55 protein-coding genes and 1 other annotated feature (2 of these 56 running past the window's edge) are annotated in these 57671 nt (G+C 47.4%); of the genes, 42 read left to right on the top strand and 13 right to left on the bottom strand.

The window, feature by feature from the left end; all coding sequences use genetic code 11:
- The 4 genes from P364_RS0102275 to P364_RS0102260 form a co-directional block, all read right to left on the bottom strand.
- A protein-coding gene (locus P364_RS0102275) for an Rrf2 family transcriptional regulator (protein WP_024628542.1) crosses the window boundary here: on the bottom strand, positions 1–170 show its beginning. 256 nt of this gene lie to the left of the window's left edge; the window shows 170 of its 426 coding nt (coding positions 1–170); it begins with the start codon at positions 168–170; its stop codon lies beyond the left edge, outside the window.
- Between the two features lie 102 nt (positions 171–272).
- Complete coding sequence (locus P364_RS0102270) at positions 273–1097, bottom strand: carbohydrate ABC transporter permease (RefSeq protein WP_024628541.1); 825 nt, start codon at positions 1095–1097, stop codon at positions 273–275.
- Positions 1098–1970, bottom strand: a complete 873-nt coding sequence (locus P364_RS0102265; protein WP_024628540.1) for a carbohydrate ABC transporter permease — start codon at positions 1968–1970, stop codon at positions 1098–1100.
- Between the two features lie 102 nt (positions 1971–2072).
- On the bottom strand, positions 2073–3374 hold the full coding sequence (locus P364_RS0102260; RefSeq protein ID WP_024628539.1) for an ABC transporter substrate-binding protein: 1302 nt from the start codon (positions 3372–3374) through the stop codon (positions 2073–2075).
- A 176-nt stretch (positions 3375–3550) separates the two neighbouring features.
- On the opposite strand from P364_RS0102260, the gene P364_RS0102255 reads away from it, so the two are divergent.
- Positions 3551–5452: a cache domain-containing sensor histidine kinase gene (locus tag P364_RS0102255; protein WP_024628538.1), complete on the top strand. Its 1902-nt coding sequence runs from the start codon at positions 3551–3553 to the stop codon at positions 5450–5452.
- The gene (locus tag P364_RS0102250; RefSeq protein ID WP_024628537.1) at positions 5436–6194 is read left to right on the top strand and encodes a response regulator transcription factor; all 759 of its coding nucleotides are present in this window, start codon (positions 5436–5438) and stop codon (positions 6192–6194) included. Before P364_RS0102255 ends, P364_RS0102250 begins: the two co-directional genes overlap by 17 nt.
- Positions 6195–6246: 52 nt before the next feature.
- Here the strand turns inward: P364_RS0102250 and P364_RS0102245 are convergent, their stop codons facing one another.
- The 4 genes from P364_RS0102245 to nirB form a co-directional block, all read right to left on the bottom strand.
- The gene (locus tag P364_RS0102245; RefSeq protein ID WP_024628536.1) at positions 6247–6876 is read right to left on the bottom strand and encodes a YfbR-like 5'-deoxynucleotidase; all 630 of its coding nucleotides are present in this window, start codon (positions 6874–6876) and stop codon (positions 6247–6249) included.
- A gap of 225 nt (positions 6877–7101) precedes the next feature.
- On the bottom strand, positions 7102–7884 hold the full coding sequence (locus tag P364_RS0102240; protein ID WP_024628535.1) for a formate/nitrite transporter family protein: 783 nt from the start codon (positions 7882–7884) through the stop codon (positions 7102–7104).
- A gap of 53 nt (positions 7885–7937) precedes the next feature.
- The gene (gene nirD / locus P364_RS0102235; RefSeq protein ID WP_024628534.1) at positions 7938–8264 is read right to left on the bottom strand and encodes a nitrite reductase small subunit NirD; all 327 of its coding nucleotides are present in this window, start codon (positions 8262–8264) and stop codon (positions 7938–7940) included.
- Between the two features lie 69 nt (positions 8265–8333).
- Positions 8334–10763 carry a nitrite reductase large subunit NirB gene (nirB, locus tag P364_RS0102230; RefSeq protein ID WP_024628533.1) on the bottom strand — a complete coding sequence of 810 codons (2430 nt, stop codon included), beginning with the start codon at positions 10761–10763 and terminating at the stop codon, positions 8334–8336.
- 295 nt (positions 10764–11058) lie between these two features.
- Between nirB and P364_RS0102220 the strand changes: the two genes are divergently transcribed.
- Complete coding sequence (locus P364_RS0102220) at positions 11059–11766, top strand: metal-dependent hydrolase (protein WP_024628532.1); 708 nt, start codon at positions 11059–11061, stop codon at positions 11764–11766.
- 218 nt (positions 11767–11984) lie between these two features.
- Here P364_RS0102220 and P364_RS0102210 read toward each other — a convergent pair whose 3' ends face one another.
- Positions 11985–12302 carry a hypothetical protein gene (locus P364_RS0102210; protein ID WP_052016457.1) on the bottom strand — a complete coding sequence of 106 codons (318 nt, stop codon included), beginning with the start codon at positions 12300–12302 and terminating at the stop codon, positions 11985–11987.
- A gap of 206 nt (positions 12303–12508) precedes the next feature.
- Positions 12509–13582, bottom strand: a complete 1074-nt coding sequence (locus P364_RS0102205; RefSeq protein ID WP_024628530.1) for a M42 family metallopeptidase — start codon at positions 13580–13582, stop codon at positions 12509–12511.
- A 605-nt stretch (positions 13583–14187) separates the two neighbouring features.
- On the opposite strand from P364_RS0102205, the gene spoVAC reads away from it, so the two are divergent.
- From spoVAC to leuS, 16 genes are all read left to right on the top strand, one after another.
- Positions 14188–14691, top strand: coding sequence for a stage V sporulation protein AC (gene spoVAC, locus P364_RS0102195; protein WP_024628529.1), 504 nt, complete (start codon positions 14188–14190; stop codon positions 14689–14691).
- A complete protein-coding gene (gene spoVAD, locus P364_RS0102190) occupies positions 14688–15704 on the top strand; it encodes a stage V sporulation protein AD (protein ID WP_024628528.1) in 1017 nt (338 codons plus the stop codon). The genes spoVAC and spoVAD overlap by 4 nt, the downstream gene beginning before the upstream one ends.
- A gap of 3 nt (positions 15705–15707) precedes the next feature.
- Positions 15708–16058 (top strand): stage V sporulation protein AE, encoded by a 351-nt coding sequence (gene spoVAE, locus P364_RS0102185; protein WP_024628527.1) that lies wholly within the window; start codon positions 15708–15710, stop codon positions 16056–16058.
- A gap of 221 nt (positions 16059–16279) precedes the next feature.
- Positions 16280–17236 (top strand): AAA family ATPase, encoded by a 957-nt coding sequence (locus P364_RS0102180; RefSeq protein ID WP_024628526.1) that lies wholly within the window; start codon positions 16280–16282, stop codon positions 17234–17236.
- A 3-nt stretch (positions 17237–17239) separates the two neighbouring features.
- A complete protein-coding gene (locus P364_RS0102175; protein ID WP_152532660.1) occupies positions 17240–18487 on the top strand; it encodes a DUF58 domain-containing protein in 1248 nt (415 codons plus the stop codon).
- On the top strand, positions 18484–20697 hold the full coding sequence (locus P364_RS0102170; protein ID WP_024628524.1) for a DUF4129 domain-containing transglutaminase family protein: 2214 nt from the start codon (positions 18484–18486) through the stop codon (positions 20695–20697). The genes P364_RS0102175 and P364_RS0102170 overlap by 4 nt, the downstream gene beginning before the upstream one ends.
- 109 nt (positions 20698–20806) lie before the next feature.
- Entirely contained in the window at positions 20807–21334 is a 528-nt protein-coding gene (locus P364_RS0102165) for a YqeG family HAD IIIA-type phosphatase (RefSeq protein WP_024628523.1), read from the top strand.
- Positions 21331–22458 (top strand): ribosome biogenesis GTPase YqeH, encoded by a 1128-nt coding sequence (yqeH, locus tag P364_RS0102160; protein WP_024628522.1) that lies wholly within the window; start codon positions 21331–21333, stop codon positions 22456–22458. Before P364_RS0102165 ends, yqeH begins: the two co-directional genes overlap by 4 nt.
- A 41-nt stretch (positions 22459–22499) precedes the next feature.
- On the top strand, positions 22500–23363 hold the full coding sequence (gene aroE / locus P364_RS0102155) for a shikimate dehydrogenase (protein ID WP_024628521.1): 864 nt from the start codon (positions 22500–22502) through the stop codon (positions 23361–23363).
- Between the two features lie 89 nt (positions 23364–23452).
- Positions 23453–23746 carry a ribosome assembly RNA-binding protein YhbY gene (gene yhbY / locus P364_RS0102150; protein WP_024628520.1) on the top strand — a complete coding sequence of 98 codons (294 nt, stop codon included), beginning with the start codon at positions 23453–23455 and terminating at the stop codon, positions 23744–23746.
- Between the two features lie 15 nt (positions 23747–23761).
- The gene (locus P364_RS0102145) at positions 23762–24352 is read left to right on the top strand and encodes a nicotinate-nucleotide adenylyltransferase (protein ID WP_024628519.1); all 591 of its coding nucleotides are present in this window, start codon (positions 23762–23764) and stop codon (positions 24350–24352) included.
- Entirely contained in the window at positions 24336–24902 is a 567-nt protein-coding gene (yqeK, locus tag P364_RS0102140) for a bis(5'-nucleosyl)-tetraphosphatase (symmetrical) YqeK (protein ID WP_024628518.1), read from the top strand. The genes P364_RS0102145 and yqeK overlap by 17 nt, the downstream gene beginning before the upstream one ends.
- 22 nt (positions 24903–24924) lie before the next feature.
- Positions 24925–25272, top strand: coding sequence for a ribosome silencing factor (rsfS, locus tag P364_RS0102135; RefSeq protein ID WP_024628517.1), 348 nt, complete (start codon positions 24925–24927; stop codon positions 25270–25272).
- Entirely contained in the window at positions 25269–26174 is a 906-nt protein-coding gene (locus P364_RS0102130; RefSeq protein ID WP_024628516.1) for a CvfB family protein, read from the top strand. Before rsfS ends, P364_RS0102130 begins: the two co-directional genes overlap by 4 nt.
- A 139-nt stretch (positions 26175–26313) precedes the next feature.
- Positions 26314–27084 carry a class I SAM-dependent DNA methyltransferase gene (locus tag P364_RS0102125; protein ID WP_024628515.1) on the top strand — a complete coding sequence of 257 codons (771 nt, stop codon included), beginning with the start codon at positions 26314–26316 and terminating at the stop codon, positions 27082–27084.
- 309 nt (positions 27085–27393) lie between these two features.
- Positions 27394–27660: a binding site (T-box leader), on the top strand.
- A 71-nt stretch (positions 27661–27731) separates the two neighbouring features.
- Entirely contained in the window at positions 27732–30176 is a 2445-nt protein-coding gene (gene leuS / locus P364_RS0102120; protein WP_024628514.1) for a leucine--tRNA ligase, read from the top strand.
- Here the strand turns inward: leuS and comER are convergent.
- Positions 30157–31002 carry a late competence protein ComER gene (gene comER / locus P364_RS0102115; protein WP_024628513.1) on the bottom strand — a complete coding sequence of 282 codons (846 nt, stop codon included), beginning with the start codon at positions 31000–31002 and terminating at the stop codon, positions 30157–30159. The two genes, leuS and comER, sit on opposite strands and share 20 nt — an antisense overlap.
- 186 nt (positions 31003–31188) lie before the next feature.
- Between comER and P364_RS35980 the strand changes: the two genes are divergently transcribed.
- The 4 genes from P364_RS35980 to P364_RS0102095 all read left to right on the top strand — a co-directional run bounded on the left by P364_RS35980 (position 31189) and on the right by P364_RS0102095 (position 37549).
- Positions 31189–31779, top strand: a complete 591-nt coding sequence (locus P364_RS35980) for a ComEA family DNA-binding protein (RefSeq protein ID WP_024628512.1) — start codon at positions 31189–31191, stop codon at positions 31777–31779.
- A gap of 147 nt (positions 31780–31926) precedes the next feature.
- Positions 31927–32448 carry a deoxycytidylate deaminase gene (locus P364_RS0102105; RefSeq protein ID WP_024628511.1) on the top strand — a complete coding sequence of 174 codons (522 nt, stop codon included), beginning with the start codon at positions 31927–31929 and terminating at the stop codon, positions 32446–32448.
- A 103-nt stretch (positions 32449–32551) separates the two neighbouring features.
- Complete coding sequence (locus P364_RS0102100; RefSeq protein WP_024628510.1) at positions 32552–35416, top strand: ComEC/Rec2 family competence protein; 2865 nt, start codon at positions 32552–32554, stop codon at positions 35414–35416.
- Positions 35417–35539: 123 nt separating this feature from the next.
- Entirely contained in the window at positions 35540–37549 is a 2010-nt protein-coding gene (locus P364_RS0102095; RefSeq protein ID WP_052016455.1) for a copper amine oxidase N-terminal domain-containing protein, read from the top strand.
- A 122-nt stretch (positions 37550–37671) separates the two neighbouring features.
- On the opposite strand, the gene P364_RS0102090 is transcribed toward P364_RS0102095, so the two are convergent.
- Positions 37672–37974, bottom strand: a complete 303-nt coding sequence (locus tag P364_RS0102090; RefSeq protein WP_024628508.1) for a hypothetical protein — start codon at positions 37972–37974, stop codon at positions 37672–37674.
- Positions 37975–38324: 350 nt separating this feature from the next.
- Here P364_RS0102090 and P364_RS0102085 point away from each other — a divergent pair, with 350 nt between their 5' ends.
- The 3 genes from P364_RS0102085 to holA all read left to right on the top strand — a co-directional run bounded on the left by P364_RS0102085 (position 38325) and on the right by holA (position 41395).
- Complete coding sequence (locus P364_RS0102085) at positions 38325–38873, top strand: RNA polymerase sigma factor (protein WP_024628507.1); 549 nt, start codon at positions 38325–38327, stop codon at positions 38871–38873.
- Positions 38870–40120, top strand: coding sequence for an anti-sigma factor family protein (locus P364_RS0102080; protein ID WP_024628506.1), 1251 nt, complete (start codon positions 38870–38872; stop codon positions 40118–40120). The genes P364_RS0102085 and P364_RS0102080 overlap by 4 nt, the downstream gene beginning before the upstream one ends.
- A 258-nt stretch (positions 40121–40378) precedes the next feature.
- Positions 40379–41395, top strand: coding sequence for a DNA polymerase III subunit delta (gene holA, locus P364_RS0102075; protein ID WP_024628505.1), 1017 nt, complete (start codon positions 40379–40381; stop codon positions 41393–41395).
- Between the two features lie 165 nt (positions 41396–41560).
- On the opposite strand, the gene rpsT is transcribed toward holA, so the two are convergent.
- Complete coding sequence (rpsT, locus tag P364_RS0102070; RefSeq protein ID WP_024628504.1) at positions 41561–41833, bottom strand: 30S ribosomal protein S20; 273 nt, start codon at positions 41831–41833, stop codon at positions 41561–41563.
- Between the two features lie 175 nt (positions 41834–42008).
- Between rpsT and gpr the strand changes: the two genes are divergently transcribed.
- From gpr to P364_RS0101990, 16 genes are all read left to right on the top strand, one after another.
- Entirely contained in the window at positions 42009–43010 is a 1002-nt protein-coding gene (gpr, locus tag P364_RS0102065; RefSeq protein WP_024628503.1) for a GPR endopeptidase, read from the top strand.
- Between the two features lie 161 nt (positions 43011–43171).
- Positions 43172–44467, top strand: a complete 1296-nt coding sequence (locus P364_RS0102060; RefSeq protein ID WP_024628502.1) for a stage II sporulation protein P — start codon at positions 43172–43174, stop codon at positions 44465–44467.
- Positions 44468–44512: 45 nt separating this feature from the next.
- On the top strand, positions 44513–44872 hold the full coding sequence (locus P364_RS0102055) for a hypothetical protein (RefSeq protein WP_024628501.1): 360 nt from the start codon (positions 44513–44515) through the stop codon (positions 44870–44872).
- Positions 44873–45018: 146 nt separating this feature from the next.
- Positions 45019–46833, top strand: a complete 1815-nt coding sequence (gene lepA, locus P364_RS0102050; protein WP_024628500.1) for a translation elongation factor 4 — start codon at positions 45019–45021, stop codon at positions 46831–46833.
- A gap of 215 nt (positions 46834–47048) precedes the next feature.
- Positions 47049–48233 carry a radical SAM family heme chaperone HemW gene (hemW, locus tag P364_RS0102045; RefSeq protein WP_024628499.1) on the top strand — a complete coding sequence of 395 codons (1185 nt, stop codon included), beginning with the start codon at positions 47049–47051 and terminating at the stop codon, positions 48231–48233.
- A gap of 116 nt (positions 48234–48349) precedes the next feature.
- A complete protein-coding gene (locus P364_RS0102040) occupies positions 48350–48820 on the top strand; it encodes an N-acetyltransferase (RefSeq protein WP_024628498.1) in 471 nt (156 codons plus the stop codon).
- A gap of 254 nt (positions 48821–49074) precedes the next feature.
- A complete protein-coding gene (gene hrcA / locus P364_RS0102035) occupies positions 49075–50106 on the top strand; it encodes a heat-inducible transcriptional repressor HrcA (RefSeq protein ID WP_024628497.1) in 1032 nt (343 codons plus the stop codon).
- A 39-nt stretch (positions 50107–50145) separates the two neighbouring features.
- A complete protein-coding gene (gene grpE, locus P364_RS0102030) occupies positions 50146–50715 on the top strand; it encodes a nucleotide exchange factor GrpE (RefSeq protein WP_024628496.1) in 570 nt (189 codons plus the stop codon).
- A 156-nt stretch (positions 50716–50871) separates the two neighbouring features.
- Positions 50872–52716 (top strand): molecular chaperone DnaK, encoded by a 1845-nt coding sequence (dnaK, locus tag P364_RS0102025; RefSeq protein ID WP_024628495.1) that lies wholly within the window; start codon positions 50872–50874, stop codon positions 52714–52716.
- 129 nt (positions 52717–52845) lie between these two features.
- The gene (gene dnaJ / locus P364_RS0102020) at positions 52846–53967 is read left to right on the top strand and encodes a molecular chaperone DnaJ (protein WP_024628494.1); all 1122 of its coding nucleotides are present in this window, start codon (positions 52846–52848) and stop codon (positions 53965–53967) included.
- Between the two features lie 149 nt (positions 53968–54116).
- Positions 54117–54485: a hypothetical protein gene (locus P364_RS0102015; RefSeq protein ID WP_024628493.1), complete on the top strand. Its 369-nt coding sequence runs from the start codon at positions 54117–54119 to the stop codon at positions 54483–54485.
- Between the two features lie 269 nt (positions 54486–54754).
- Complete coding sequence (locus P364_RS0102010; protein ID WP_024628492.1) at positions 54755–54934, top strand: YfhD family protein; 180 nt, start codon at positions 54755–54757, stop codon at positions 54932–54934.
- Positions 54927–55319: a hypothetical protein gene (locus P364_RS0102005; protein ID WP_024628491.1), complete on the top strand. Its 393-nt coding sequence runs from the start codon at positions 54927–54929 to the stop codon at positions 55317–55319. Before P364_RS0102010 ends, P364_RS0102005 begins: the two co-directional genes overlap by 8 nt.
- 163 nt (positions 55320–55482) lie before the next feature.
- Positions 55483–56448, top strand: a complete 966-nt coding sequence (gene prmA / locus P364_RS0102000) for a 50S ribosomal protein L11 methyltransferase (protein WP_024628490.1) — start codon at positions 55483–55485, stop codon at positions 56446–56448.
- Between the two features lie 3 nt (positions 56449–56451).
- Positions 56452–57129 carry a site-2 protease family protein gene (locus tag P364_RS0101995; protein ID WP_024628489.1) on the top strand — a complete coding sequence of 226 codons (678 nt, stop codon included), beginning with the start codon at positions 56452–56454 and terminating at the stop codon, positions 57127–57129.
- 138 nt (positions 57130–57267) lie between these two features.
- On the top strand, positions 57268–57671 hold the 5' portion of the coding sequence (locus tag P364_RS0101990; RefSeq protein ID WP_024628488.1) for a 16S rRNA (uracil(1498)-N(3))-methyltransferase. The gene runs 361 nt beyond the window's last position; only the first 404 of its 765 coding nucleotides appear in the window; the start codon lies at positions 57268–57270; its stop codon lies off the right edge, out of view.

Genomic DNA, 57671 nt, shown 5'->3' with positions numbered 1-57671 from the left:
CTGACCTCAATCAAGCGTGCTTGTTTGAGTTTGGACATAATCCGCCGGATAATGACGGGATTGGTATTCACACTTTGCGCGATAAAATCTCCCGTGCACTCGTTGGGTACAACAGCGATGAGTGACAGCGTATGAACCGCAATGGAAAAGCGACTGCTGATTTGTTTCATTTGTGATCACCACCGTTGTAACTATAATAGTTACAAATAAACCCGATGTCAATTATAAATTTAGAAGTAGCTAGGTGTATTGAGTTTACATTTGAATAGGTCTCAACCTTTAACAGCCCCTGAAGTCAGACCACCCACAATATATTTTTGCCCAATCAGGAACACAATCAACACAGGCAGGGAGGTAAGCACGATATCCGCACTGACCAGATTCCACTGAGCACTGAATTGTCCGAAGAAGTTATAGACAGCGAGCGTCATTGGCCACATCTCGACGGTATTGAGCATGTAGAGCGGGGCGGTAAACTCATTCCAGACACTCAGGAAATTAAGAACAAATACCGTAACCAGTACAGAGGTTAACAAAGGCACAATAATTCTGAGAAACAGCTTGATTCCGTTGCATCCGTCCATGATCGCTGCTTCGTCCAGTTCTTTTGGAATATTGGATACAAACGCATATGTGATGAATAGTGAGATTGGAATGCCCATAGCTGTATAGAGCAGAATCATGCCCACATGCGAATTAATCATACCCAGGGACTTCATGACCTCCATTAATGGAATATAGTTTAGGGGCAGTGTAATGCCCAGAATGAGAAAGAAGTACAGGAACTTGCTTAGCTTCGAATAATTACGCGACAGGGTGAAGGCCGAGAACGCCACAACAAACACCAGTAGCAGGGAAGAAGCAGTTGAATGCAGCAGACTGTTGAAAAAGGAACCACCCAAGTGTCCCTGCTCATAGACGATTCTATAATTTTCAAAAATAAACTTTTCGGGAAGTGTCAGTTTCAGCACTTTGGCTTCGGCATCGGATTTGAATGAATTCAGTACGATGACGACAAAAGGAATCAGTACCACCAGGCTAAGCAGCCAGGCGAGTATATTTAACCCGATGGAAACCAGCCGTTTCTTCATTCGCATCTAGTATTCCACCTTTCGGTTCATCAAGCGGATGATGAAGAAGGAGATGATCGCCATAATGACAAACAGAATCGTGGATAATGCACTGCCGAGTCCCCAATAGCCTTTGGCAAAAGAGGAATACACTGCTGTGTTAATCACATCTGTCGCGTTGCCTGGTCCCCCATTGGTTAGTACATATACCGCATCAAATACCCTCAGCCCGTACGTAATATTGAGCACCGTGGCGATCGTGATTGTAGGCATTAGCATCGGAATCGTGATCCGAAACAGCTTCTGCCAGAAGCCGGCACCGTCAATCGATGCCGCTTCGTAATAATCGCGAGGAATGGCGAGAAGTCCGGCGATAAATAGCACCATGATATACCCCATGCCTTTCCACGTATCCACCGCCATGATGGATGGCATGGCCCAGGTCAGGGAACCCAGCCAGTTTTGGGCCAGAGCGTCCAGCCCCAGTGAACGCAGGGTTACGTTAACGAAGCCGTTGTTGGGATCGAGCAGGCTTTTGAAAACCAGGCCGACAATCAGGAACGACAGGACTTGGGGTGAAAATATGATCATCCGGTGCAGATTGGCGGCCTTTACACCGCTGACCAGCAGCAGAGCCAGGAACAAGCCCAGTACGGTTTTGGCGATGGATGTAATCAGGGTGAACAGAACAGTATTCTTGATAAAAAGTAAATACGTTGGATCACCCGCCAGAATGGTGCGGAAATGCTCAAGTCCAACAAAATTCTTCTCCGAACTGTAGCTGTTCCAGTCGGTGAAGGAATAATAAATGCCCAGCAGGGCGGGAGCGACAATGAACAGCACATACAGCACAATCGCTCCGGAGGAGAAATACCAGGGATAGATTTTGTTCGCATTCATAAGTTGTACCAACCGTCCTTCCTGCCAGAATGGCATGAGCGAGGGTTGCCTCGCTGCATGTCAATGGTGGTCAGCTTCATAAGTTTGCCGGGATATGCGTTGTTATTGCCAGGCTTCATCTTTCAGTACCTTGGCTTGTTCGGCTCGGCGTTTGTCAATATTTTGAAGAATCTGATCAGGGGTCATCGCTCCGGCGAACATGCCGGAAAGATCCTTGCCGATATCCATCCATTGCGGATCAATGTACTTCACAGCTGCCTGCATGACCGTACCTTTCTCATGAGTTTTCTCATAATCGATGTAATCTTGTGTCAGCTTCGGCTCGATTTCCGGCCAGCAGATGGTCAGGTTGCCTTCTCCGCCATCAAATACACGCTGCAGATGGTCATGCTCGGTGATCCAGCGGAAAAACTTTAACACCTCTTCCGGGTGCTTACTGTTTTTATTGCCAAACATCGCAGCAGAACCGCCTGGATTCACACCAATCGTCTGATTATCGCCCCATGGCATCACGAAAAATCCCATATTGTCCTTCATGTCCGGATAGGCCTCAGACACTTCCTTTTCAGTGCCCGGGACTCGAAGCAGCATCGCTGCTTTCTCCTGACCAAAGGCTTCAATGCCAGCCTCGACCGTATTGGACAGAAAATCCTTGCCGAAGTAACCAAGATCCGCAAATTCCTTTAACTGCTCAATGACCGTCTTAAGCTGCGTCAAATCCGCGACTTTCATCTCATTGTTGTTCAGCTTCTCGTACGTTCCCGGCGTTGCTTGCTCATAGTTTGGACCGGTTTCGAATAGAGGCAGTACCTGATACCATCCGCTGGCAGGCGCCTGATAGAACGGAATGATGTCCTTGTCCTTGATTTTCTGACTGATCGCTTTGAACTCGGCGTAGGACGTTGGCGGCTCAATGCCAAGCTCTTCAAAGATGCGTTTGTTATAGTACACATACCATATTTTCGATGGTGCAAAAGAAACCCCGTACACCTTGTCGTTATGGCTAACCGTTGGCAAAATCTCCTCGGACATGCGTCCTGTAAATTCCTCATTGGTCAGATCGATGGCATTTTCCTCCGGTCTAACATTGGCCGGCATGCTAAGCGGGTCTACATCCACATTAAAAATGTCGGGTGCTTCACCAGAAGCGAGCTTGACCTTAATCAGGTCGCGCCACTGGGCGTCAGGGACCACCTGAAAGTCAATTTTCACACCCGTTTCCTGCTCATACTCCTTCGCCATCGTCTGCATGATTCCCGTACGTGGAATGCCGCTCTGGCTTGTGCCGAAGGTTAGCGTAACCTTGCCTGTGCCTTCAGAATTTTCACTGGTGCTGCACCCGGCAAGAAGCAGGCTGGACAGCAACAGCACACCTACAAGGGATAATAGAAATCGTTTTCTCATTAATGAACCTCCCAAGGGATAAAGAATATTGGCTCTTGCAGAAACGCTTTATGTAAGCGTATTCTTATGTGGATAACTTTACGCGGAACGAAGAATGCGCTCAATAGACAAAAGCGTCCTGTTGGGTGGACATTTTCGAGTAAGTTGCAAGATATCAACCAATAACGAGGTGTGAGATGGTTAAGTACCGATTCAGGACGCTTCAGCAAAGCCTGTTTGCCTACTACTCTGCGGTATTCATTGTTTTTTCACTGATTGTGGCAAGCCTCTTATATGTTTTTCTTGCCAATGACATTCGTAATCGCAGCGCTGAACAGCAGAAACAGCTGGGAAACTCGATGGTGGGCAATCTGGATCAGGAAATCGTCAAAATGAACAATTTCTCCATGAACATCGTATATTCCAACCTGGTCAAGGAGCATTTCAGTCACTATTTATCTCCAGCGGAAGACAAGGAACAGACACTGGCCAGTGACCCGGCATTTTACAAGGATACAACGACACTGATTGATGTCATTCTGGCGATTATTAGCAGTTCCAACACAGCCAAACAAGCCAATATCTATGATGTGAACGGTAACATGCTGGGTGCGGGCGCGTTCAATGGACAGCTGTCGGTAGATTTGACCCAAAGACCGTGGTACGAGGAAACGTGGACGCGCAATGGCTGGCGTGTCATAAGTGTACTGGATGGTGGGGCATTACCGATGCCAACAGGGCAGGGGGAATCAGGCAAACAATATCTTTCCCTTACCCGGGTGTATAAGGATGGAAATTATGTCTCGCAAGGAGTAGTGGAAATTTTGCAGGATGCCGGAACCCTGTTCCAGCATTTGAACGATGTGCAAGCGGGGAACGATGATCTGAGCGTCTATGTATTGAATGAACGTAATGAGCTTTTATATCCTTTTTTGTCCAATGAACATATGTTAAACGCAATCCATTCCGACGTTGTTAACTTAATTCGTAACGACCACTATCCACGGGAAACGATGCAAGAAGTGGTAGATCCCAATGGAAATTCAAAGCAAATGATGACCTACACGACCTCGCAGGAGACCGGGTGGACGGTTATCGTGATGCAGTCTAAACAATCCCTATTTGCGAATCTGAATCGTATGGCTCTTCTGTTTATGGGGGCTACATTAGCTACCTTGATTCTTATTCTGCTCCTCTCGTACCTGATCTCCAAGCGTGTCACTTTACCGCTCCATCGTTTGCAGCGCATTATTCAGAAAACTGGCGTCCACGATCTGACTACGGGTCAGGACTCTGGCCAGTTGTTCAAGTTGGAATATCCGGGTTCCATCCGTGAGATGGATGAGTTGAATGATACCTTTATCCAATTGAATCAACAGCTTGTGCAGTCCTTTCAGGACATGCTGGCGATCAAATCTCAGGAAACGGATGCGAGGTTGCTGGCGTTGCAGTCCCAGATGAACCCTCACTTTCTGTATAACAACATTACGAACATCAGCATCATGGCGGAAGAGGGCATGAATGAACAGATCGTTGCGTTCTGTGGTCACATTGCATCCATGCTGCGTTACATCTCGGCTCCGAACAAAAGCGGTGTTCCATTGGAAAAAGAAATTGACTACTGTGTGCGATATTTGGAGTGTATGAAAATTCGGTTCGAAGATGATCTGCTTTATGAATTCCATGTTCCGGACTCGATGAAAAACCTCCAGGTCCCCATGCTGCTAATTCAGCCTTTGCTGGAAAATGTCATGAAATATGGACTACGTGATACACCACCCTGGAAGCTGCATATCATTGGAGAGCTGGACAGTATGCAGGAAACATGGCGCATCACTGTCGAAGATAACGGCCCGGGCATGGAACCCGAGGCACTTACGCTCATCCAGCAGTACATACAACAATCACAGGAATGGGAGCGTATGCCGGAACTTGAGATCAACGGTATGGGCTTGAAAAACATCTGGATCAGGCTCAAATTATGGTATGGTTCTGCGGCACTTATGCATATTACAAACCATTCTTCTGGCGGGGTCAGCATTACGATTGGCGGTTCCATTCGAAAGGGGCACAGTGAGTCTCATGGACATGACATATAGAACCATTATTGTGGAAGATGAGGCGTTAATTCGTCGCAATGTATCCCGGAAATTCAGCGAGCTGAGCACACGGTTTGAGGTTATAGGTGAAGCAAGGAATGGACTGGAAGCATTGGAACTGATTGAACATACAGTGCCTGATCTGGTTGTTACCGATATTCAGATGCCCGTCATGAATGGGCTGGAATTGGCGAAGCATCTGTATTTTGCCTATCCGCATGTCAAGATCGTGATCCTGAGCGGTCACCATGAGTTTGAATATGCGCGTCAGGCGATCAGTTACAAGGTGGAGGATTATCTGCTTAAACCCCTCACAGAAGAACAGCTTCGATCGCTGCTGGATGCAATGGAATTAAAACTTGGCAAGGCAGGGGATTCGCTGGCACATGTCAGTGCAATGCTGGATGAACAGGTGAAGCCGGAGGACATTGCAGAGGCAGTCAAATTGTATCTGAAACAGAACTATATGTATGAAATTACGTTGCAGGATATGGCAGGACAGATGCATTTTAGTGTAGATTACCTGGGGAAGTGTTTCAAAAAGGTGACGGGTGAAACCCCGCTCAAATACATGACTGGGCTTAGAATCAACGAAGCAAAGCGCATGCTCGCGGCCTTTGAAGATATGGATATCAAGACAGTAGGTAAGGCAGTGGGATATAGTGATTCCCATTATTTTAGCCGTATTTTCAAAAACAAGACAGGGCTGTATCCCAGCGAGTATCGCCAACAGCTGCAATAACGAAAAAAAGCCCTGTCCATGGTTCTTGAAGAACCACGATGACTGGAGCTGATTATTGTGACAAAGCATCTTCCGTGATTTGGCGGATATCGAATGGGGAGCGGTTGCCTTCTTCAATGATGTCGGGGAGAATATGTTCGAGGAAATAGTGTACACAATGGAGATCAATATTTTTGATTTTGATCAGGGCATATCGATACATGACGATAAATTCCTTTTCGGTATTGCCACGTTGCAGTTCAGCAAACGCTTCGTACACCTGATCCATTTTGTCGGCTACTTCCAGAATGAGTCCTTCAACCGAGTTGTCTTTGCCTTCACGCAGCTGTCTGCGGAATATGGGCTGGAATTCCTCAGGAATATTTTCGTTAATAAAATGGGCAACCATGCCTTCTTCCACCTGCTGCAGCATGGAACGAAGCTCCAGTGAATAATGTTTGACTGGTGTTTTGATATCACCGATGAAGATTTCGCCATAATCATGACTGCTGGTGATTTCGTAAAGTTTCTTCCAATCAATAGCGACCCCATGCTGTTCCTCAATATCGGCAAGTGTTTTGGCATACTGCACGACTTTCCAGGAGTGAGCGGATACGCTGTGTTCCTCGAATTTGAATTTTCCCGGGGTACGAATAATGCGTTCAAGATCGTTGAGTGACCTGAAGTACGTATGAATTCCCATGTGTGCGATCATCCTTTTTAGTTTAAGTATGCGCTGATTATAACAAAGTTATGTCAAATCCAGATTAACCTTGATGAAGTCTAAGGTAAAGTAGAAGACGAATCGACAAACAGCAAAAAACCATCCTGTTCTCCTAAATTTAGAATCAGAGAGCGGATGGTCTTTTGCGTTTATTCACTTCCGTTTATTTAAGATCTTGCGGGTGTGACAAGGATGGGAATTGGGCTAGCTTTTCTTCTTCACGGGCGAAACAAACCAGTATGCCATACCTACAAACAGCGCACCGCCGATAATATTGCCGAGCGTGACCGGAATCATGTTATGGAGCCAGCCTGCCAGAGTAATTGTATCCGGGTGGTTTGGCAACAACCAGGACAAGGATAGCAAGGTCATATTGGCGACGCTGTGCTCATATCCACTCGCGATAAAGGCGTACAGACACCACCAGATGAGGACGAGTTTGGCAATATCTTCTTTTGAACGGGCCGCCATCCAGATCGCCAGACAGACCAACCAGTTACAAAGAATGCCTCGAAAGAACAGTTCGCTAACGGGAGCGGACATCTTTTTGGCAGAGACGACAAACAGCAGATGTTCCGGTGTAGCCGTTTTGAATAGACCGCTGCCCACAATGAGCAGGCTGAGCAGAATGGCACCGATCAGATTGCCGAGGAAGACGAGCCCCCAGTTTTTGAGGGTATCCCGAACAGTAGTCCGACCTGCCAAGGTGCTCATTGTGAAGAACATGTTGTTACCTGTAAACAGCTCCGATCCGGCAAAGATGACGAGGGTGAGGGCAAGTCCAAAAGACATGCCCATCAGCATCATTTGCAGTGGGGACTGAGCAGCAAGCAGTGGGGCACCGATACTGAATATCAGAATGATGCCAAGGCCTACATATGCGCCAGCCATCAAAGCCGCAACCATGTAACGTGGCAGGCTTGCGTTCATTTGATCTCGTTTTTTAACCGCAGCTTCAATTATTCCTTCAACATTTGACGTATACATGACGATTTCCCCCATTATGGTGCATCTTTCGTAGACAGTGAAAATCTTACAAACTATAAAGCGATCCAGATCTGCCCGTTCTCGATCTTCACGGGATACATCTGCACTTGTCCCCGATCGGGGGCCTGAACAAGACCTGTGTTTAAGTCAATTTTCCAATCATACAGCGGATCATACAGATAATACCCGGAGACAATCCCTTCCGCCAGCGGTCCGCCCTTGGGATGAGGATTTTTATTTTCTGCAGCGAAGATGCTATCATCTGAGGTGCGAAATACAGCCAGTTGATGGCCTTCAATATCAACCACTCTGCCAATTTGCGGCAGGAATTCTTCGATCTCTCCGGCAGGATAGTAGATGGCAGATTGCTGTGTTGTCATATGAACATCTCCTTCATTTTCAGATTAGGTTAGAGGCTCAATATCTATTATAATGGCCGAGACAGGGTACTATGGTCGAGCAGAAACTTCTATGCCATGGAATAATTTGTTCTGGCCTTCCTCATTACGCAGTGCTTTTTTCCAAGGATCTTCCACTTGCTCAAGAGCGAATTCGATTCGTTCCATAAGCGCCTTACGTTCTTTTACGTCATTGACAACAACGGCTCGAATCTGCTCCAGACCTACGCGTTCCACCCATTCGGAAGTCCGCTCCAGGTAGTTGGCTGTCTCCCGATAGTGCTGCATAATCGCTCCACAAAGCTCAACTAATTCTTCATCGGTCTTCACCTTGCACAAGGAGTCGGCCAGTCTGGCCTTGATGCCGCCGTTGCCTCCAATAAATATTTCCCAGCCGCCGTCGTTGCCCACGATACCAATATCTTTCGTACACGACTCCGCACAGTTACGAGGGCAACCGTTTACGGCATATTTGAACTTGGCAGGCAAATCCAGACGTTCAAACTTGCGCTCTAGCAGAGCGCCCATCGCCATGGAATCCTGCGTGCCAAAGCGGCAAAATTGTGAGCCGACACATGTTTTGACTGTACGCAGCGATTTGGCGTATGCATAGCCAGAAGGCATATCCAATTCAGCCCAGACTTTGGGCAGATCTTCTTTTTTGACTCCAATCAGATCTAGCCGCTGACCTCCAGTTACTTTGATTGCTTTTACATCGTATTTGACCGAAATGTCGGCAATGCGTTTCAGGTCTTCCGGAGTTGTGACTCCGCCATACATGCGCGGTACAACCGTATACGTGCCGTCTTTTTGAATATTGGCGTTCATGCGTTCGTTGACAAAGCGGGATTCCTTTTCATCCACATGGGTATCTGGTGCAATCATGCCAAGGTAATAGTTAATGGCAGGGCGGCATTTGGAACACCCTTCGGGTTGACTCCATCCCAGAACATGCATGACCTCCTTGGTCGTTTGCAGTCCTTTCTGTCTGATCTCGGCTACGATTTCATCCCGGCTGAGGGAGGTACAGCCACAGATTCCCTGTTTGGCACCTGCTGTAAAGTTGTCTCCAAGCACATATTGCAAAATCTGTTCAACAACCGGCTTGCAGCCACCGCAGGAGCGCGTTGCCCCCGTACAGGCTTTGATTTGGTCTACACTGGTCAATCCCTCACTCGTAATGGCATTGATAATGGTTCCTTTGGTTACCCCGTTACATCCACAGACAATTTCGTCTTCTGCCATGGTTTCCACGGATGCAGCTTTTTTGTGCCCACCGCAGCCTGTACCCATCAGTGAAGCATATAGTTCATCTGTCATCTCTGCTTGTTGTTTGATCAATTTCTGTAATTCGGCAGAATCCGTGATATCACCAAAGAGTACAGCGCCAACCATGATATTATCCCGAAGCAGAATTTTTTTGTATGTGCGTTTCCAGTCGTCCTTATGTGCAATGACCGTATGTTCGGGACTATCAATAAATTCACCGGTCGAAAAGACATCTACGCCCGAAATTTTCAATTTCGTAGATACCACAGAACCTTCATAAGGAGCTGTCTCAACGCCGCATATATGTTTGGCCAGAATCATGCCCTGTTCAAATAGTGGGGCAACAAGGCCGTAGCATATACCACGATGTTCGGTACATTCTCCGACGGAATAGACATTATCCAGTGACGTCTGCATATAGTCATCCACTACAATGCCTCGGTTAACTTCTATGCCACTATCTCGGGCTACCCCCGTATTGGGTTTGATGCCTACGGCCATGACAACAAAATCAGTGTTCAACACGGAATCGTCCGCAAAACGAATACCTTCTACCCGTTCGCCACCGAGAAGCTCTGCAGTTTGTGCGCCCATCTTGAACCGGATGCCCTGTCGCTCAAGTTCGGCTTTTAACATCGTGGACGCCTGTGGGTCAAGCTGGCGTTCCATCAGATCCTCCATCAGATGCACGACAGTGACTTCCATGCCGAGTTGTACCAGGCCTTTGGCAGCTTCGAGGCCAAGAAGACCTCCTCCAATGACAGCGGCTTTTTTATACTGTTTCGCGGCTTCCAGCATGACGTTACAATCCGCGATATCTCTGAAGCCGACGACTCCTTGTTTGTCATGACCCGGTACGGGAAGAATGAAGGAGCTAGAGCCGGTTGCAATAATGGCTTTGTCGTAAGGGAAGCGTGCGCCTTCCGCAGTTACGACTTCATGAGTCTTGGAATCAATCCGTGTTACGGTTGTACCCGTATGGAGGGTGATACCATAATCTTCATACCAATGCAGATCATTGAGCACAATATCATCAACTGTTTTGCTGCCTTCCAATACATAGGACAGCATAATCCGGTTATAATTGGGATAGGGCTCTGTGCCAAAGACGGTAATGTCGAACTGGGAACTCAATTTTAAAATTTGTTCAACTGTACTGATGCCTGCCATACCGTTGCCGACGATAACCAGTTTTTCCTTATTTCCGTTCATGTGTATATGCCTCCTTGAATGGACACTGTACATTACCATCATTTTTAGTGGTTTATATTTGAATCATAACGTTCAATGCAGACATAAAATGTGATTATTTTCACTAACAACTATAGTTGCATCACAAATTTAAAAGTGTGATCCCTATTACGGATTCTTTTTTATTTTTTTTGGATACAGGGTAAAAGTTAAATGAAATAAGAAATGCGAACTATTGTTCTTATATTGTTTTCGTTGTAATATCTTGAGTGGGCCGTTTATGTTCCCTATTTCTTCGAAAGGAAGTTTTTGCATCATGATGGGAAGATCCCACCTCATTATTGGGACCACTGTATCCCTCTCTGTTCTGCAATTGGCAGGTATGCCCGTGACTGCACCGGCAGTTACTGTTGCCCTGATCGGTTCACTGCTGCCAGACATTGATGAACCAAATTCGCTATTGGTATCCAAGGCATTGCCGAACAGTCTGATTCGACTGCTACAGACCATCCTGCTGCCTGTCGCTGTATTTGTGTACTTCTATGTTCAGGCGAAACCATGGAATCTGCTGCTTGCCATTCTGATTGCGATGGTATCTTTCCTGCCGTCCCGTTCGCTGCGCAAAGTGTTGATGTTTGCGATTGGATTAGGCCTCGTATTTTATGGCCATGCATTTGCACCATGGAATCTGATCGCGGGCAGTCTGCTAATGCTGTGTACCACGTTAACCCATAGGGGATTAACACACACATTATATGGAACCGCCGTATGGGCAGGATTGCTCTACAGTACGACTCATTTGCAGGGGCCTGAGATCTGGGTAGCTGGAGGTACGGCATATGCCATGCATCTGTTGGCTGATTCGTTGACGAATCGCGGTATTCGTCCATTGCCGCCACTCAAGTGGCGTATACGGTTCAATCTCATGAGTACAGGTACGAAACATGGGGCTGTTGTGGAGAATGTCTGCATTGTGCTGGCACTTATTTTGGCCTGGATTGCGTTTTCGCCTTTATTTCTGTGATATCTCAAAAATACCAGTCCTGCAATAGGACTGGTATTTCTTTGGTTCATATGCATGGCTGTAATCAAAATGGAGAGGGTCATGTGGTTGTGGGTGTACTCGACAAACCTTCAATATCTGTTGAACCAAATACAAACAGCATTACAAGGATAACTACAATGATCAGTTCGGCGAAGCCGATTCCGTCAAAGTCAGACATTATATCAACCTCATTCCTCTTAGGAATTTATCCTTTTCTGAAAAGCCCGAACGACATCATCCAGAGTTACATCACCCATTTCGTCAAGAAATTGGACGACTTTGTCGGCGTTCGATGGTGCAATATTTTTTAGTGTTTTATACTGTCCAACCAACTCAACAACCAATGTGGCCTCTCGAAACAATGTAACTGCATCCACTCTTAATTTCCCGCTCACCAGCAAGGCTGCGACGATAATTTCCAGGTTCTTTCCTTTAAGGTTGCCATTGAGAAGGGTGTTGGCAGCATTTGTTTTGGTGGAACCTTTATTCGATTTTCCATTCCTTCTCATTGCCATAATAGGTCCCCCGCTGTTTCATGTTTAGTTCTTCTACCGATGTTATATCTTATGATTCTTTTCTATATATGTTCTAGCTATTAAACTAGTTGAACAAAAAAAGAGATACCTTGATGTATCAGGATATCTCTTAAATTCATATATTCATTTCAATGAAGGTTAAGCAATGAAGTGCATGTAGCAAGCTTTACCCCTAGAATCCACAATTACGTGTTTTCGATAATCGTATTCAGTGTTGTCTGATCCAGACCCTTCACCAGCTTCACGAGCAACTCTTTAGCCGCATCATAGTCATCCGTATGAATAATGGAAGAAGAGGTATGAATGTAGCGTGCGCAGATGCCAATTACCGTTGAAGGCACACCGATACCGCTCAGATGAACCGCTCCGGCATCCGTACCACCAGGGGAGATAAAATATTGCATTTTGATCTGATTGGATGATGCTGTGTCCTGAACATACTCAACAATACCGCGATGGGTGAACATGCCCGGATCGAAGATGCGCAACAGGGCCCCCTGACCAATATGTCCGAATGATTGTTTATCTCCAGTCATATCATTCGCGGCACTGCAGTCCAGTGCAAAGAAAATATCAGGCTCAATCAGATTGGCAGCCGTGCGTGCACCACGAAGTCCCAATTCCTCTTGAACGGTTGCACCGCAATAGAGGGTGTTTGGCAACTTTTCCTTATGTAGTGCTTCAACCAGCTCAAGGGCAAGCCCTACTCCGTAACGATTATCCCAAGCCTTTGCCATAATTTTCTTCGGATTGGCCATCGGTGTGAACTCACAGATCGGCACGATCTGCATACCCGGATGAATGCCCCAAGATTCTGCTTCTGCACGGTTATCCGCACCAATATCCAAGTACATATGGTTGAGATCAACCGGTTTATTACGCTGGGATTCATCGAGTAAATGAGTAGGTGTTGAACCGACAACCCCGGGAATCCGGCGTTCCGGAGTGATGAGTTCCAGACGTTGAGACAGTACAGCCTGACTCCACCATCCACCGAGTGGACGGAATTTGATCATGCCTGTTTCCGTAATGCCTGTAGTCATGAAGCCAACTTCGTCGAAGTGACCTGCAACCATGACTTTGGGTCCGGACGCCTCTCCTCGCAATACGCCAAAAAGGCTACCCAACCGATCCTGGACAAATTCATCCGTATAGGGAGACATTTGTTCCTTCATCCATCCGCGAAGCTCGCGTTCAAACCCGGAAACGGAAGGGAATTCCGTCAACGTTCGAAACATTTCCAACGTTTTTTGATTCATGTGTCGACAACTCCTCTGCTTGTATGTAGATCAGGTCTCAGCAGAACGGCTGCCGGACTGTTGTCCTTCGAAAGAGAAGAACGTTTTATTTAACCACTGGTCACACTACAGTATGAACCTTGCGCAAGTAATTGTCCATGGTTATGTCACGTATCTCAGGCATGAATGATTGCTCGTTTGATGCTTTATCGGGCTATTAAATCCGCACCAATCACAGTCGCGAGGCCGCTACATTGAATATGCATATAGTGAGGAACAGTTTTGCTTAACCTTTATTTTTAATAAACCCGTCATTTCACTTGCCTGACAAGAGGAAGGAGCTTGGACAATAGATGATTCCACCCGATGAAGGCAATGAAACCATCCTTTGTATCGTTCTTTTTATTTTGCTCGTGATCATTCTGCTTTATTTATAAATTTCATCTGACCTCTGATCCGGCGCTGAGCGACTCATCTGATTCAGCTGCTTTATCGTGCTGGAAACAAATGCTGTCTTCCGCCGGATACATAACTTTCCCAACCTTAACAAACAATGAATACAGGATTACACACAGTACATGCAGTCACATCAGTTGACTCATTTTCACTAAGGGAGGTTCTGTATATTGCCAGCTCAATCTAAGGGTAGTGGAAAAAAATCATCATCATCCCTGTCCATCAGTGAACAGGAATATAAAAAAGTCGCCAAAAAACACGAGCCTGCCCGTCCAATCTGGGCGAACTGTATTAAGGCATTCTTGGTTGGCGGATTCATCTGCGTCATTGGACAGGCTATCCAGGAAGCGTTTATGGCCGGGTTCCACATGACATCCAAGGAAGCTGCCAGTCCAACCGTTGCGGTCATGATTCTCATTTCAGTCATTCTGACTTGTTTGGGTGTCTACGATAAAATGGCGCAATGGGCTGGGGCCGGGACGGCTGTCCCTGTCACCGGGTTTGCCAACTCCATGTGCTCGGCAGCACTGGAGCATCGTGCCGAAGGGCTGGTACTTGGTGTCGGTGCGAACATGTTCAAACTGGCAGGCTCGGTCATCGTGTTTGGTGTCGTTGCTGCCTTCATCGTGGGGATCGTGTATGCCATTCTCGGCTTCGGAGGTGGACATCTATGAAACGCTTGGGCCAACAAACCTGGCAATTTGAGAACCGTCCACGCATTATCGGCAGGTCAGCAGTCGGAGGGCCGGATGAAGGCCAAGGGCCTCTTGCATCTGATTTTGATTATGTATATGACAATTTGGAGATTGGGGAGAAAACCTGGGAAAAGGCAGAGCGCAAGCTCCTTGAACAGGCCTCCCAAATGGCTTTGATCAATGCCAATATCACGAAGGAAGAGCTTCAATTCTTTGTTGGCGGGGATCTGATGAACCAGATTATCAGCAGTTCCTTTTCTGCCCGCAAGTTGGGTGTACCTTATCTGGGGGTATTTGGTGCCTGTTCAACCTCAATGGAGACCTTGGCTCTGGCCTCACTCATAGTGGATTCGGGTGCAGGGGATTATGTACTGGCAGGTACGGTGAGTCACAACTGTACGGTGGAAAAGCAATTTCGTTATCCAACAGAGTACGGTTCTCAGAAGCCGCCATATGCGCAGTATACTGTTACGGGGTCGGGTTGCAGTGTGATATCCCGCACGGGTCAAGGCCCTGTAGTCACCAAAGCGACAATTGGCCGAATTATGGATATGGGCATTAAAGATCCGTTTAACATGGGGGCTGCAATGGCTCCTGCTGCAGCAGATACCATTGTTTCGCATTTCCGGGATACGGGCCTGGAACCCGGTTATTATGATCTGATTGTTACAGGTGATCTTGCATCGGTAGGATTGCCCATCGTTAAGGAGCTTTTGCATAAAGAGGGTGTTCCGATGGAACAAACGGTCTTCAATGATTGTGGCCTGATGATATATAACCTGGAAAAGCAGCCTCAGGTTGTGGCTGGGGGAAGCGGATGTGGATGTTCAGCGACCGTGACCTACGGTCATATTTTGAACCGGATGCAAAAGGGTGAACTCAATAAGGTATTGGTGGTCGCTACTGGTGCATTATTGTCCCCACTTTCATACCAGCAGGGCGAGAGCATTCCTTGTATTGCGCATGCCGTAGCCATAGAAAAGGAGGGATAAAGGATGCAGTTTTTGTGGGCATTTATTGTTGGCGGGTTGATCTGTGTTGTGGGACAGCTTCTGATGGATGGTGTCAAGCTGACTCCTGCACATACGATGAGTACACTTGTTGTGGCCGGTGCGGTTGCGGATGCGTTTGGACTATATGATCCACTCGTCCAATTCGCTGGGGCGGGAGCCTCCATTCCCATTACCAGTTTTGGTAACTCCCTTGTGCACGGGGCATTGACGGAGCTGGAGAAAGAGGGATGGATCGGTGTTATTACGGGGATATTCGATTTGACCGCGGCGGGTATTTCCTCAGCGATTATCTTTTCTTTTCTCGCGGCATTGGTGGTTCGACCCAAAGGATAACAAACAAAGGATGCACAGAGCTAGACACTATAAACATTATATAAGGATCCAGCAGAGGCTTCGGATAACTTCTATCCGGGCCTCTTTTTGTCGTAATCATGCGATAACTGCGGTGAATCTGACGGCTGGAAACAAAATATGAGTTCCTTCGAGTGTACTCGCGCCCGTGGATCATGTACAATAAAAGGAAATCTGTATGCTTTTTTAGGAGGTTAGACCACATGCCTGTGCGCAAAGAGTCGATCCAAATCATATCAGCAGTTCGTTCTAATCTGGAATCATGCATAATGGGAAAATCCTTTGAAATTCAACTTTTGCTCACAGCTTTGCTTGCAGGCGGACACGTTCTGATTGAAGACGTACCGGGAACAGGCAAAACGCAGTTGGTTAAAGCGTTATCGAAATCCATGCGCGGAGAGTACCGCCGCATTCAATGTAATCCTGATATTTTGCCGAGTGACATTACAGGGGTATCCGTTTTCCATCCGCGGGACGAGCGCTTTTACTTCCGCCCGGGTCCGGTTATGACCAACATTTTGCTGGCAGATGAGATTAACCGGGCTACAACGAAAACGCAGTCCGCATTGCTGGAAGTCATGGAGGAGCGGAGTGTAACGGTAGATGGTGATACGTATGATCTGCCCCATCCATTTATGCTCTGTGCAACCCAGAATCCAATCGATTTTGAGGGAACGTACACATTGCCGGAAGCGCAGCTGGACCGGTTCATGTTGAAAATAAGTCTGGGTTATCCCGACAAAGATATTGAGAAAACGCTACTGAAACAGCATCAGTCCGGTCAGCCTGTGGACCGGCTTGAATCCGTAACCCACATGGATCAGATATCTGCCATTCAACAGGAAATCAAGGAAGTATTCCTCGGTGATCCAGTCATGGATTATCTGCTTGATGTGGTTCGCAAAACACGCTCCCATCCATCCGTATTGCTGGGCGCCAGCCCAAGGGCAGCCATTTCATTTATGATGGCCGTGAAGGCTTTTGCCTTCTTGCAGGAACGTGACTACGTGCTTCCGGATGACGTGAAAACGATGGCACCTTACGTAATCTCTCATCGGATCGTGCTGCGTCCCGAATCGAGACTGGACAGCATGAGCTCCGAAGCTGTATTAAATTCCGTACTTCAGCAGGTTCGTGTGCCCGTCTCCATGGGGCAATAATTGATGAAGCCGCTTTTGAGTACAGTCCGAAGGGGAATACGCCACCCTCGCGTATGGAGCATCGCGGCGGTGTGGATGTGCTGCTTGGCTTATGTTTTATTCCAGGGCGGGAAGACCTCCCTGATGTTGCTGTCGATGGTGACTCTGCTTTGTCTTTACCTTGCGATTGCTGGTTTTAGCGGTGTACGGCGTACTCAAGGCGTGCGCAAGCTCTCTTCCGGTCAGGATCATGAAGAGCTGCTCCATGCCGGTGACCAGGTACAGGTGCAGTTAAGTCTGAGCATCCCGGGATTTTTGCCACTCCCTTATGTGGTTGTGCGTGAAATGCTGCATCGGCATAACGGCGAATCTTGGTCTTTCAAAGAAAGCCTTATTCCGAGCATGCGTGGGTATGGTGAATTGTCATTTCAGACCCCACCGCTGGAGCGAGGCAAGTATGTCTTCTCAGAAACGGAATGTGCCAGCGAGGACATCTTTGGGCTGATTGAGCATCGGGGCACGTTCAAAGCGAAAGGGGAATTCCGGGTTCTGCCGCGGACCGTATTTATTCCGTACTGGCAGCTATATGACCGTAAATCGCGGTTATCCGGCCCGCAGACAGCCCTGACCCGCTCGCGCAGGGAAACGACCCAGATCAATGGTGTGCGTGATTATGTGTACGGCGACCGTCTTTCCCGGATTCACTGGAACGCTACTGCGAAGACGGGCGCGTGGAAATCCAAGGAATTTGAACATGAGTCGGTGCCGAAAACGATTCTGGTGCTGGATGCGCTGGCAGGCAGCTATGAACATGGTGAGGCCTTTGAACTGGCTGTGTCCACGGCTGCCTCTCTGCTGGAGTATGGCACAAGAGAACGAATGGGTATGGGACTGCTGACACTGTCGGAGAAGACAACATTTTTTGCTCCCAGCGAAAGTTCGCTGGAACGGCAAAAGATGATTCATCATCTGGTGGATATCCAATATAACGGCCAGGAGAATCGTTTGCTGCCTGGTGTCGAGAAGATGTCGCGTCAGTTTCCTCAAGGCGCTTATTTTGTAGTGATTTCTCCCCAGAAAGATGAAAAAGTTCTGGAGCTGCTTCGATGGGCTGACACACGGGGAATGACTCCTTGTCATATTCTAATTGAGCCCAGTGATTACCGCCGGAGTTCCGAGTGGAATGCGATGCTGCGCGGAAGAGGTACAAGATCCTTCACCGTTTCCCATTTGCAGGAGCTTCCAACGGTTATGGGGGGAGGTAGTGTATGAGTACTAAAGGCAAAGAGCTGGCAGCGGGAAAAAGATCCTGGTATCATGCAGCTTCGTTGCTCTGGATATTCCTGATTGGGATGCAGTGGATTTCATTTACACAGGAAACCTGGTATACCGAAACAACTTCATTGGTGCTATGGACGCTTGCAGCGGTCAGTTTACTGGAAATTATACTTCCCTTCAAAATGATAATTCGAACCATAATCAAGGCTGTTGTCATTGTGTATCTTTTGCATAAGACATTAATTGATTACACGGTTTACATTCCTTATGGCACGTTTATGGAGCGTACAGAGCAGTTTATACTGCACCTGACGCCGTACATCTGGTTCTCCCTTTGCGCATGGGTCATGCTTGAAGCTGCCCTTCGCCTGGTGAACACGACACGCCGAATTCTTGTTTTTCTGGGCATCAACATTATTTCGATGGGAATTCTGGATTCCTTCACCCAGATTCCACTCTGGATTGAAATTGCCTGGGTCATGTTTGCGGGAATGGGATGGCTGGTATGCCAGCACTTCCATAATTTTCAACTGCAATATCCACAAGGCTGGAAGCGAATTATCCGGTATCCTTACAAAATTCTGGCGAACATTGCAATCATATTTTCTTTAATTATCGTAGCCAGTGTGAACATGCCGGAAGTTCCTCCTACCTTGACGGACCCGTATACCGCGTGGCGTAATTATACCGGAAGTTCGACGAATCAGGCAGGGAACGGAACACTGGATATTCCGGCAGCAACCGAGTCGGGATACAGCAGGGAAGACAACCAGCTTGGCGGAGGATTTAACTTCGACTATACACCTGTCATGTCCGTCACCACCAATGAGCGCAGTTACTGGCGTGGGGAGACACGCGCTGAGTATACGGGAACAGGCTGGGATGATCGCGGACGAAGTGCGACAGAGGATGTTGAAGCGGGACAGGCTCTGGAGAATGACGAACCCGGAAATGTGAGCACCAAACAAGTCAATCAGAAAGTGACAATGTTGAATGACAACGTGTATCCCATCCTCTTCGGAGCCTATTCTATTTCGGAAGTAACGTCTGTCAATGGGGAAGCTAATTCGGAACGGATGTTATGGAATCCGGAGCAGGCAGAGCTTCATGTCGTTACAGACCGCCAGCAGCCGCAATATCCGAAGACGTATACGATTGTATCCGAGGCGCCAGTCATTGTGGAAGATGAACTTCGCACCAAATCTTTTGATGATCTGTATACGAGCAATCCGACAGATGATATGTACCTGCAGCTGCCATCCCGATTTCCTGATCGGGTGACGGATCTGGCTGCTGAAATTACAGCATCGGCAAATACGCCGTATGAAAAAGTGGCATTACTGCAAAACTATTTACAACAAAATTTTGATTACACAAACAATCCGGATTTATCCCGAAAAGTAAGCAGTGACTTTGTCGAAGGATTTTTATTTGACATTCGTGAAGGGTATTGTGATTATTTCTCGACTGCGCTGGTTATGATGGCGCGTTCCGAAGGCATTCCTGCCCGCTGGGTAAAAGGGTACGCGCCTGGTCAGCTGTCGCTGAATTCAGACATGCAGGCCCCGCGCCAGCCTGGGGACGAGATCGAGACGACCTACACCGTAACGAATGCAGATGCGCATTCCTGGGCTGAAGTTTATTTTGGCGAGTATGGCTGGATTCCGGTTGAAGCGACGCCGGGCTTTGACATGCCGCTGCTCACGGAACAACCGGATGTACAGCCGGTAGATGAGCCTGAAGAACAACCTGAAGAGGAACCGGTACAAGAGGAAGAGCAGACTCCTGCGCCTGAGCAGGCCTCATCCAGCATCCCGGCTTTTGTGATCTGGGCTGCGGGAGCCATCATTGTATTGTGGGTGGCTTATATGTTCTGGCGGAATCGCCTCTCACTTCGATTCTTCGTGCTTCGACTGCGGACAGGTGGACCGCTGACGCCTGAACAAAAGGTTGTGGCAGAGACCGAGCGCTGGATTCGTTACGCGAAGCGCAAAGGATTAACCCGGAGCGGGGACGAGACACTACGTGAATCGGTAACCCGCTGGAGTCAGGCGAAGCCAGCTGCAGCAGCGACATTGTACGAACTTCTCGCGAAGTTTGAGCAGACTCGCTATAGCCCTGCGTCTGTAACTGCAGACGACTGGAAGGCCGTCTATCAGACAGCCTCGAAGCTGCGTAAGGAACTTAAAGCGGAACGGGCGTAATGTCGCCCGTCCCGTTTTTCCTTTTTTCCTAAGCTATCAGGCGCTGTATGCATTTTCAGGAAAGACGGATTTGTGATATAGTGTGTCGTATGAAACTGAGGTGACTTCTTTGTTTGAAATGTTAATGCCCAAGCTGCGTGTAGACACGGTTTTTGACATTAATCTGGAAGAGCTATACGCTCAAGGCTACCGTGGAATTATAACTGATCTGGACAATACGCTCGTTGGGGCCAAAGCTCCTGACGCCACGCCCGAACTGATCGAGTGGTTCGCACGTGTCAAAGAGGCTGATTTCCAGCTCATGATAGTGTCCAATAACAATTTGAATCGTGTATCCCTGTTTGCGACGCCACTGGATATCCAGTTTGTGCATAGTGCACGCAAACCATCGAATGTTCCGTTTCGTAGAGCAATGAAGATGATGGAGTTGACTCCAGAAAAAACGATTGTGGTAGGCGATCAGATGCTTACGGATGTCTATGGAGGTAATCGGCTGGGACTCTATACGGTTCTGGTGCTGCCGATCTCCATTGGAGATGAAGGCTTCATGACCCGCTTCAATCGGCGCGTGGAACGGATTGCTCTGACGAGTTTGCGCAAGAAAGGCTTATGGCTTGAGGAGGAAAAGAAGAAATGACAGAACCGCATAACGGCAATATTGCCGTAAGGTGCAGCGGATGCGGAGTGCATCTGCAAACGGAAAACCCGGAATTACCAGGATTCATCCCTGAGAAAGCGTTGGATCGTGAACCCGTTATTTGCCAGCGCTGTTTCCGTATCAAAAATTACAATGAGTCATCATCCGTTACAGTGGATCAGGATGAATTCCTGGCCCTGCTGAGCAAAATCGGGGATAAGGATGCACTTGTCATCCATATCGTTGATCTGTTTGACTTTGATGGCAGCATCATCTCTGGTTTACAGCGTTTTGTAGGCAACAATCCGGTATTGCTTGCCGTGAACAAAACGGACTTACTCCCGAAAGTAACCAACTGGAACAAGGTTCGCAACTGGGTACAAAAGCAAGCCAAAGAACAGGGTTTGCGTACGGTGGACGTCGTGCTGTGCAGTGCGAAGCAAAATCAGGGCTTCGATCGACTGCTTGAGCTAGTCGGAACGTATCGCGGAGATCGTGACGTATATGTGGTTGGTGGTACGAATGTGGGTAAATCCACACTGATTAACCGTCTGATTCGTGACTACAGTGATCTTGAGCAGGAACTCACAACATCCCGTTATCCGGGAACGACGTTGGATATGGTTAATATTCCGCTGGATGATGGAAAAGCTATTATTGATACGCCGGGAATTGTATACCCTTGGCGTTTCAGTGAGATTGTATCCCGTAAGGATCTGGCTGCCATTATGCCTGAAAAACCGCTTAAACCTGCTGTTTATCAATTAAATTCTGGTCAGACGCTGTTCTTTGGCGGCATGGCTCGTTTTGACTTTGTGGAGGGGGATCGTCAGTCCTTCACTTGTTTTATCAGCACTGCGCTTGATATTCACCGGACGAAGCTGGAACGTGCAGACGACTTGTACCGTGACCATCTGGGTGAATTGCTGTCTCCGCCAACGCGTGAAGATGCAGCGGATATGCCTGAGTGGACCAGACATGAATTCCGTATCAAACGTGGCAGTCAGTCGGATGTATTCATTTCCGGCCTGGGCTGGATTAAGGTTAACGGAGAGAATGGGGCGCTTGTTGCTGTTCATGCTCCAAAAGGTATTCGTGTACTGATCCGTCCATCCTTGATCTAATGTAATCTCAGCAGCATTTTCATCAGATCGGAGGCGGAAGTATGTCCGAACAGAAAAAAGCCAATCCTTCACTCCCTGTTCTGCTTGGCGTTATGGGTGATCCCATTGCACATTCCAAATCGCCTGCCATGCATAATGCGGCTTTGCAGGCTGCAGGAGTGAATGGAATGTATATGCCATTGCATGTTCAACCCGAGCAGCTGGAAGCAGCCATTCGTGGCATCGTGGCGCTGGGGTACCGTGGTGTGAATGTAACCATTCCTCACAAGGAACAGGTCATGCAGTATCTTGATGTAATTGATGAAAGTGCACGTCTGATTGGTGCGGTAAACACCATTGTCAATGAAGAAGGCAAGCTGACAGGGTATAATACGGATGGCATCGGTTATGTGCGTTCTTTGAAGGAAGAAGCTGTGCCGGAACTCGCAGGTAAGCGTATCGCTGTTCTGGGGGCTGGAGGAGCAGCAAGAGGTGTGATCTATGCCCTCGCTTTGGAGAAGCCTGAACGGATTAGTATTCTTAACCGTACAGCCGACAGAGCCGTTGCGCTTGCTTCCGATCTGCGGGCTCATGGACTAGGTGATATCACAGGTGGCGGAATGGAAGAGGCCGCTGCGGTGCTGGCTTCGGCCGATATTGTGATTAACACAACAGCCGCAGGTATGCATCCGCATATAGATGACGTACCTGTTGATCCTGCACTCATTCGAGCCGGCGCAGCAGTAAGTGACCTCATCTACAATCCATTGGAAACTCGCCTGCTCCGTGAGGCAAGGCAGCGTGGATGTACCGTGCACGGTGGCCTGGGTATGTTTATATATCAGGGCGCGGTAGCGTTCGAACACTGGCTCGGCATTCCGGCTCCCGTGGAGACGATGAGACGAGCTGTATTAGACAGTTTTTGATATTGTAAAAATATAATTGAACGGTCAAGCCTCGGACAGACATTGTACTGTTACTGAGGTTTGCTCACCATAAGGAGTATGGAGTATTCATGTTAAACGGTAAACAAAAGCGCTTTTTGCGTTCACAAGCACATCATTTGACCCCTGTGTTTCAAATTGGTAAAGGGGGAACGAATGAGCACCTGTTCCGTCATATCGAAGATGCGATTGAGAAGCGTGAATTGATGAAAGTGCAAGTGCTGAACAACAATCTGGATGACAAAAATGAAATCGCGGAAGAAGTTGCCCGTGAAACAGGAAGCGAACTGGTGCAAGTCATCGGTAGCACCATCATCCTGTACAAAGAATCACGTGACAACAAACAAATTGAACTACCTAGGTAAGGGAGAGTGACACGGGTGAAGATCGGCATCATGGGTGGTACGTTTGATCCGATCCACATGGGGCACCTGCTGGCAGCCGAAGCGGCCAGGGATGCATATGCATTGGATGAAATCTGGTTCATGCCTTCCCATGTTCCCCCTCATAAACGCGGAACCGGGGCATCGGGACAGCAACGTCTTGAAATGACGGAAGCGGCAGTGAAAGATGTGCAGCACTACGAAGTGCTTGGCATCGAGATGGAGCTTGGCGGCGTGTCTTATACCATCGATACGATGAAGGAGCTTTGGCACCGTTTTCCGGAGCATGCATTTTACTTCATTGTTGGAGCGGATATGGTGAACTATCTTCCCAAGTGGGAACAGATCGAAGAACTCGCTGAACGTTTGATCTTCATCGGTGTGGGACGCCCGGGATTCCAGCTGCATCTGGATGACCTGCCTGACGTATTACAGGATCGGGTACTGTTGGCAGAGATGCCTTTGGTGGACATATCATCCACAGCAGTACGCAGACGTTTCTCCAAAGGGCATTCCGTGCGCTTTATGATTCCTGACGCGGTCCATCAATACATTGTAAGGAGCGGTTTATATGGAACTAAGCCGTGACGAACTGATCCGCGCTGTTTCCGGTCAAATGCCGGAGAAGCGTTGGAAGCATACGCTTGGTGTCATGGAGTCGGCAGTAATGCTGGCTGGAAAATACGGTGCTGACCCTGTAAAAGCGGATCTGGCAGCGATATTGCATGATGTGGCCAAGTATTGGCCTGTATCGGAGATGGAAGCGGTCATCCGTGATAATGGATTGAACGAAGAACTTTTGCAGCATGACAAGCAGCTCTGGCATTCCGAAGTGGGTGCTTTTGTTGCAGAGCGTGACTACGGCATTGATGATGCCGAAATTATTAATGCTATCCGCTGGCATACCTCAGGTCGGGTGGGCATGAGTCTGCTGGATAAAGTGGTATGTCTGGCGGATTATATTGAGCCTGGGAGAGACTTCCCGGGAGTGGATCATATCCGTGAACAGGCTGAACATAGTCTGGAAGAGGGTTTAATTGCCGGTTTTGACTCGACGATCAGCTTGCTGATCTCGCAGCGCCGTGTCATTTATCCTTTGACCATGTTGTCGCGAAATGACTTGATTGCACAATTATAGATTAATTTATGGAGGTTGGTTCATGACAGTATCATCGAAAGAACTTATGAATATGGCGGTTGCTGCCGCTGACGATAAAAAGGCATCCAACATTGTAGCGCTGGATCTGATTAACATCTCGCTGGTAGCGGATTATTTTGTTATCTGTCACGGGAATTCCGATACACAGGTACAGGCGATTGCAACAGAAATTCGCAAACAGGCACATGCAGCCGGAGTGAATATCAAAGGCATCGAAGGTATGGATTCTGCACGTTGGGTATTGATGGATATGGGTGATGTGGTTGTTCATATCTTCCACCGCGACGAGCGTGAGTATTACAACATTGAACGACTGTGGTCTGATGCCAAAGTGGTGGAAACGGTATGAGTTTGATCGCAGGAACAGTTGTCAATTTGCCGGTTTCACGTGAAGTGTCTCCGTTTGGCTACTTTTTGACGACAGGATCGGAAGATGTACTGCTTCACTATACGGAGCTTACACGGGACGTTAAAATTGGTGAAATGCTGGAGGTCTTTCTGTTCTTTGATACGGAAGATCGTCTCGCGGCAACCATGAAAAAACCATATCTCACACTCGGTGAAATGGGACGACTGGTTGTGGCTGATATTCATCCACGCCTCGGCTGTTTCCTCGAAATGGGGCTTGGACGGCAATTGCTGCTCCCGATTCGTGAATTGCCTGAATTGGAAGAATTACGTCCTCATGTGGGGGATGAAGTTTTTGTTCTTATGGAGCACGACAAGCAAGGACGTTTGCGGGCAAAATTGGCTGGGGAACGTGAGCTTGCGCCATTGTCTTTCCATGCGCCAACCTCTTGGGTGAACGAATGGGTTGAAGCAACAGTGTACAAGCCACTTCAGATGGGTACTTTTGTACTTGTTGACGGTGGTGTGCTGGGCTTTGGCGCGATCGGCATGATTCATTCCTCGGAGCGAAATCGTATGCTGCGCCTTGGTGAAAAGGTGAAATGCCGGGTAACCATGGTACGTGAAGACGGACGTGTTAATCTGGCGATGTCTCCTCTCAAAGAGGTAGGTCGCAATGAAGATGCGGACAAACTGCTCGCTTTCATGAAAGAGCGCCCTACGGGCGGCATGCCTTATTCGGATGCTACCCCGCCGGACATTATCAAGGAGCGTTTTGGCATCAGTAAATCTGCTTTCAAGCGTGCCTTGGGCAAACTGATGAAGGACGGTCTGGTCACTCAAAAGGAAAACTGGACCTATCTGACAGAGTCTGTACCCCAGGATCAGAACGAGGACAAGTAAGCAAACAGCTATCATGGATCAAGCATGTGCTTGAATCCAAACGTAAAGGCAGGGCAAGGCTGGGTGAACTCCGGACGCCCCTGCTTTTTCTTTTGTTCAAATAAGCTTCGAAAATGAAATTGAAAGTGCGGTGCCTGACATGTCTTACCGGAAATTTGCCTATGTGTACGATGAATTAATGGAGGATATGCCTTATCCGGACTGGATAAGGTTTGCGAGAACAGCTTGGGAACGGCATGGCATGCCAAAAAGTGTGGCTGAACTGGGCTGCGGTACCGGTTCAATTACGATCCCCCTGGTCAACTCCGGCTTCGAAGTTACAGGCATTGACCTGTCAGCGGACATGTTGTCTGTTGCACGCAGTAAAATGGAGGCTACACCTCAAGGTCATCGCTTATATCGGGAGGGCAGCGTCCGCTGGGTGCAGCAAGATATGCGGGACTGGAGAGTACCGGAGCCTGTGGACTCGGTGATATCGTTCTGTGATTGCGTGAATTATTTGCTTGAAAAAGAAGATGTTGTCCGTACATTTCAGCGTACTTACGAGATGCTGAAGCCTGAGGGGACTTTCCTGTTTGATGTACATCATCCGAATACCCTTATTCGATACGAAGAGGAGCAACCTTTTGTGTTGGATGAACGCTCCGTGTCGTATATTTGGACCTGTGATATGGATCATGATCGGTGTGAGATTGAGCATCATCTGAGTATCTTTTCGCGTGCGGCTGAGAGCGGCAAGGATATGTACCAGCGGTTTGAAGAGGTTCATGTTCAGCGTGCATACGATCCAGACTGGATGAAGCTGGAGCTCACGAAGGCCGGTTTCAGAGATGTGCGTGTGTATGCTGATTTTGAGTGGAAAGAAGCGGGGGAAGGCGCACAGCGTCTATTCTATGTAGCGGTGAAATAAGATTATGATGTTGAACTGTCCTTATGATACATAGGGGCAGTTTTTGTTACAACAGATAGTGAACGGAAAAGAAGAAGTTTATATGAACTCTACTTTGATCTGATGCTGAGAGAGAATCAAGTGTACTTATCGTCAATACAATAACAAGGAACACATTCAGTGGACGATGGATAATCTGAAAGAAGGAATCAAGTGATTCCGGTCGTCTTGATGTGTATACTCATGCATGGCATTGTTTATAGTCAACAAACAGTGTAATATTGACTTTAATGCTTCTTTTTTATATAATGTTCCCGATCATATCGTATACATATTTCGATGATAAGGATCAGTAGTGAGTCCTGTACATGACAGAGAGCCGACGGTTGGTGCAAGTCGGTTGACAGTATTTCACGAACTCGCCTTGGAGAAATGCGGTGATTACACCATCTTGCAACCGACGAAGCAACACTTGTGTTCAGGAATGGAAATCCGCATCGGTTAACCGCCGTTACAGGTCCAAAGGGAGTGGATGACGAAGCACGATCGTCCGCTAACTAGGGTGGTACCACGGGAATTCAACCTCTCGTCCCTAGCGCTGCAAACGCTACGGGATGCTGAGGTTTTTTTGTTGCAATAAATGTGAATAACCAGAGGAGGAACAATAGATGAGCGAGAATCAACAGCCAAAACACGGCTATAAGCCACAAGTTATGGAAAAAAGTTGGCAGCAATACTGGGATGACAATAAAACGTTTAAAACGGGTGAGGACCCTTCTAAACCTAAGTTTTACGCACTGGATATGTTCCCGTATCCATCCGGCTCAGGCCTGCACGTAGGTCACCCGGAAGGATACACGGCAACGGATATCGTATCCCGTTTCAAACGTATGCGCGGCTTTAATGTACTGCATCCAATGGGTTGGGACGCTTTTGGCCTGCCTGCCGAGCAGCATGCATTGGATACGGGTGAGCATCCGCGTGATATCACCTTCCGCAACATTGATAATTTCCGTCGTCAAATTAAATCACTCGGTTTCTCCTATGATTGGGATCGGGAGATCAGCACAACTGACCCTGAATATTACAAATGGACGCAATGGATCTTTATCCAGTTGTACAATAAAGGCCTGGCTTATGTTGATGAAGTACCTGTGAACTGGTGTGAAGCATTGGGTACGGTACTGGCGAACGAAGAGGTTATTGACGGCAAGAGTGAGCGTGGTGGACATCCGGTCGTTCGTAAACCAATGCGCCAATGGGTATTGAGAATTACGGAATATGCAGAGCGTTTGCTGGAAGATCTGGAGGAGCTGGACTGGTCGGAGAGCATCAAGGATATGCAGCGTAACTGGATCGGCAAATCGACCGGGGCAGAAGTTACTTTTGCCATTGAGGGTCATGAAGAAGTTATCAAGGTGTTTACGACACGTGCAGATACGTTGTTTGGCGCAAGTTATGCTGTATTGGCACCTGAGCATGAGCTGGTGGAAGTCATTACAACCCCAGAACAGCGTGAAGCAATCAAGGCATATCAGGAACAGGCTGCTCGCAAGAGTGATCTGGAACGCACCGACTTGGCTAAAGACAAATCAGGTGTGTTCACAGGAACTTACGCAATCAATCCGGTAAACGGAGCGAAGGTACCGATCTGGATCGCCGATTATGTTCTGGCTGGTTACGGCACAGGGGCAATCATGGCCGTTCCGGGGCATGACACTCGTGACTGGGAGTTTGCGAAACAGTTTGGTCTGGACATCATCGAGGTTGTACAGGGTGGCGACGTAACCCAAGAAGCTTACTCTGGAGACGGACCGCATGTGAACTCCGATTTCCTGAACGGATTGAACAACGAAGAAGCGATTGCGAAGATGATTGCCTGGTTGGAAGAGAACGGTAAGGGACAAGGCAAAACGACCTATCGTCTGCGTGACTGGTTGTTCAGCCGTCAGCGTTACTGGGGTGAGCCAATCCCGATTCTGCATCTGGAAGACGGAACGATGAAGACAGTGCCGGAAGACCAACTGCCTTTGCTGCTGCCGGATATTGACCAGATCAAACCTTCGGGTACTGGAGAATCACCGCTGGCGAATGTTACGGAATGGGTTAACACCGTAGATCCGGAAACAGGAATGAAAGCACGTCGCGAGACGAACACGATGCCACAATGGGCCGGTAGCTGCTGGTATTACCTGCGCTTTATCGATCCACACAATGACAAGGAACTGATCTCTCAGGAGAAACAGCAGCAGTGGCTGCCGGTTGATCTGTACATTGGTGGAGCTGAGCACGCGGTGCTTCACTTGCTGTACGCTCGTTTCTGGCATAAAGTGCTGTATGATCTGGGTGTGGTGCATACCAAAGAGCCATTCCACAAATTGGTCAACCAAGGTATGATCCTGGGAACCAACAACGAGAAAATGAGTAAATCCCGTGGTAACGTTATTAACCCGGATGAGATCGTCAATGAATTTGGTGCAGACACATTGCGTCTGTATGAAATGTTCATGGGGCCTTTGGAGGCTACAAAACCGTGGAACGCTAACGGGGTTGAGGGCATGCACCGCTTCCTGTCACGTGTATGGCGTCTGTTCATCAATGAAGATACAGGTGCAATCAATGACAAGATTACAGCAGATGGTGGTACCGATGAGTTCAAACGGACGGCTCACAAAACCATCAAAAAGGTTACAGAGGATATGGAACATCTGCGTTTCAACACAGCAATCAGCCAGTTGATGATTTTCATCAACGATGCATACAAAGCAGATACGCTGTCACGTGAAGCGATGGAGAACTTTGTACAGTTGCTGTCACCACTGGCACCACATATGGCAGAGGAGCTGTGGAGCCGTCTTGGTCATGAAGGTGGAATCTCTTACGTAGCTTGGCCTGAGTATGATGAGTCCATGACGGTGGATGCCGAAGTGGAGATTGTTGTTCAAGTGAATGGCAAAATTGTAACTCGTGCTACGATCGCAAAGGATCTGGACGCACAGGGCATGCAGGACTTTACAATGGAACTGGCATCTGTGAAACAGGCACTGGAAGGCAAGACCGTTCGCAAGGTCATTGCCGTTCCAGGCAAACTCGTTAATATTGTTGCCGGTTAATCTCACCGGCTTTGAATAGCTCATCCAGCTTCAATAAATCTTCATCATATTTGTCATGAGTCGTCTGGATCAGGCTGTCAAAAACACCATCTAGACTCACCTTCAGCAGGGCAAGTGCCTGTGCGGTGATGCCGCCAGGTACAGCCACGCGAGCCTGAAGTTCTTGCGGGGTATATCCTCCTTCGGTGAGCAGCTTGCCTGTTCCCAGGAGCATCTCGCCAGCAAGAGCGCAGGCATCGGCTCGTTTGATATCTGTGAGCTTGACAGCACTCTCGATCCATTGCTCCAGAAAGAACGATATGAATGCAGGTCCGCAGCTGGAGAAGTCGGATGTGATCCGCGTACAGGCTTCATCCACTTGATAGGGTCTGCCGATATGACTGAGCAGCCCTTCCAGCAAAGCGCGGTCTTCGGTAGTCATTCGCTCACCGTGTATACACAGGGACGCTCCGCTGCCGACCTGGTGCGTAACACTGGGGATAACTTTGGAGACTTTGCAAGGAAGTGAAGATTCCAGATGGCGCAGCTGCACGGGACTGGTGATCGAGACGATTATATGATTGGGATTCACGACAGGCAGGATGTCGTCAATGACATGTTTGAATTCAAGCGGCTTCACGCATAGAAAGACGATATTGCTGCGGATGACGGTTTCCCGGTTGCTCTGTGATTCATGCAGACCAGGGTAACGGAGGGCTAGCTGCCGTACTTTGGAAGGGGTTCGATTGCTGGCGGCAATCTGCCGTGGCTCAAGTGCACCGGATTGAATCAAGGCATAGATCAGCAGGCTACCCATGCTGCCGGTTCCGATAAATCCAACCTTCATTGTTCAGGCCTCCTTTCATGCTTTACGGTAATGGCGCAGTTCTTTCCCTCTAGTGTATGCGTCAGGACCTGCTTGACATGACATGAAAAAAGTACAGCTTGGTTTACCAGGCAAGTCCAACGGTTCGGAAGCACCGCCCGTGTTCAGAATAGATTTATTTTGAAACCAGGGAGAGGTGTGGAAGACATGAGATGGAACAAGGGAATGACCATTGCTGCTGCGGTGGTTGGATGTATATTGATATTATGGTCGGGCAAAAGTGAACAGCCACCTTCTGGCTGGGAACCTATGCAGCTCGCCACCGAGAAGCCGACGATAGAGCAGGAAACCCCTGCTGTACAGTCGGCTACTTTGGTTCAGGAACAAACGAAGGCTCCCGGTGCAGATCAGAGACCTTCAACTACTGAGGCCTCCACAGAGACGAACCAGATTAATGCTACGACGGAAAAGGTAGCTAATCAGAGCGTTGCAGGCAACAACCAAACGGATGTTTCAATAGATGTGGGAGAAACAAAGTCGGATGTACCTGTGGTTTCACCAGACAATAATCAAGCATTGGTCGGCAATGAAGCTGTTGACAATGGTAAAATTGATGTCAATACAGCTCCGGTAGCCAAGCTTATGGACCTCCCTGGAATTGGGGAGAAAAAGGCGCAAGCCATTATTGATTATCGTAATTCGCATGGACCTTTTACCAAAGTCAGCGACCTGACCAAAGTGAAAGGAATCGGAATGAAGATGCTGGAGAAAATGGCTCCTTATGTGCAGATCAGGTAGTAACAATATATTAAATATTACGATATAAGTTGGATTTGATAAGTTGGATTTGAAATGACATTACAGCAATCGAAAGGTTTCTGTACGCTGGGTGTCTGGATGAAATCTATATGGATTCAACTTGTATCGGACGGGAGGGAAACGGTTATGAGTACAACAGACGTACGCAAAGACTGGGATACGTATTTCATGGACATCGCATATATGGTCTCAACCCGTTCCCGCTGTTCACGCCGTCATGTTGGCGCCGTACTTGTTCAGGGGAAGAAACTGCTTGGAACAGCTTATAATGGTGCGCCCATGGGAGTTCCGGACTGCTCTGAAGCAGGGTGCATGATCTCGGAAGAATATGAGCTGGTGGTAACCGACGGTCAGGAGGAAATGGTCAAAAAGCAACGCTGTATTCGTACCATTCATGCGGAGCAGAACTTGCTTTTGTTCACTGATCGCATTGACCGCGAAGGCTCTTCTGTATATGTTACGGATGAACCTTGCTGGACTTGCTCCAATATGCTCGCGAATAGCGGCATTACAGAAATCGTATTTCATCGCCCATATCCCAAGGATACAGGCAAGGTTACGGACATGATGAAGCAAAAAGGCATTACGTTTCGCCGACTGGAAAATTACCAGCCTCCGCGTGAGACGATGATGACGGTAAGTGACTAGAACACATATAATATCAAATTTGCGGGGAAGAACCTCCGGTTGCTGGAACAGCTGCCGGGGGTTTTTCTGCGTTCATACGCGCAAAAAGAAGGAGGCAAAGAAAATGAAAGGCAGACCTTTACTGGTATTTACCGTCTGCTGGTTATGCGGTAGCGGGATGGCATGTGCGTTATCAGGCTGGTCCCTGCTCGTAGGAATGATTGGCGCGCTCGTTTGTCTGCCGTTGTTGCTACGAATGATTGATATACGCGGTTGGTCCATCTTGTTACTGATCGGAGCACTCATCGGCGGTGCTGTGCACTGGGAATGGAATGATACGCGGAATCGGAGCAGTCTGCCCGAGATCACACATACGGCTGCCGAGGATTTGGATGGTTATGCAGCTACATTTGAAGGAACCCTGATGTCGGATGTACGCATAGATGGGGATCGGGCCGATTTTGAAATGCAGATTACCTCCATGCTCCCGCAATCCGATACAACATTGGCACCAGCGTCGGAAGCGCGAACTGAGCCTAACTTGAGAGAACGTCTGATGGTCCAAGTTCGTCTGGCTGAGGAAGAAGAACAGCAGGTAGCAGCAGGCTGGAAGCGAGGGGATACGATAACGTTGACGGGTGCGCTTGCGCTTCCCGGCGAAGCCAGAAACTTTGGCGGATTTGACTATCGAAATTACTTAAGGACTCTTCATATCCATTGGTTGTTTAAAGTGAAGGGTGCCAGCTCGGTAACCAACATTCCGCCTGAAGGACTGGGGAAACTCAATATTCTCCGGTGGAATGACGTGGTCAGACATAAGCTCGGCGCAGCGGTAGAACAGTTATTCCCCGAACCTCATGCTGGATATATGAAAGGTCTGATTATTGGGATGTCTAAAGATATAGATCCAGATACATATGGTCAGTTTTCACAGCTTGGTTTAACTCATATCTTGGCGATCTCCGGAACGCATGTCGCGGTGTATGTGGCATCGCTGCTGCTCCTTTTATCCTGGCTTAGGTTAACCAGGGAAACATCGCTCACCATTGTGTTGCTGTTAATACCTGCATATGTACTATTGTCTGGCGGTTCGCCATCGGTGATTCGTGCGGGAATTATGTCGATGATTGGTTTGTATATGGCGCGGCGTGGGCTTGCCAGGGATGGGTTGCAGATGATTAGTGCAGCAGCGTTGTTGATGATGTGGTGGAACCCGTATTTTTTACTAAGCGTGAGTTTCCAGCTATCCTTTCTGGTAACAGCCGGACTGATGATATATATGCCGCTGATTAATCGACTATTTAGTAGTTGGCCCAAAGGACTTGCAGCAACAGCTTCCGTGACGGTAACAGCACAGCTGATTTCTTTTCCGGTAACGATTCTGTATTTCAACCAGTTTTCACTGCTGTCATTTGTTGCAAACTTCCTGCTAGTCTCCTTGATTAGCGCGATTGTGCTTCCGCTTGGAACGGTAGCCCTGATTTTATCGCTTCTTTGGATGCCTCTGGCTAAACCGTTGGCGTGGATTGCTATTTTGCTGAACAAAATGACCTTTGCAAGTACGGAGTGGATGAACAGCTTGCCGGGCTTTGTGCTGATATGGGCTACACCTTCGTTGCTGTGGATTGCAGCATATTATGCTGTTCTCTATGCGCTTTTGCGTACCCTTCATCGCGGCTCAGGTGAACAGCCTATTGCCCAGGGCTCAGAAGAGGACACGGCTCCTCTGGTTCATCGGCATGCTGGAGGATCGTCCAGAGCGGCTCTGGGGCTGTCTGCGTTGTCTAACGTATCATCACATGGATTAAATAAAGATGGACGTGAAGCTAATCATGGTTCAATGACCACATTAAGTGCAAGCATAGCCTGGCCGGAATATAGCAGTGCATTTGCTGCGCGTGGGGCGGGTTTTTACTCTGGTGAACGGATGAACATCTTCCACAAATGGATGTGTGCCCTGTTGGCCATTAGCTTTGTAGCGGGACTATGGTGGGCATACCAGACGCCCCAGCCTGCGGGTGCGGGAGTGGTGCAATTTTTGGATATTGGACAAGGCGACAGCACACTAATTACAACTCCCGGAGGTAAACATATTTTGGTCGATGGCGGGGGCACGGTCCAGTTTGGAAAGTCCGAACAATCCTGGAAGACACGGCGTGATCCATATGAAGTAGGGGCCAAGGTGGTAGTTCCTTTATTGAAAAAACGAGGCATTCATCGACTGGACGCCGTAATCGTAACCCATGCTGATCAGGATCATGCCGGGGGATTACAGGCGGTGCTTGAACAAATTCCGGTGAAACGATTCATGTTCAATGGGACAACTAGCGGTACAGCCAATTTTGAGAAATTGCTGGATACAGCTATCGAGAAGAAGATTCCGTTATATGCCATTCGCCAGGGGATGTCCTACGCGCCGGATGGAGAGACCAGATTACATTTTATATATCCGGATCTGGAGAAAACGATGGATACAGGAGAAAGATTGCCCGTTTCGGAACATCAGAATCATGATTCGGTTGTCTTTATGCTGGAAATGGCAGGCGCCTCCCTATTGTTCACAGGAGATATGGATGCTGCAGCCGAGCAGGATCTGCTCTATATGATTCAGGATGGATCTCTCGCAGCCTCATTTGTACAGCAGGATGCAGATGCTGCATTAGCAGATGTTTCCGTTCAGGAGATGTTTACACGTCAGGCGGGGGAAAATCATGAGGATGCTCCGGTCACCATTGATGTGTTAAAAGTTGCACATCACGGGAGCAAAACTTCTTCTACCGAAGCTTGGTTACAGTACTGGAATGCATCGGCTTCCGTGATATCTGCAGGGGCCAACAATACATATGGACATCCCAATCCTGGAGTGCTTGAACGTCTTGTGGATTCGGGTACAGACATCTATCGTACAGATCAAATGGGGGAGATTCAGATGAGGATTAAAGACGGGGATATTGATGTGCGCTACAAATTGGTTCCAAACAGCCCATAATGATTTTTTCATCGTGGAGGATAATGGTTATTTTTACCGAATAATACTTAGGCTCAGTTTTGATTAAAGAGCAGAGATACCTAGTGATCGTAGCAACATACATAATAAGAAGGGATCAAAAAAATGGAACTTGTAGAATTCACTCAACGCAACAACAACGCAACACAGAAGAGTAGAGCTAGATGGATCAAAAGGACAATAGCATTATGGATGGGATTTTTAGTTATCGGATTGATAGCCGGTCAGTCCCCTGTGGTTGCGGCATCCAGCTCCAACAGCTCAATCTCTTCCGTGCTGGATCGTAATGACTATTTACTTGATAATGGTACAATTTGGTCCAAAGGGATCACCAGTGGAGTATGGACACAAAGTCGAGATTTGATCGGTATCTCAAAAGCTGACACTCACTCAGTCTTTGGGTGGACTGCTAATGGACAAGTCTATCGCTGGGATAAGGACAACGCGGATAAGCCAGATGTTTATCAATACAATGGAATCGTGAAGGTGTATGGGCATGGTCTGGTTCTTCTTCAGGATGGAACACTTCATACTAAAGGAGAACAGATTAAAGGTCTGGATTCCATTATTGATGTTGGTCCATATGATGAGGAATATGCTTATAGCGCATTATCCTCGTCAGGAGACGTTTATTATGCCGACTATCGAAACAAAGTGCGCAAAGCAGGCAAGGTACCTGATGGTAAAGCTATCGCAATGAACAGCGCATACGCAGCAGTATTAAAGAACGATGGTTCTGTAGTTATTGTAAGTGTGATGTACGAGGACGAACAGGTGACTATTGCTAGTGACGTCCAATCCATGATCTGGTGGGGAAGAACGCATAAGCTGCTCACGGTGAAGAATGATGGAACTGTATGGAGTTATGATCGAACCGCAAAATACAAGTCAGAACAATTGCCAGGATTAACTAATGTGAATCAGCTTGTACATTCGTATGATCTGGATGAACTATATGCACAATTACAAGACGGATCTTGGGTCATTTATGACAATGGGAAAATTACCCCACTCGTAGCTCCTTCTTTAAATAAAGTAACGTTGATTGCCTCTTCCAAAGAAGCATTTATTGGAGATAAAATCACACTTACTGTTCAGGAGAACTATAGCAATGGGTTCAAAATCAAGCGTATACCTTTGCCAGAAGAAATTATAGTAGAGCAACCTCAAGTTGCACAAATTGAAGGAGAAGGCAAACTAAAGGTTAGCGGAATGGGGACAACCCAAGTAACTTTAAAGATAGGTGATCTGACTTCGAGCATTCAACTGAACGTTAAATCAGAGCAAAAGCTTACAGGCGCTGCATTGTTAGACGGAACTGTATATTTACCAGTGCAGCCTGTTTTTAAAACACTGGGAGCCAAAGTTGATGTTAAAGGTTCATCTTTTGAGATTCAATTCGGAAATGAAAAAATTACTTTGCAAAAAGGAAGTGCAATTGCACACTTTAACAACAAGGAAATCAAGATGAAAGGAAAAGTGCAATCCCTCGATGGACAAACGGTATTCCCTGCACATCTGTTAAGCCAGACGGCAGGTATTCAAGTTCGATGGGACGCAGAGTTTAAACAGGCAAAAGTTCTGGTTGGAAAGTCATCCATCCTTGTTGAATCGAAGGATACCCTTGCTTTGATCAAGAAAAAAGAACTGGGTAGCCTTAGTAAATTAATTGGCAAGTCTTATTGGATCAATGATTATACGGATCTTGGACAACGTTTCAGCAGAGTGACCATAACAGATATTAAGATTGAGATGTCTGACTCTGGAGATAAGAGTTATTCCGTTGTGTTCCGTAATGCAAAAGGAAAAACGGTTGTTGCTTATGCAGGAGGGACTGCATCTAAGGTCACGGGGATGCTGTCAGATACCAATCAATTCTTTGCATACGATCCTTATCAGAAATACAAATGGTCCCAATCCACGTGGAATAAGATTATCGCTGGGGAAGTGGACTTGGGGATGAATATAACACAGGCTCGTTTGGCCTGGGGAGATCCAACAAGTATAACCCAAGAGATGAGTTCAAAGGGTAAAATTGAAGTGTGGGTATATAGCAGTTCGGCAGGTATACGTGCTTTAGGTTTTGTTGGCGGAAAACTGATTGTCATTTATTAATTGTATGTATGAAGAGTATCATCTACTCGTAGAATGAAACCAAAAGCCCTCTTTCCGTTATACTCCTCGGGGAGAATACCGGAAAGAGGGCCATTTTTTAAACATTTGGAATAATGTAAGAATTATTCAACGCCATCTTTGAAATGTTTGCTCCAATGTTTGTCGCCTTTGTGCAACAGATCTTCCACCGTTTTCTCAAGCGTCAGCAAGAGCTGTGCTCGTACATCAAGCACGGTTTCTCTGTACAAGCGTTCTTCCGTTCCGACGATTTTGTCGCCGTATAATGCTTGTGCAGCGGTGTACTTCCGATGTTCCTCAACCAGGGTATCAATAGACTGCAATGCATGTTCCACAAAATGGGATATGCTTTGATATTCTTTGGGCATTTGTTCTTTTAACGCTTGAATTTTTGCAAGAGCTGGCATGCTCATCACCTCGTGTTATGAATGTAAATTTACAATACACTGTTTTCATGAAAATTACATTAAAATGAGCTTAAATTTGTACAAAATTTGAACTTTTTTATTTTCAGTGCTATAAGTGTTGTTAGCTATAATGTATGCCATTGTAATTAAATTGAGTCGTGTAAGTACTGGAATGACTTTTGAGCTGGCTTGATGACTCGTTATGCAATTTCTGTTATTCTAAGAGAAGATTTCAGCGGCCCCAATACATAAGCCGTTATTTTGTTATGGCAATATAAAAATATACTTAACTTTGCAACAATTTTATTGATGGTCACGTCTGTAAGGTTGCAGGGAGAGGGGGATCCTTTGTGGTAGAGCCGGAACTCATCAGAGCCGCTCAATCGGGCGATCGCGACGCTCTAATTACCCTATTGCGGGACATTGAACAGCATGTTTATCGGACCGCATATTACATTCTAAATAATGAACAGGACGCTTTGGATGCTGCTCAGGAAGCGTTGATCCGAATTTACACCAAGATTAACTCATATGAGGAAAAGGCCCAGTTTAAGACATGGGTACAGCGCATCGTCACGAATATCTGTATTGATAAATTCAGAAGAACCAAGCCTTCCGTCTCCATTGACGAGCATGATATGGTTTTTCAGGACAATCAGGACGTGGAATTCGAAGTGATGTCCACGTATGTGGCAAAGGATATACAGGATGCTATTAATAAGCTACCTGAGCATCACCGTACCGTTATTGTTCTAAGATATTTGCAGGACTTATCCTATAACGAAATTGCGGATTGCCTCGATCTTCCGTTGAATACGGTTAAATCTTATTTATTTAGAGCTAGACAGCAATTACAGAATCTACTACAGGAGTATCAGAAAGGTGGTGTGACAGGATGAAATGCGAAGAGGTGGTGGAATGGATGCACCGGTATCTGGATCATGATCTGGGCGAGGCCGAAACCGCGCAGATGCTACAGCATGTAGCCCAATGCGCGGAGTGCGCCGAAAATTTTAGTTTGCTCAGAGCTCTCTCCAGAGAACTGGAAGATTTGCCGCAGGTAACCCCGAGATTCAGTCTGGTTGACGCCATTATGCCCCAATTGGATGCAATCGACGAAGCGAAAAGAGAACAAAGCAGTACAATACAGGAAATGAGTCCTGTCCCTGCTGCATTTGAGAATTTACAGCGTTCAAGTGAGCGGAAACCGAAGCAAAAATGGTTGAATTCCATGGCTGGTCGGATGTCCTTGGGTGCAGCAGCAGCAGCTGTTGTTCTCGGTATAGCAATCTTTGGATATCAGCCAGAGAAGATAGAGAATGCCGAAGTGATGATGAGCACTGGAAGTAATCAAGAAGGCGGAAATGCCGATCAAAATCCAGTGAGCAGAGAGATTAACAACGATGAACCATCCGCTGCATCGAGTGATAGCAGTTCATTAATTGAAGATTTTAACCAGCCATTTGTTGAAGATAAAAAACCTCCAGAGACTGCTCCTGAGGAAGATGGCTCCGAGAAGGCACAGGAACCTGTAACAAAGGAAAATCCAACGCCTAAACAGCCAGCTTCCGGGTCCGAAACGAACAAGAGTACTGATACGAAAGGCACTCCTTCCAGTTCCGATTCTGCTGATAGTACGAAAAGTGTGAATCAGCAAAAAAATGAGGATACAGGAACTGCTACCGCACCACCAGCAGGCTCTGATGGAAACGGAGCAACGGAGCCTGAAACTGGGGACGCACAATCATTCACTTCTCAGGATATGCCCGACATTAAGGTAGAAGAGCCAACGGAGAGTACGACGACTCCTGATTCCGAGACGGGCATGGATGCAGCGGGAGGCAACAAAGGATTCGCTGCCACAGATTCGGGTGCCCTTTCCAATACAACTCCAAAAGAATGGAAGTCACCAGATGGCTCCTATCTGGTCATGCTGCTCGACGATCAGATCAGCATCTACTCTAAATCTGCCAATGACCCGGATGTGCTTAATTTGGTCGAGCAGCGAAATGTGGGGGGGACGCTAAAATCTGCGAGTTGGTCCACGGATAGTACCGTATTCAATTATGAGACGGATAAAGATGGGACAACAGTGAAGAAATCATTTAATGTTTCCACTGCTTCGAGTGGAACTTCTGCCAAATAGGCGGTAAATCACACATTTGGACTCCAGACTTGCCGAACATTTCTGTTGCATTGAGAATATACTGGGAGTAACAACAACGTCCTATCTCAGTTACAACAACTGACGTCGTATGACCGCTATACCAGCCTTTTCTAGAATTGTTGGTGTTAGCGTTTATATAGATGTAGGACAGGGGGCCTTCATCCGTTAAGCGGATGTAAGGTCCCTTTGTTGTCTGTCACGTTTTCTGGTAGGATAAGAGGATAAGGGGGCACCGTGATGGATGTAAAGAGTGCGACAAAGGCAATACGTAGTGGGGAAACGGCTCCGGTATATGTGCTGTACGGAACGGAGAAATACCAGATACAGCAGTTTACGGATATGTTAAAAGAACAGGTTATTGAAGAAGAACACCGTGATTTTGCAATCATTCCATATGATCTCTCCGAAACAGCTGTGGAGGTGGTCATTGAAGAAGCGGAGACGGTTCCTTTTCTTGTTCCACGTAAACTTATCATTGTTCGCGATGCCAATTTGTTTACAGCGGGCAAGGATTCTAAAATTGATCACCAAGTTGACCGACTGCTTACATATATGGACAATCCGGCAGATTATAGTACTATAGTTTTCCTGGCACAAGGGGATAAGCTGGATGAACGTAAAAAACTGGTGAAGGCAGCCAAGAAACAAGCGGTTGTCCTTGCATTTGCTCCGCTGAGCGGTGAGGAGCTGCTGAGTTGGATTATAAAGCTGGCGAAGCAACGGGATGTTTCTTTTGAAGCTGGAGCGGCTGACACGCTTGTGAGCTATGCAGGAACAGGCCTGCAAACGTTATCTGCGGAAGTGGACAAGTTGTGTCTGTTCGCTGGTAACGGAGGCACGATCAAACGCGCGGATATCGAATCACTGGTGGCACGAAGTACAGAGCAGAATGTATTCGCAATGGTGGAAGAGCTTGCTAACTTGAGGCTGGAGAAGGCTTTGGGCCTTTTTTATGAGCTTCTGAAGCAGCGTGAAGAACCCATCAAAATTGCAGCGTTGATCGCCCGTCAATTCCGAATCATGATCCAGGTGAAAGAGTTAGGTCAGCAGAGTTACTCTCAACAGCAGATTGCCAGCCAGCTTGGTCTGCATCCGTACGCTGTGAAGATCGCCGGCGAGCAGGCACGTAAATTTCAGGCGGAACGTTTAAGGCTGATTTTGAGTCATCTCAGTGAACTGGATTATCAGATGAAGACGGGGGCAGTGGATAAAGTGTTGGGATTGGAGCTGTTCTTGTTAAGGCTTGGTGCATAAACATAGATATAACTGTAAGACAAAACGGCCTCTATTTCGTTGATCGTATGATCATCGGAATAGAGGCCGCTCTGTATGTGGGAGGCTTATAGAATCAGATACTAAAAAATCCTGAAAGCTCTTGCTGTTCAGGATTTTTCCATTAGATCGTATAAGTAACGCTTCTTACGCTTGTGCGGAAAGAGCGTTCAGTTTTTTCGCCAAGCGAGACTTTTTGCGGGCTGCAGCATTTTTATGAACCAGACCTTTAGTTACAGCCTTGTCCAGCTTTTTGGAAGCAGCTTGAATCGCAGCTTTTGCAGTATCAACTTCGTTACTTACCAGAGCAGCATCAGCAGCTTTAACAGCTGTACGGAGTGCAGATTTCTGGGAAGCGTTGAGTGCGCGGCGCTTGTCGCTCGTTTTTACGCGTTTAACAGCGGATTTGATGTTTGGCATTACATTCACCTCCTGTAAGGCATTTGCATGAATACAAACGTTTCACAACTTAAAATATTCTAGCATGCTGGCATGCAAATTGCAACCAATTTTCCTATGATGTTCGGTAGTGCTGCATAAAGCACACCATTTTCCCACACAATATGCTCAAATGCGGTAAGGGAGGCAGGGACAGATGACACTGGATTTGCAAAATTATGCAGTTCGCACCGACTTGGCGATTGACTCCAAGGAAATGGCTCAGGGTGGGCAGAAACAGACGATTCCCGGACTACGGGAAGATGTGGAAAAGAAAGACGGTATTACTATCACGCGTATTGATGTACTGGATGAAGCAGCTGCTACAGCCATTGGACGTGTGAAGGGGCACTACGTCACATTGGAGGTCCCTTCGCTTCGTAATGGGGATACCGATCTTCAGGAACGGGTGGCTGCAGAATTTACGCGAGAGATGGAAGATTTTTTGGCAAAGGCGGGCATCAACAAGTCGTCCAAGGTGCTGATTGTCGGTTTGGGCAACCTGAACGTCACACCCGATTCACTGGGTCCGCTGGTGGTGGAGAATTTAATGGTTACGCGCCAGTATTTTGAACTGGTACCGGATCAGGTTGCACCCGGTTATCGTGAAGTCAGTGCCATTGCGCCGGGTGTATTGGGCACAACAGGTATTGAATCCAGTGACATCGTGCAAGCGATTGTGGACCGGACGAAGCCGGATGCAATCATTGCGATTGATGCGCTGGCCTCACGCTCCCTGGAACGTGTCAATACAACGATTCAGGTCGCAGACATCGGCATCCATCCTGGCTCGGGCATTGGCAATAAGCGACGTGGATTGACACGTGAAATATTGGGTGTTCCCTGCATCGCCATCGGTGTGCCTACCGTATGTTATGCGTCCACTATCGTGAATAACGTCATTGAAATGATGCGTACTCATTTTAGACAAGAGACCGATCAGACGAAACAGATCATGGGCATGCTGGACGATATCGGTGAAAATGACCGCCTCAGTTTAGTAAAAGAAGTATTGGAGCCGCTGGGTCATGATCTGATTGTAACTCCCAAGGAAATCGACGAATTTGTCGAAGATATTGCCAATATTATTGCAACAGGTCTGAACGCAGCTCTCCATGATGCGGTAAATGCTGAGAATGTAGCTGCTTACACCCATTAATTGGAATTTGTAAGTTAAATGTTTGAGGCTCCTGAGAAGAAGGTCCGAATCTATCGGACTTTCTTTTTTTTGTGCAATCTTCTTTTTCCTGTTCTATCAAATCTGGCAGGCTCATAGAGTTGAAGTATAAGCGTTGTCCAGCAGGGAAGGAGACAGAAGCAATGAACAAAATATTGGCCTGGAATATTGGTAAATGGAAAAAAAGATGTTTGCACGTGCTGGCCATGGGCCGTACGTTGTTGTTGCTTATGATTATATCGGCCTTGTTTTTTGTAGTCCTCGGTCTGGGAGGTATGGCAGAGAAGCGGTTGAATAACTCGCCAGTCTCTACTATGAAAGGATTTGCGGGAGCTGTATCAAGCAGCTTTTTTGTGGACATGCTCGGCATGGAGATGCCGCATCTAACTCAAAAGGAACAGGCTTCTGCATTTTCTGGTGAAAATCTCACTTCGTTTGTATTTCAACTGCTAACGAATGTGAACCCGCAGGATCCCAAAAGCCTGATTGCTAGAGAAATGCCAGGCATGGGTTCCAATCAACCCGTACTGCTTCGACCGGGGTCAGGTAACGCCAAGGCTGAAGCCCCAGAAGATTATCAGCCGGGTCCTGGACTCATTGATACCGCCTCCGCAGGCGGTGGAAAGTCAGGTGGCGAGCAGCATGTTCCGCCAGGTCAGGATAATACCGATCCATCCGATCCGCAGGGATCGGGGGATGGCGAAGTCAAGGGAGATCCACCACCGCAGAGTGGCGGGAAGAATGAACCTAGCACACCAACGACAGGGAAAAAAGCGGTCCTTGTCTATCATTCCCACCCACGTGAAGGATACAACCCACTTTTGGGCACGAAAAGTGACAATCCTTCCTCTGGTAAATCTACGGGCAATGTTTTTCAAGTGGGAACCTATTTGTCCGACAGTCTGGAGAAGCTGGGCATAGGCGTGGAACACGCGCAGGAAGATTATCCGACCAAGGTCAAGGATTATAACTGGAATTATTCCTACAAATACTCCCGTCAGACCGTAAAAACTGCACTTGCTCAAAATGACGATCTTACGTACCTCATCGACATTCACCGTGACTCACAGCGTCATAACAAAACAACGACGACCATTAATAATCTGGGCTATGCCAAAGTATATTTTATTATTGGACATGAAAATCCAAACTGGCAGCAGAATGAAGCCTTTGCAGCGAAAATTCATAAAAAGCTGGAAGCAAAATATCCAGGGGTATCTCGCGGAGTGTGGGGTAAGGACGGTGGCGGAGCCAACAATGGCGAGTACAACCAGACGCTTTCACCCAACAGCATATTGATTGAGATTGGCGGTATCGACAATACAGCTGCTGAACTGGAGCGGACATCCAAAGTGCTCGCCGACATGATTGCAGAGGTGTACTGGGATGATCAGAAGGTGGACAAAGCGAGTGCGGAAAAAACATCTCAAGGCAGCTAGTATTCTTAAATAGAAGAATCAAAGATATAACAGGAGGCGAGGAATGTGTCCAGATTCGGTAAAAGATTGTTTTCCATCTGTGTATTAATGTTGCTGGGTGTTCTGTTTGGAATGCAGCTGGCAGGCAGCAACTTTAATAGAGGCGATGATTCGGCCGGCAACCCTGCAGTTGTGAAAACTCAGCCGGTGTCACCGTCTGCCGAATCTGTTCCGACCGAGCCCGTACAACAGGAGGTCAAAGAACCTCCAGCTGTACCTGTTCCGACACCGAGTCAGGTGCTTGGCGCAGAACAGAGTAAAGCACCCGTGGACGTGCTTGCCGACAAAACGGCAGGACTTCTCCAAAATCTGTCTCATAACGGAATGAAGTGGGTTGTATCCTTATTTAGCGGAGTCGCTGAATAAAAGACGATGAAATACAGGCACAATAAACCCTTGGGAGCTTGCGAATATGACGCATATTATAAAGTTGAGACAACGCGGGATTGATGCACCCTGCATCAACTGTTATAATGAAGTGATTGACACTAGGCTGTTTCTGGGGGTAAGGAATGACTGACATTCGGGCAAGACAACGTAAAATTCGTAACTTTTCTATTATTGCACATATAGATCACGGCAAATCAACACTTGCGGACCGGATCTTGGAGTACACAGGTGCGCTCACTTCACGTGAAATGCAGGAACAAGTTCTGGATAAGATGGACCTTGAACGCGAACGTGGAATAACGATCAAGCTACAAGCAGTAGCCTTGACTTACAAAGCAGATGACGGTGAAGAGTATTTATTGAATCTGATTGATACACCGGGACACGTAGACTTCACGTATGAAGTCTCACGCAGTCTTGCTGCATGTGAAGGTGCTCTGCTGGTTGTGGATGCGGCTCAGGGAATTGAAGCCCAAACACTTGCCAACGTGTATCTGGCATTGGATAACAACCTTGAAATTTTACCGGTTATCAACAAAATTGACCTTCCAAGTGCTGATCCTGAACGGGTGAAACAGGAAGTGGAAGATGTCATTGGCTTGGATACAAGCAATGCAGTTCTGGCTTCGGCCAAAGCAGGAATCGGAATTAAAGAGATTCTGGAGCAAGTTGTACAGAGTGTACCGGCACCTCAAGGTGATCCTGACCAGCCTTTGAAAGCGCTGATTTTTGACTCGCACTATGACCCTTACAAAGGTGTAATCGTCTATGTGCGTGTGATCGATGGCATGATCAAATCGGGTTCCAAAATCAAAATGATGGCAACAGGTAAATCGTTTGAAGTGATTGAAGTTGGAGCGTTCAAACCTCGCATGACCATCGTGGACGAGCTGAACGTCGGGGACGTTGGATTTATCGTTGCAGGTATCCGGCATGTAGGCGATACACAAGTCGGGGATACGGTAACAGACGCCAAAAATCCAACGCTTGAACCGCTGGCGGGCTACCGCAAAATTAATCCAATGGTATACTGCGGTCTCTATCCGATTGAAACATCGGACTATGTTGACCTGCGTGAAGCACTTGAGAAATTGCAGTTGAACGATGCGTCTCTGAGCTTTGAACCGGAAACATCCAGTGCACTCGGTTTTGGATTCCGTTGTGGATTTCTTGGGCTGCTTCACATGGACGTTATCCAGGAGCGGATCGAGCGGGAGTTTAACATTCCGTTGATCACAACTGCACCAAGTGTAATCTATCATGTAACCTTAACGAATGGTGAAGTGATGAGAATCGACAACCCATCCAACTATCCTGAGGTGGGACGGATTGATTACGTCGAGGAACCATACGTCAAGGCAGATATTATCGTACCGAATGATTATGTAGGTACGATTATGGAGCTGTGTCAGAATAAACGCGGTGAATATGTGAATATGGAATATCTGGACACCACGCGGGTTACCATTACCTATGAGATTCCGTTGTCCGAGATTGTATATGACTTCTTCGACCAGTTGAAATCCGGCACCAAAGGATATGCATCCCTGGATTATGAACTGTCCGGTTACCGTCAGTCCAATCTGGCGAAAATGGATATTGTACTTAATGGCGAACAGGTTGATGCTCTGTCCTTCATCGTTCACCGTGACCGTGCCTATAACCGCGGACGCATTGTCTGTGAGAAGCTGCGCGAGCTGATTCCACGGCAAATGTTCGAGGTGCCAATTCAGGCATCTGTAGGTACCAAGGTCGTTGCTCGTGAAACGGTAAAAGCCATGCGCAAAAACGTACTTGCCAAGTGTTATGGCGGTGACATCTCGCGGAAACGGAAACTGCTTGAGAAGCAGAAGGAAGGTAAGAAGCGGATGAAGCAGGTTGGTAACGTAGAGGTGCCGCAGGAAGCGTTCATGGCGGTGCTGAAAATTGATGATTAAGAACGCAATCTTCGGGTACATCAAGGCTTTGTGTATCGGAGAATGCGTTTAAAAAGACGTTTGCTTGCAAACGTCACGTGAAGCCTTTCGGTACATCAATAATTTGTGTATGAAAGGATGAACGAATTTTTGAGGTACAACACAGAATAACCAATAAACCAAGCTGAAAGGGAAGCCGGATGGCTTTCCTTTTTTCAAATAGAGGGGGACTTGCCATGACATTGGCAGCACACAGCCGGAAGACAGGTGCACCCCAAGCGGTGTATCTTCACATTCCCTTTTGCACAAATAAATGTTTCTACTGCGATTTTAACTCCTATGTATTGAAGGACCAGCCTGTTATGCAATATCTTGAAGCGCTGGAACGGGAGATGGAACATACAGTTAAAGCGAATCCGCCGGGAGAAATCAAAACCATATTTGTAGGCGGCGGAACGCCGACTGCACTGAAACCGGACGAAATGGCCGTATTCCTGAAGTCCGTTAAAACCTATTTCCCGAACTGGGCAGACGATATCGAGTTTTCAATGGAAGCTAACCCGGGCACGACCGATGCAGAGAAGCTCGCAGTTATGAAAGAAGGCGGAGTGAACCGCGTCAGCTTTGGGGTACAGGCTTTTCAAAATGACCTGCTGACAGGCATTGGCCGGATTCATAATACAGATGATGTATACCGCAGTTTGGAAAATGCCCGAGCAGCTGGATTGCATAACTTGTCCATTGACCTAATGTTTGGTTTGCCAAACCAGACTGTCGAGATGCTGAACGAAAGTATCGACAAAGCGCTGGAACTGGATCTGCCGCATTACTCCATATACAGCCTGAAGGTGGAGGAGAATACTCTTTTCCATACGTTATATCAGAAGAACCAGCTACCGCTTCCTCATGAAGATGACGAGTTGCAAATGTATCTTCTATTAATGAAGCGTATGAAAGAAGCAGGTTACGGACAATACGAGATCAGTAACTTTGCCAAACCCGGCTTCGAGAGCCGTCACAATATCACGTACTGGCGCAATGAAGACTATTACGGTCTGGGTGCAGGTGCACATGGATATGTAGGCCGCGAACGCCATATGAATATAAAAGGTATAAACCCGTATGTTGAAGCTTCCAAAGGAGGCCTGCCGCGTCTCGATCATTTTGAAATCAGCCGCGCCGAGGCCATGGAAGATTACCTGATGGTTGGGTTGAGAATGCTGGAGGGTGCTTCCTCCTCACGGTTTAGCGATCAGTTCGGGGAGCCTATGGAGGAAGTGTTTGCGAAGCCTTTGGGCAAAATGTTGAATGCAGGACTGCTGGAGAAGACGCCAGACGGCTTCCGGCTTAGTGAACAGGGCATCCTGTTCGGAAATGATGTTTTTGCCGAGTTTATCGGGTCCATATCGCTGAATTCGTAGCTTGAAATTCTATACGCTCTGTTGTATATTTATTCATATTGATTTTACAGAGCGTGTAATTTATACAACTACGAAGTCGGCTTTCCTCTGGAAAGCTTCTATAGGAGGAGAGCTGGATGTCGGCCATATGCAGAAAAGCCGTACCGGAAGATGTTGAACCATTATTTGAAATGATTAAGGGCTATGCAGAGAGTGGGATCATGCTTCCGCGTTCACGGGAAGTACTGCAACGGCAGCTGGATCACTTTGTCGTAGCTGAAGTGAATGGTGAGGTTGTGGGCTGTGGATCTCTCTGCCGTTTGGGCAATGATCTGGTGGAAGTCAGATCGCTCGGCATCTCCGAAGGTCACAAAGGCATGGGCATTGGCTCACTGCTGCTGGATCGGCTGGTAGAGGAAGCGGAGAAACAACAGATTCCCAAGGTCATGGCGTTAACATATGAAGTATCCTTTTTTCTCAAAAACGGTTTTGCCGTGGTGGATAAGGAGATTTTCCCGGAAAAAGTATGGACGGACTGTGTTCATTGCAGCAAACAGGATTGCTGTGATGAGATTGCCGTATTGAAAGAGTTGAACATTTCAGCCTGATAAACGAATGAACCGTATGGATTGAGCCGAGTAACACTCTATCTCACCTGCGGTTCTTTTTAATTCATGAGATGTACAGTAAATTAGTTATGTCTTGGAGACATTGGTCTATACTATAAATAGATGAGCGTACTCATCAAACTGACTTGACAATGTTCACGTCATTTTGGTATTTTTGTATTACCGCTTAGCACTCATCTAACTGGAGTGCTAACGACATGGGACAGTGCAGTCAGAAGGAGGGAATACTCACCATGTTAACAGAGCGTCAACGAATGATTCTGAACGCTATAGTGGATGACTATATCCGTTCAGCTGAGCCCGTAGGGTCCCGAAGCATTTCCAAAAGGGGAGATGTTGGATACAGTCCGGCGACGATCCGTAATGAAATGGCGGACCTTGAAGATATGGGCTTTCTGGAACAGCCGCATACATCTGCTGGACGCATTCCTTCGCACAAAGGCTATAGATATTATGTCGATCATTTGGTTCCGTGGAATCAGGTGGAGCCGCAAGAGCTGGACGATCTAAAGTCATTCTTTGCGGAAAAGCTGAACGTGATGGAACAAGTGATTCAGCATGCCTCGGTCATTTTGTCTCATATGACGAATTATACTTCGATCCTGCTCGGACCGGAAGTTTTTCACACGTCACTTCGTCATTTTCAACTGCTTCCGCTTAATGAAAGCGAGGCTGTGGCCATCATCGTAACGAACACGGGTCAGGTGGAGAACAAGACCGTTCAGATTCCACCCGAAATTTCGGTAGCGGAGATGGAGAATGTAGTTCGTTTATTAAACAGCAAGCTGGTCGGCGTGCCGATTTACAAATTAAAGTCTCGTCTCTACACCGAGCTTGGGCAAGAGATGGAACGGCATATTACACGTTATGAGGAAGTCATGCAGGTGCTGAACAGCGCCTTTGACAACGAGCATGACAATCGTCTGTTCCTTAGCGGTGCCACCAATATGTTGACCCAGCCAGAGTTTAAGGATATCGAAAAAGTAAAAGATATTCTGGACTTGCTAGATGAAACACCAACACTCATGAAATTGATGATGCCCGTGCAGGGTGGATCTGGTATTCAGGTGCGAATAGGCACCGAGAATGATCATGAAGCCTTCGCCAATTGCAGCCTGATAACGGCATCCTATTCATTGGATGGAGAGGCTTGGGGCTCCATCGGAATATTGGGACCTACGCGAATGGATTACGCACGTGTCATTCATATTTTAAATACATTATCCCGTGATTTGACGGCAATGCTAACACATCGCTTCAAATAAGGGAATGAACCATTTCATTCTTATAAGGAGGTGAACATCTTGAAAGAGGAGCAATCATTCGCAGCAGAAGAACAGGAAGCAACTACAGCAGCGGAGCAGGAGCCTGTCAACGAAGCCGGAGCTGCAGAAGCACAGGCGGAAGAGATGACAGATCAGGAGCAAGATGAGATCGCACGTTTGAAGGCGGAAGCTGAGGAACATCAACAACGTTTTGTTCGTGCGCAAGCTGATTTTGATAACTTCCGTCGTCGTACTCAAAAGGAAAAAGAAGAACTGGCGAAATACGCTTCGATGAAGCTGGTCACCGAACTGGTGCCGGTCATTGATAACTTCGAGCGTGCCATGGCTACTGTACCGGAAGGTACTGAAGTCGAGTCCTTCTCCAAAGGCATCGAAATGATCTTCCGTCAGCTGGAGACAGTACTGAACAATGAAGGTCTGACGTCAATGGATACGGTAGGACAACCGTTTAATCCCGAATTCCACCAAGCGATCATGTCAGTGGAGAGCGACGAGTATGAAGAAGGTACCGTTGTTGAGGAAGTCCAAAAAGGCTATATGCTGAAGGATAAAGTACTTCGTCCGGCTATGGTTAAAGTTAGCTCATAATTTCTGTTACAGAATGAATTGAGTTCACTCTTGATTGTACGATGCCACCGAAGTTTAATATAAAGGTTAGTACACACATAGAGCACGATTAGGAACAACAAATACAAATAAGGATCAATCTGATCCATTTAAATTGTCGAGGGAGGAAATTTTCCGATGAGCAAAGTAATCGGTATTGACTTAGGAACAACAAACTCATGCGTAGCGGTTATGGAAGGCGGCGAGGCTGTCGTTATTCCAAATCCGGAAGGCGCACGTACAACCCCATCCGTAGTAGGTTTCAAAAAAGATGGAGAACGCGTTGTCGGTGAAACGGCTAAACGTCAAGCAATCACGAATCCTGATCGTACAATCATCTCGATCAAACGTCATATGGGTACATCCCACAAAGAAACAATCGATAGCAAAGATTACTCTCCACAAGAGATCTCTGCAATCATCCTGCAAAAACTGAAATCCGATGCTGAAGCATATCTGGGTCAAACGGTAACTCAAGCAGTTATTACGGTACCAGCTTACTTCAATGACAGCCAGCGTCAAGCAACCAAAGATGCAGGTAAAATCGCAGGTCTGGAAGTTCTGCGTATCGTCAACGAGCCAACAGCAGCAGCTTTGGCATACGGTATGGAGAAATCCGAAGACCAAACGATTCTCGTATATGACTTGGGTGGCGGTACGTTCGACGTATCCATCCTTGAACTGGGTGACGGCTTCTTCGAAGTTAAAGCGACCAGCGGTGATAACCAACTGGGTGGCGATGACTTTGACCAAGTAATCATTGATTATCTCGTAAGTGAATTCAAAAAAGATCAAGGCATTGACTTGAGCAAAGATAAAGCAGCGGTTCAACGTTTGAAAGATGCAGCGGAAAAAGCGAAAAAAGAACTTTCCGGCGTATTGACTACAACGATTTCCCTGCCGTTCATCACGGTGGATGATGGGGTTCCTCAACATTTGGAGTTGAACCTGAGCCGTGCGAAATTCGAAGAAATCTCTGCTGGTCTGGTTGAGCGTACGCTTGAACCAACTCGTCGTGCACTGAGCGATGCTGGAATGACAGCTAATGATATCGACAAAATCGTATTGGTTGGTGGTTCCACACGTATTCCTGCAGTACAGGAAGCAATCAAAAAACTGACAGGTAAAGAGCCTCACAAAGGTGTTAACCCGGATGAAGTTGTAGCTTTGGGTGCTGCTGTACAAGCGGGCGTACTGACAGGTGACGTGAAAGACGTTGTATTGCTTGACGTAACTCCATTGTCCCTGGGTATTGAAACTGCGGGTGGCGTATTCACTAAAATGATCGAGCGTAACACGACGATTCCTACAAGCAAATCCCAGGTATTCTCCACTTATGCAGACAACCAACCGAGCGTTGAGATTCACGTTCTGCAAGGTGAGCGCGAAATGGCAGCGGGTAACAAATCCCTCGGTCGCTTCATGCTGGGAGACATTCCACCAGCTCCACGTGGCGTTCCACAAATCGAAGTTAGCTTCGATATTGATGCCAATGGTATCGTTAACGTGTCTGCAACAGACAAAGGTACAAACAAAACTCAAAAAATCACCATCACTTCTTCCAGCGGTCTGAGCGATGCTGAAGTTGAACAAATGATGAAAGATGCTGAGTTGCATGCAGAAGAAGACAAAAAACGCAAAGAACTCGTTGAAGCGAAAAACAGCGCAGATCAACTGATCTACTCTGTTGACAAAACGATCAAAGATCTTGGCGAAAAAGCAGATGCTGGTGAAGTTGAAAAAGCGAATGCTGCAAAAGAAAAACTGCAAGGCGTTCTGGCTTCCGACAATCTGGAAGACATCAAAGCTGCTACAGAAGAACTGACAGAGATCGTTCAACAACTGTCCGTAAAACTGTATGAGCAAGCACAAGCTCAAGAGCAAGCAGCTCAAGGCGCTGAAGAGCAACAAGGTTCTGCAAAACGTGACAACGTCGTAGACGCTGATTACGAAGTTGTGGATGAAGATAAAAAACAAAACTAATTCACGTTTTTTGGTGAATTAATCATCGGTGACGTTCGGATCGAGGGGAAAGTCATAGCCGGGGCTCCCGTGCTTTGGCTTTCCTTTTGTCACGATGTGCGATATGGTGAATGATATGGGGGTGGAAGAGTGGCTGAAAAACGTGATTATTATGAGGTACTCGGCGTCAGCAAAAATGCCAGCGACGAGGATATCAAAAAGGCATACCGCAAGCTTGCCCGTCAGTATCACCCTGACGTAAACAAGGCTGCTGACGCGGAAGCCAAATTTAAGGAAGTTAAAGAAGCTTATGATGTAGTCAGTGACGGCCAGAAGCGGGCACAATATGACCAATACGGTCATATTGATCCGAATCAGGGCGGCTTCGGCGGCGGTGGCGATTTTGGCGGCGGCGGCTTTGGCGACATCTTCGATATGTTCTTTGGCGGCGGTGGTGGACGACGTGATCCGAATGCTCCGCAACGGGGGAACGATCTACAATACACCATGACGATTGAATTCAAGGAAGCGGTATTCGGTAAGGAAACCGACATTACCATTCCGCGCACCGAAGGCTGTGATACTTGTCATGGTTCAGGTGCCAAACCGGGAACCAAACCGGAAACCTGTTCCGTCTGCCAAGGTAGCGGTCAACAGGAAGTGGTTCAAAATACACCGTTTGGTCGAATGGTCAACCGTCGTGCTTGTTCGAACTGTAACGGTTCCGGACAAATTATCAAGGAAAAATGTACAACGTGCAGCGGCAGTGGTAAAGTACGCAAACAACGCAAAATTCATGTCCGCATTCCAGCGGGTGTAGATGACGGCGCTCAATTGCGTATGACTGGTGAAGGAGAAGGGGGTCTGCGCGGAGGACCAGCAGGAGATCTGTATATTGTCATCCGTGTGAAATCACATGACTTCTTCGAGCGTGAAGGCGATGATATCTATTGCGAAATTCCACTCACCTTTGCTCAGGCAGCATTGGGTGATGAGATTGAAATTCCAACGCTGTCCGAGAAAGTGAAGCTGAAAGTACCTGCAGGTACGCAAACGGGAACGTATTTCCGTCTCAAAGGCAAAGGCGTACCACGCCTGCGCGGCATGGGACAAGGGGATCAGCATGTGAAAGTCGTTGTAGTTACGCCTAGCAAGCTGAATGACGAGCAGAAAGATCTGCTACGCCAAATCGCTGCGCTGGATGGAGAACAAACTCATGAGCATGAGCAATCCTTCTTTGACCGGGTGAAACGGGCCTTCCGTGGAGACTGAGTCTTAATCATTAATATAAAAGGACACCGCAGCGGTTTTTTCCGCAGGGTGTCCTTTTTTGCATAATATGGTCACGGTTGCGGAAAGATACCAGACATGAGCATTCAGTGGTTTGCTGTGTGCCGAATCTAGGGAAGCAGGTGAACCAGATGACCGAGAAAAATATTTTGGCTTATTTCCATAGCCCGGAGCAGGCGGAAGGGGCGGCCAAAAAACTGGAGGCATTACGAGTGGAAGACCTGTCCATCAATCGATTCAGTCGTTATGCGGGTGTCGGACCAAGCGGAGCATCCTATACGCCAGGTGTATCAGGCAGTTTTTCTTCCTGGGTACCAGGTGCTTTAGGCACGAATGCCAGCGCGGGAATCATGGCTGCAGCAGATCCTTCTGCGAGTGGTATGAGCGATGGCGGACAAGAGGGTCCGACAGGCAGAAATGTATTGCTGACCGTCGTCGTTGACGAGGCCGTACATCACCGCGCCCTATCCATTATCGAACAAGCCGGCGGTATGATCTAGTTTCACCAAATCTATATAAGATGGACAATGAATTACACTTTAACGGAGGGTGTAGAACCAATCTGAAGAAGCGAAGCGTTCGCCTGAAAGCTTTCGTAAGAAAGCTACTTCGGAAGCATATGCTATCACCGGATTTCTCCCTTTAAGAAGGGAGATGAAGAAATCTGGGGATAACAGCGATCGGAGGATGGTACTACAATCGGAGTGGTACAGTGTAACAAGTATTAGTTCATTTTATATAGAACCTAATTTGAAGGAGGAGCATAACGATGGCAGAACATGAACGTCCAGGCAAGATTTTGACGAAAACGGAAAAGATGAAGCGAATGCAGTCCGCCAAAAATGAGGATGTAGAATTCAGTGCCGAAGCTGCGGATCATGAAGATATAGAGGCTTTGCGCCGCAGTGAAGCAGCCGATCGTCGTCAGGGTCGGGAGATTCATGACTGAAGATCGCTCTGTAGTAATTATCGAAGCGGTATTTATGAGCTGGTCCGAGGCTGAATCTGCACGCAGAGCGCTGGAATTGCTGCACCCGAACCAACTGAGTATCGAGAGTCTGAATGGCTCGTCGTCTTCAATGGATTCAGGAGCGTCTGAGGGTACGGATAACTCGACCATGGCTGTGATTGGGGGATTCAGTGGTGAGCTGAATGTACTTTCGCTCATTAGCGATGAGACCGAGGTGTTGTCGGGTGGACAGGTGTATGACGATACGGAAGCTGGCTCTGAAGGCAGGTCCAAGCAAGAAATCTTGCTGACCGTATCCGTATCCAGTGACTCTCTCCCCCAAGCTGCAGAGATGATTACGCAGAACGGTGGACGCTTTTATTAACAAGTTAATCAAGTCATGTCAGAATTAAAACAGGGTATTCGAGCAGTGAAGGCTGCGGGTATCCTGTTTTTGTTGTTTCTTTTACTGCCGCGGTTTTGTACTCCTGCTCGCTTGTGTAGTACAATGGTGGGGATGTTTGAAAAATGAGGAGGAAAAAAGAAGTATGTTATGGCATGAACTAACTATACATACCACAGAAGAAGCTGTGGAGATGATTTCGAATTTTTTACATGAAGCGGGTGCTGGAGGGGTCTCGATTGAAGAGTCCGGTACTTTAAATAAAAAACGGGATACGACGTATGGCGAGTTGTACGAGTTTCCTTTGAATGATATTCCTGAAGGCTTTGCCGTCATTAAAGGATATTTCTCCGAAGGTACGGATATGGAGGCATTGCAACTGGAAGTAAGTCCACGAATTGAACAGCTTTCCGAATTCGATATCCAAACGGGTGAGGTACGTTTTGAGACTCGAACAGTGGATGAAAATGACTGGGCGAATGCCTGGAAACAATACTTCAAACCGGTGCGTGTCTCGGAACGTCTAACCATTAAACCGACATGGGAAGAGTATACACCGGAAAGCCCGAATGAGAAAATAATTGAGCTTGATCCAGGCATGGCGTTTGGTACGGGAACACATCCAACCACTTCGCTATGTCTGCGCACACTGGAATCGGTCATTCAGGGTGGTGAGGAAGTCATTGACGTAGGCACAGGCTCTGGCATTTTGGCCATCGGAGCGATCCACCTTGGTGCAAAACATGTATTGGCGCTGGACCTCGATCCTGTTGCCGTAATCAGTGCCAAGGAAAATGTGGAACTGAATGGGCTGGAACAACAAATTACCGTTAAAGAAAGTGATCTACTGTCGGTTCTGGGTAGTCAGGACCCTGCTCTGGGCGTGAAGCTTCCGGTGAAAGTTATCGTTGCCAATATTTTGGCCGAGGTTATTATGATGTTTGTGGATGATGTCTACCATGCACTTGAGTCAGGCGGCGTTTATATTACTTCAGGCATCTGGAAAAATAAAGAACAGATTGTCCATGATGCGCTCGTTGCTTCCGGCTTCGAAATCAGTTCGGTGCACCGCGATGAGGACTGGATCGCGTTTGTAGCCAGAAAGAGGTAACCGATGGATTTGAACTCGTTCTTTCGTTATCCGCTGGATCAACTGCCGTTTTTCCTGCTGACCATCCTGATTGCTTTTACGGTGCATGAATTCTCTCATGCGTATTTTGCCAACAAATTTGGTGATCCGACGGCCAAGCTTCTAGGTCGGGTTACACTGAATCCGGTCGTACACTTTGACTTGTTCGGTGTACTGCTGCTCGTTATTGCCGGTTTCGGCTGGGCCCGTCCGGTTCCGGTCAATCGGGCCAATTTTGACAAACCTAGACTAATGGGCGTCATAGTATCCGTTGCTGGGCCTGTAAGCAATTTGCTGCTGGCGATCATCGGTACAATCATCTATGCTTCGTTGGTTGGTTCGGGAGCACTGGGTAGCATTGAAAATGAGCGTTTGCTTACAGCAATTTCCATGTTTTTCTCCATATTTAACCTAACGAACTTTTTCCTGTTTCTCTTTAACCTGATTCCGTTGCCTCCATTGGACGGATATCGAATTCTGGAGGATATTCTGCCGCCTTCCATCAGCCGGAAGCTGCAAGGGGTAGAGCAATGGTCCATATTTATTTTCCTTTTGATCCTTGTCATTCCTCCATTGCAAAATGCGACGATTCAACCTTTATATCAATTTGCTCAGAATATGTATGTAGATCTGGCGAGGTTAATCATCGGTTTATATCGTTAGAAACGTATAGTGTATAGGACTGAAATACTGGTCAGAAGCACATAAAAGTTGTATGATCATCTGTGGCGATTGGATTCACGCCTGCCTTTAGGCGGGGTGAATTCCAGTCATAACAGGATAGAATGGGTGGACAGACTTATGCAGCGTTATTTTGTATCTGCAGAACAGTTTAATGAACATTCCGTGGTCATCACGGGTGATGATGCGCGCCATATCGGCAAAGTGATGCGTGGTAAACCTGGAGACAAACTGATTGTCAGTGACGGAAACTCCAAAGAAGCTTTGGTGGAGATTGAAAGCATCGAGGCCCAGCAAGTAACAGCGAATATTGTGGAACCGCTCGAAATGGACCATGAAGCACGTATACGTGTAACCGTGGCTCAAAGCTTGCCCAAAGGCGATAAGATGGAGACGGTCATTCAAAGATGTACAGAGATCGGAGCAGTTTCCTTTGTTCCTTTCCTGTCTGAGCGTACGATTGTGCAATATGATGCCAAGAAAGAAGGCAAACGGTTGGAGCGGTGGCGGAAAATCGCCAAGGA

Source organism: Paenibacillus sp. MAEPY2, assembly GCF_000499205.1.
Taxonomy (GTDB): Bacteria; Bacillota; Bacilli; order Paenibacillales; family Paenibacillaceae; genus Paenibacillus; species Paenibacillus vandeheii.
This window is presented reverse-complemented; position numbering and strand designations above follow the sequence as displayed.

Excerpts from the sequence above, each read along its gene's own strand:
- P364_RS0102170 (WP_024628524.1), top strand. The coding sequence starts at position 18,484 with ATGAGTACTAAAGGCAAAGAGCTGGCAGCGGGAAAAAGATCCTGGTAT.
- holA (WP_024628505.1), top strand. The coding sequence starts at position 40,379 with ATGGATGTAAAGAGTGCGACAAAGGCAATACGTAGTGGGGAAACGGCT.
- P364_RS0102210 (WP_052016457.1), bottom strand. The coding sequence starts at position 12,302 with ATGGCAATGAGAAGGAATGGAAAATCGAATAAAGGTTCCACCAAAACA.
- hemW (WP_024628499.1), top strand. The coding sequence starts at position 47,049 with ATGACATTGGCAGCACACAGCCGGAAGACAGGTGCACCCCAAGCGGTG.
- P364_RS0102040 (WP_024628498.1), top strand. The coding sequence starts at position 48,350 with ATGTCGGCCATATGCAGAAAAGCCGTACCGGAAGATGTTGAACCATTA.
- dnaK (WP_024628495.1), top strand. The coding sequence starts at position 50,872 with ATGAGCAAAGTAATCGGTATTGACTTAGGAACAACAAACTCATGCGTA.
- P364_RS0102060 (WP_024628502.1), top strand. The coding sequence starts at position 43,172 with ATGAACAAAATATTGGCCTGGAATATTGGTAAATGGAAAAAAAGATGT.
- yqeK (WP_024628518.1), top strand. The coding sequence starts at position 24,336 with ATGGAACTAAGCCGTGACGAACTGATCCGCGCTGTTTCCGGTCAAATG.
- P364_RS0102010 (WP_024628492.1), top strand. The coding sequence starts at position 54,755 with ATGGCAGAACATGAACGTCCAGGCAAGATTTTGACGAAAACGGAAAAG.
- P364_RS0102080 (WP_024628506.1), top strand. The coding sequence starts at position 38,870 with ATGAAATGCGAAGAGGTGGTGGAATGGATGCACCGGTATCTGGATCAT.
- leuS (WP_024628514.1), top strand. The coding sequence starts at position 27,732 with ATGAGCGAGAATCAACAGCCAAAACACGGCTATAAGCCACAAGTTATG.
- P364_RS0102015 (WP_024628493.1), top strand. The coding sequence starts at position 54,117 with ATGACCGAGAAAAATATTTTGGCTTATTTCCATAGCCCGGAGCAGGCG.
- P364_RS0102090 (WP_024628508.1), bottom strand. The coding sequence starts at position 37,974 with ATGCCAGCTCTTGCAAAAATTCAAGCGTTAAAAGAACAAATGCCCAAA.
- P364_RS0102270 (WP_024628541.1), bottom strand. The coding sequence starts at position 1,097 with ATGCGAATGAAGAAACGGCTGGTTTCCATCGGGTTAAATATACTCGCC.
- P364_RS0102125 (WP_024628515.1), top strand. The coding sequence starts at position 26,314 with ATGTCTTACCGGAAATTTGCCTATGTGTACGATGAATTAATGGAGGAT.
- rsfS (WP_024628517.1), top strand. The coding sequence starts at position 24,925 with ATGACAGTATCATCGAAAGAACTTATGAATATGGCGGTTGCTGCCGCT.
- prmA (WP_024628490.1), top strand. The coding sequence starts at position 55,483 with ATGTTATGGCATGAACTAACTATACATACCACAGAAGAAGCTGTGGAG.
- P364_RS0102250 (WP_024628537.1), top strand. The coding sequence starts at position 5,436 with ATGGACATGACATATAGAACCATTATTGTGGAAGATGAGGCGTTAATT.
- P364_RS0102100 (WP_024628510.1), top strand. The coding sequence starts at position 32,552 with ATGAAAGGCAGACCTTTACTGGTATTTACCGTCTGCTGGTTATGCGGT.
- P364_RS0101995 (WP_024628489.1), top strand. The coding sequence starts at position 56,452 with ATGGATTTGAACTCGTTCTTTCGTTATCCGCTGGATCAACTGCCGTTT.
- P364_RS0102105 (WP_024628511.1), top strand. The coding sequence starts at position 31,927 with ATGAGTACAACAGACGTACGCAAAGACTGGGATACGTATTTCATGGAC.
- P364_RS0102005 (WP_024628491.1), top strand. The coding sequence starts at position 54,927 with ATGACTGAAGATCGCTCTGTAGTAATTATCGAAGCGGTATTTATGAGC.
- spoVAD (WP_024628528.1), top strand. The coding sequence starts at position 14,688 with ATGAAACGCTTGGGCCAACAAACCTGGCAATTTGAGAACCGTCCACGC.
- rpsT (WP_024628504.1), bottom strand. The coding sequence starts at position 41,833 with ATGCCAAACATCAAATCCGCTGTTAAACGCGTAAAAACGAGCGACAAG.
- P364_RS0102255 (WP_024628538.1), top strand. The coding sequence starts at position 3,551 with ATGGTTAAGTACCGATTCAGGACGCTTCAGCAAAGCCTGTTTGCCTAC.
- P364_RS0102130 (WP_024628516.1), top strand. The coding sequence starts at position 25,269 with ATGAGTTTGATCGCAGGAACAGTTGTCAATTTGCCGGTTTCACGTGAA.
- yqeH (WP_024628522.1), top strand. The coding sequence starts at position 21,331 with ATGACAGAACCGCATAACGGCAATATTGCCGTAAGGTGCAGCGGATGC.
- lepA (WP_024628500.1), top strand. The coding sequence starts at position 45,019 with ATGACTGACATTCGGGCAAGACAACGTAAAATTCGTAACTTTTCTATT.
- comER (WP_024628513.1), bottom strand. The coding sequence starts at position 31,002 with ATGAAGGTTGGATTTATCGGAACCGGCAGCATGGGTAGCCTGCTGATC.
- spoVAE (WP_024628527.1), top strand. The coding sequence starts at position 15,708 with ATGCAGTTTTTGTGGGCATTTATTGTTGGCGGGTTGATCTGTGTTGTG.
- P364_RS0102240 (WP_024628535.1), bottom strand. The coding sequence starts at position 7,884 with ATGTATACGTCAAATGTTGAAGGAATAATTGAAGCTGCGGTTAAAAAA.
- nirD (WP_024628534.1), bottom strand. The coding sequence starts at position 8,264 with ATGACAACACAGCAATCTGCCATCTACTATCCTGCCGGAGAGATCGAA.
- P364_RS0102095 (WP_052016455.1), top strand. The coding sequence starts at position 35,540 with ATGGAACTTGTAGAATTCACTCAACGCAACAACAACGCAACACAGAAG.
- P364_RS0102175 (WP_152532660.1), top strand. The coding sequence starts at position 17,240 with ATGAAGCCGCTTTTGAGTACAGTCCGAAGGGGAATACGCCACCCTCGC.
- P364_RS0102180 (WP_024628526.1), top strand. The coding sequence starts at position 16,280 with ATGCCTGTGCGCAAAGAGTCGATCCAAATCATATCAGCAGTTCGTTCT.
- P364_RS0102220 (WP_024628532.1), top strand. The coding sequence starts at position 11,059 with ATGATGGGAAGATCCCACCTCATTATTGGGACCACTGTATCCCTCTCT.
- aroE (WP_024628521.1), top strand. The coding sequence starts at position 22,500 with ATGTCCGAACAGAAAAAAGCCAATCCTTCACTCCCTGTTCTGCTTGGC.
- P364_RS0102205 (WP_024628530.1), bottom strand. The coding sequence starts at position 13,582 with ATGAATCAAAAAACGTTGGAAATGTTTCGAACGTTGACGGAATTCCCT.
- P364_RS0102260 (WP_024628539.1), bottom strand. The coding sequence starts at position 3,374 with ATGAGAAAACGATTTCTATTATCCCTTGTAGGTGTGCTGTTGCTGTCC.
- gpr (WP_024628503.1), top strand. The coding sequence starts at position 42,009 with ATGACACTGGATTTGCAAAATTATGCAGTTCGCACCGACTTGGCGATT.
- P364_RS0102245 (WP_024628536.1), bottom strand. The coding sequence starts at position 6,876 with ATGGGAATTCATACGTACTTCAGGTCACTCAACGATCTTGAACGCATT.
- P364_RS0102265 (WP_024628540.1), bottom strand. The coding sequence starts at position 1,970 with ATGAATGCGAACAAAATCTATCCCTGGTATTTCTCCTCCGGAGCGATT.
- hrcA (WP_024628497.1), top strand. The coding sequence starts at position 49,075 with ATGTTAACAGAGCGTCAACGAATGATTCTGAACGCTATAGTGGATGAC.
- nirB (WP_024628533.1), bottom strand. The coding sequence starts at position 10,763 with ATGAACGGAAATAAGGAAAAACTGGTTATCGTCGGCAACGGTATGGCA.
- yhbY (WP_024628520.1), top strand. The coding sequence starts at position 23,453 with ATGTTAAACGGTAAACAAAAGCGCTTTTTGCGTTCACAAGCACATCAT.
- P364_RS35980 (WP_024628512.1), top strand. The coding sequence starts at position 31,189 with ATGAGATGGAACAAGGGAATGACCATTGCTGCTGCGGTGGTTGGATGT.